Source organism: Streptomyces sp. NPDC002602, assembly GCF_042889445.1.
GTDB lineage: Bacteria > Actinomycetota > Actinomycetes > Streptomycetales > Streptomycetaceae > Streptomyces.
In genome coordinates, this window is sequence record NZ_JBIAQX010000004.1 from 168,911 (window position 1) to 224,444 (window position 55,534).

At 72.9% G+C, this 55,534-nt stretch carries 50 protein-coding genes and 1 pseudogene (2 of these 51 cut by a window edge); 28 read left to right on the top strand and 23 right to left on the bottom strand.

All coding sequences use genetic code 11. From position 1 onward, the window contains the following. On the bottom strand, positions 1-397 hold the 5' portion of the coding sequence (locus ACFYW3_RS13880; RefSeq protein WP_389386353.1) for an ABC transporter ATP-binding protein. Its footprint begins 335 nt before the window's first position; 397 of the gene's 732 nt are visible here — the first part of the coding sequence; its start codon is at positions 395-397; its stop codon lies beyond the left edge, outside the window. A gap of 224 nt (positions 398-621) precedes the next feature. Here ACFYW3_RS13880 and ACFYW3_RS13885 point away from each other — a divergent pair, with 224 nt between their 5' ends. The 4 genes from ACFYW3_RS13885 (at position 622) to ACFYW3_RS13900 (ending at position 9,135) form a co-directional block, all read left to right on the top strand. Then, positions 622-3,885 carry an FtsX-like permease family protein gene (locus tag ACFYW3_RS13885; protein ID WP_389386354.1) on the top strand — a complete coding sequence of 1,088 codons (3,264 nt, stop codon included), beginning with the start codon at positions 622-624 and terminating at the stop codon, positions 3,883-3,885. After that, complete coding sequence (locus tag ACFYW3_RS13890) at positions 3,882-6,599, top strand: hypothetical protein (protein WP_389386355.1); 2,718 nt, start codon at positions 3,882-3,884, stop codon at positions 6,597-6,599. The genes ACFYW3_RS13885 and ACFYW3_RS13890 overlap by 4 nt, the downstream gene beginning before the upstream one ends. Next, the gene (locus tag ACFYW3_RS13895; protein ID WP_351751037.1) at positions 6,596-7,570 is read left to right on the top strand and encodes an ABC transporter ATP-binding protein; all 975 of its coding nucleotides are present in this window, start codon (positions 6,596-6,598) and stop codon (positions 7,568-7,570) included. The genes ACFYW3_RS13890 and ACFYW3_RS13895 overlap by 4 nt, the downstream gene beginning before the upstream one ends. A gap of 101 nt (positions 7,571-7,671) precedes the next feature. Further along, positions 7,672-9,135, top strand: a complete 1,464-nt coding sequence (locus ACFYW3_RS13900) for a condensation domain-containing protein (protein ID WP_351751039.1) — start codon at positions 7,672-7,674, stop codon at positions 9,133-9,135. 95 nt (positions 9,136-9,230) lie between these two features. Here the strand turns inward: ACFYW3_RS13900 and ACFYW3_RS13905 are convergent, their stop codons facing one another. Then, a complete protein-coding gene (locus tag ACFYW3_RS13905; RefSeq protein WP_351751041.1) occupies positions 9,231-10,460 on the bottom strand; it encodes an RNA polymerase sigma factor in 1,230 nt (409 codons plus the stop codon). 71 nt (positions 10,461-10,531) lie between these two features. Further along, positions 10,532-10,888, bottom strand: a complete 357-nt coding sequence (locus ACFYW3_RS13910; protein WP_351751042.1) for a YciI family protein — start codon at positions 10,886-10,888, stop codon at positions 10,532-10,534. A 271-nt stretch (positions 10,889-11,159) separates the two neighbouring features. On the opposite strand from ACFYW3_RS13910, the gene ACFYW3_RS13915 reads away from it, so the two are divergent. Then, on the top strand, positions 11,160-11,537 hold the full coding sequence (locus ACFYW3_RS13915; protein WP_389386356.1) for a hypothetical protein: 378 nt from the start codon (positions 11,160-11,162) through the stop codon (positions 11,535-11,537). Positions 11,538-11,740: 203 nt separating this feature from the next. Here the strand turns inward: ACFYW3_RS13915 and ACFYW3_RS13920 are convergent, their stop codons facing one another. The 3 genes from ACFYW3_RS13920 to ACFYW3_RS13930 all read right to left on the bottom strand — a co-directional run bounded on the left by ACFYW3_RS13920 (position 11,741) and on the right by ACFYW3_RS13930 (position 13,910). Then, entirely contained in the window at positions 11,741-12,010 is a 270-nt protein-coding gene (locus ACFYW3_RS13920; protein WP_351379504.1) for a hypothetical protein, read from the bottom strand. Positions 12,011-12,204: 194 nt separating this feature from the next. Continuing rightward, positions 12,205-13,287: a Dyp-type peroxidase gene (locus ACFYW3_RS13925; RefSeq protein ID WP_389386357.1), complete on the bottom strand. Its 1,083-nt coding sequence runs from the start codon at positions 13,285-13,287 to the stop codon at positions 12,205-12,207. Further along, positions 13,284-13,910, bottom strand: coding sequence for a molybdopterin-dependent oxidoreductase (locus tag ACFYW3_RS13930; protein WP_389386358.1), 627 nt, complete (start codon positions 13,908-13,910; stop codon positions 13,284-13,286). Before ACFYW3_RS13930 ends, ACFYW3_RS13925 begins: the two co-directional genes overlap by 4 nt. 271 nt (positions 13,911-14,181) lie before the next feature. Here ACFYW3_RS13930 and ACFYW3_RS13935 point away from each other — a divergent pair, with 271 nt between their 5' ends. From ACFYW3_RS13935 to ACFYW3_RS13945, 3 genes are all read left to right on the top strand, one after another. After that, positions 14,182-14,520: a thioredoxin domain-containing protein gene (locus ACFYW3_RS13935; protein ID WP_351751048.1), complete on the top strand. Its 339-nt coding sequence runs from the start codon at positions 14,182-14,184 to the stop codon at positions 14,518-14,520. A gap of 131 nt (positions 14,521-14,651) precedes the next feature. Next, the gene (locus tag ACFYW3_RS13940) at positions 14,652-15,839 is read left to right on the top strand and encodes a cytochrome P450 (RefSeq protein WP_078999392.1); all 1,188 of its coding nucleotides are present in this window, start codon (positions 14,652-14,654) and stop codon (positions 15,837-15,839) included. A gap of 5 nt (positions 15,840-15,844) precedes the next feature. Further along, positions 15,845-16,039, top strand: a complete 195-nt coding sequence (locus ACFYW3_RS13945; RefSeq protein WP_351751052.1) for a ferredoxin — start codon at positions 15,845-15,847, stop codon at positions 16,037-16,039. Positions 16,040-16,076: 37 nt separating this feature from the next. On the opposite strand, the gene ACFYW3_RS13950 is transcribed toward ACFYW3_RS13945, so the two are convergent. After that, positions 16,077-17,081: a BtrH N-terminal domain-containing protein gene (locus tag ACFYW3_RS13950; RefSeq protein WP_389386359.1), complete on the bottom strand. Its 1,005-nt coding sequence runs from the start codon at positions 17,079-17,081 to the stop codon at positions 16,077-16,079. A gap of 83 nt (positions 17,082-17,164) precedes the next feature. On the opposite strand from ACFYW3_RS13950, the gene ACFYW3_RS13955 reads away from it, so the two are divergent. After that, positions 17,165-17,518 carry a DUF1304 domain-containing protein gene (locus tag ACFYW3_RS13955; protein ID WP_351751055.1) on the top strand — a complete coding sequence of 118 codons (354 nt, stop codon included), beginning with the start codon at positions 17,165-17,167 and terminating at the stop codon, positions 17,516-17,518. Between the two features lie 106 nt (positions 17,519-17,624). Next, positions 17,625-18,149: a TetR/AcrR family transcriptional regulator gene (locus tag ACFYW3_RS13960; RefSeq protein WP_351751164.1), complete on the top strand. Its 525-nt coding sequence runs from the start codon at positions 17,625-17,627 to the stop codon at positions 18,147-18,149. A gap of 88 nt (positions 18,150-18,237) precedes the next feature. Here ACFYW3_RS13960 and ACFYW3_RS13965 read toward each other — a convergent pair whose 3' ends face one another. Next, positions 18,238-18,444: a cold-shock protein gene (locus ACFYW3_RS13965; protein ID WP_351751056.1), complete on the bottom strand. Its 207-nt coding sequence runs from the start codon at positions 18,442-18,444 to the stop codon at positions 18,238-18,240. Positions 18,445-18,605: 161 nt separating this feature from the next. After that, positions 18,606-18,974 carry an HGxxPAAW family protein gene (locus ACFYW3_RS13970; protein WP_351751057.1) on the bottom strand — a complete coding sequence of 123 codons (369 nt, stop codon included), beginning with the start codon at positions 18,972-18,974 and terminating at the stop codon, positions 18,606-18,608. A 105-nt stretch (positions 18,975-19,079) separates the two neighbouring features. Here ACFYW3_RS13970 and ACFYW3_RS13975 point away from each other — a divergent pair, with 105 nt between their 5' ends. After that, positions 19,080-19,574: a MarR family transcriptional regulator gene (locus ACFYW3_RS13975; RefSeq protein ID WP_351751059.1), complete on the top strand. Its 495-nt coding sequence runs from the start codon at positions 19,080-19,082 to the stop codon at positions 19,572-19,574. A 164-nt stretch (positions 19,575-19,738) separates the two neighbouring features. Next, a complete protein-coding gene (locus ACFYW3_RS13980; RefSeq protein ID WP_389386360.1) occupies positions 19,739-21,238 on the top strand; it encodes a DEAD/DEAH box helicase in 1,500 nt (499 codons plus the stop codon). A 76-nt stretch (positions 21,239-21,314) separates the two neighbouring features. On the opposite strand, the gene ACFYW3_RS13985 is transcribed toward ACFYW3_RS13980, so the two are convergent. From ACFYW3_RS13985 to ACFYW3_RS14000, 4 genes are all read right to left on the bottom strand, one after another. Further along, positions 21,315-21,830, bottom strand: coding sequence for a hypothetical protein (locus ACFYW3_RS13985; RefSeq protein WP_389386361.1), 516 nt, complete (start codon positions 21,828-21,830; stop codon positions 21,315-21,317). A 76-nt stretch (positions 21,831-21,906) separates the two neighbouring features. Then, positions 21,907-22,569 carry a GNAT family N-acetyltransferase gene (locus ACFYW3_RS13990; RefSeq protein ID WP_389386362.1) on the bottom strand — a complete coding sequence of 221 codons (663 nt, stop codon included), beginning with the start codon at positions 22,567-22,569 and terminating at the stop codon, positions 21,907-21,909. Between the two features lie 144 nt (positions 22,570-22,713). Continuing rightward, positions 22,714-23,244 (bottom strand): SRPBCC family protein, encoded by a 531-nt coding sequence (locus tag ACFYW3_RS13995; RefSeq protein ID WP_351751064.1) that lies wholly within the window; start codon positions 23,242-23,244, stop codon positions 22,714-22,716. A gap of 61 nt (positions 23,245-23,305) precedes the next feature. Then, complete coding sequence (locus tag ACFYW3_RS14000) at positions 23,306-24,313, bottom strand: NUDIX domain-containing protein (RefSeq protein WP_389386363.1); 1,008 nt, start codon at positions 24,311-24,313, stop codon at positions 23,306-23,308. 229 nt (positions 24,314-24,542) lie between these two features. On the opposite strand from ACFYW3_RS14000, the gene ACFYW3_RS14005 reads away from it, so the two are divergent. The 4 genes from ACFYW3_RS14005 to ACFYW3_RS14020 all read left to right on the top strand — a co-directional run bounded on the left by ACFYW3_RS14005 (position 24,543) and on the right by ACFYW3_RS14020 (position 29,306). Further along, complete coding sequence (locus ACFYW3_RS14005) at positions 24,543-26,285, top strand: VanW family protein (protein ID WP_389386364.1); 1,743 nt, start codon at positions 24,543-24,545, stop codon at positions 26,283-26,285. Positions 26,286-26,371: 86 nt separating this feature from the next. After that, positions 26,372-26,878 (top strand): hypothetical protein, encoded by a 507-nt coding sequence (locus ACFYW3_RS14010; protein ID WP_389386365.1) that lies wholly within the window; start codon positions 26,372-26,374, stop codon positions 26,876-26,878. Positions 26,879-26,956: 78 nt separating this feature from the next. After that, on the top strand, positions 26,957-28,441 hold the full coding sequence (locus ACFYW3_RS14015; protein ID WP_389386366.1) for a hypothetical protein: 1,485 nt from the start codon (positions 26,957-26,959) through the stop codon (positions 28,439-28,441). A 208-nt stretch (positions 28,442-28,649) separates the two neighbouring features. Beyond that, a complete protein-coding gene (locus tag ACFYW3_RS14020; RefSeq protein ID WP_389386367.1) occupies positions 28,650-29,306 on the top strand; it encodes an NAD(P)-dependent oxidoreductase in 657 nt (218 codons plus the stop codon). Positions 29,307-29,438: 132 nt separating this feature from the next. On the opposite strand, the gene ACFYW3_RS14025 is transcribed toward ACFYW3_RS14020, so the two are convergent. Then, entirely contained in the window at positions 29,439-30,458 is a 1,020-nt protein-coding gene (locus ACFYW3_RS14025; protein WP_389386368.1) for a helix-turn-helix transcriptional regulator, read from the bottom strand. Positions 30,459-30,520: 62 nt separating this feature from the next. Between ACFYW3_RS14025 and ACFYW3_RS14030 the strand changes: the two genes are divergently transcribed. The 4 genes from ACFYW3_RS14030 to ACFYW3_RS14045 all read left to right on the top strand — a co-directional run bounded on the left by ACFYW3_RS14030 (position 30,521) and on the right by ACFYW3_RS14045 (position 38,567). Beyond that, complete coding sequence (locus tag ACFYW3_RS14030; protein ID WP_389386369.1) at positions 30,521-31,153, top strand: TIGR03086 family metal-binding protein; 633 nt, start codon at positions 30,521-30,523, stop codon at positions 31,151-31,153. Positions 31,154-31,313: 160 nt separating this feature from the next. Next, on the top strand, positions 31,314-33,101 hold the full coding sequence (locus tag ACFYW3_RS14035; protein ID WP_389386370.1) for an RNA ligase family protein: 1,788 nt from the start codon (positions 31,314-31,316) through the stop codon (positions 33,099-33,101). Beyond that, a complete protein-coding gene (locus tag ACFYW3_RS14040; RefSeq protein ID WP_389386371.1) occupies positions 33,101-36,013 on the top strand; it encodes a poly(A) polymerase in 2,913 nt (970 codons plus the stop codon). Before ACFYW3_RS14035 ends, ACFYW3_RS14040 begins: the two co-directional genes overlap by 1 nt. A 397-nt stretch (positions 36,014-36,410) precedes the next feature. Further along, positions 36,411-38,567 carry a discoidin domain-containing protein gene (locus tag ACFYW3_RS14045; RefSeq protein WP_389386372.1) on the top strand — a complete coding sequence of 719 codons (2,157 nt, stop codon included), beginning with the start codon at positions 36,411-36,413 and terminating at the stop codon, positions 38,565-38,567. A gap of 109 nt (positions 38,568-38,676) precedes the next feature. On the opposite strand, the gene ACFYW3_RS14050 is transcribed toward ACFYW3_RS14045, so the two are convergent. The 5 genes from ACFYW3_RS14050 to ACFYW3_RS14070 all read right to left on the bottom strand — a co-directional run bounded on the left by ACFYW3_RS14050 (position 38,677) and on the right by ACFYW3_RS14070 (position 44,304). Next, a complete protein-coding gene (locus tag ACFYW3_RS14050) occupies positions 38,677-39,594 on the bottom strand; it encodes an NADP-dependent oxidoreductase (RefSeq protein WP_351754737.1) in 918 nt (305 codons plus the stop codon). Positions 39,595-39,734: 140 nt separating this feature from the next. Beyond that, a complete protein-coding gene (locus tag ACFYW3_RS14055; protein ID WP_389386373.1) occupies positions 39,735-41,126 on the bottom strand; it encodes a GH1 family beta-glucosidase in 1,392 nt (463 codons plus the stop codon). After that, entirely contained in the window at positions 41,123-42,001 is an 879-nt protein-coding gene (locus ACFYW3_RS14060; RefSeq protein ID WP_389386374.1) for a carbohydrate ABC transporter permease, read from the bottom strand. Before ACFYW3_RS14060 ends, ACFYW3_RS14055 begins: the two co-directional genes overlap by 4 nt. After that, positions 41,994-42,974 (bottom strand): carbohydrate ABC transporter permease, encoded by a 981-nt coding sequence (locus ACFYW3_RS14065; RefSeq protein WP_389386375.1) that lies wholly within the window; start codon positions 42,972-42,974, stop codon positions 41,994-41,996. The genes ACFYW3_RS14060 and ACFYW3_RS14065 overlap by 8 nt, the downstream gene beginning before the upstream one ends. A gap of 10 nt (positions 42,975-42,984) precedes the next feature. Then, a complete protein-coding gene (locus ACFYW3_RS14070; protein ID WP_389386376.1) occupies positions 42,985-44,304 on the bottom strand; it encodes an ABC transporter substrate-binding protein in 1,320 nt (439 codons plus the stop codon). Between the two features lie 253 nt (positions 44,305-44,557). On the opposite strand from ACFYW3_RS14070, the gene ACFYW3_RS14075 reads away from it, so the two are divergent. Continuing rightward, entirely contained in the window at positions 44,558-45,856 is a 1,299-nt protein-coding gene (locus ACFYW3_RS14075) for an ROK family protein (protein ID WP_389386377.1), read from the top strand. A gap of 466 nt (positions 45,857-46,322) precedes the next feature. Here the strand turns inward: ACFYW3_RS14075 and ACFYW3_RS14080 are convergent, their stop codons facing one another. Then, positions 46,323-47,159 carry a peptidoglycan-binding protein gene (locus ACFYW3_RS14080; RefSeq protein ID WP_389386378.1) on the bottom strand — a complete coding sequence of 279 codons (837 nt, stop codon included), beginning with the start codon at positions 47,157-47,159 and terminating at the stop codon, positions 46,323-46,325. Positions 47,160-47,581: 422 nt separating this feature from the next. Between ACFYW3_RS14080 and ACFYW3_RS14085 the strand changes: the two genes are divergently transcribed. The 6 genes and pseudogenes from ACFYW3_RS14085 to ACFYW3_RS14110 form a co-directional block, all read left to right on the top strand. Next, positions 47,582-48,052, top strand: coding sequence for a hypothetical protein (locus ACFYW3_RS14085; RefSeq protein WP_389386379.1), 471 nt, complete (start codon positions 47,582-47,584; stop codon positions 48,050-48,052). Positions 48,053-48,147: 95 nt separating this feature from the next. Next, positions 48,148-48,981, top strand: a complete 834-nt coding sequence (locus ACFYW3_RS14090; RefSeq protein ID WP_351754603.1) for a MerR family transcriptional regulator — start codon at positions 48,148-48,150, stop codon at positions 48,979-48,981. A gap of 69 nt (positions 48,982-49,050) precedes the next feature. After that, positions 49,051-49,578, top strand: coding sequence for an AAA family ATPase (locus ACFYW3_RS14095; RefSeq protein ID WP_389386380.1), 528 nt, complete (start codon positions 49,051-49,053; stop codon positions 49,576-49,578). Positions 49,579-49,761: 183 nt separating this feature from the next. Further along, positions 49,762-50,877, top strand: a complete 1,116-nt coding sequence (locus ACFYW3_RS14100) for a tyrosine-type recombinase/integrase (RefSeq protein ID WP_389386381.1) — start codon at positions 49,762-49,764, stop codon at positions 50,875-50,877. Then, positions 50,874-51,413 (top strand): hypothetical protein, encoded by a 540-nt coding sequence (locus tag ACFYW3_RS14105; protein WP_389386382.1) that lies wholly within the window; start codon positions 50,874-50,876, stop codon positions 51,411-51,413. The genes ACFYW3_RS14100 and ACFYW3_RS14105 overlap by 4 nt, the downstream gene beginning before the upstream one ends. 34 nt (positions 51,414-51,447) lie before the next feature. Then, a pseudogene (locus ACFYW3_RS14110) lies at positions 51,448-51,704 on the top strand (IS21 family transposase); the annotation flags it as partial. Between the two features lie 270 nt (positions 51,705-51,974). On the opposite strand, the gene ACFYW3_RS14115 reads toward ACFYW3_RS14110, so the two are convergent. The 3 genes from ACFYW3_RS14115 to ACFYW3_RS14125 form a co-directional block, all read right to left on the bottom strand. After that, complete coding sequence (locus tag ACFYW3_RS14115; RefSeq protein WP_389386383.1) at positions 51,975-52,199, bottom strand: hypothetical protein; 225 nt, start codon at positions 52,197-52,199, stop codon at positions 51,975-51,977. A 1,088-nt stretch (positions 52,200-53,287) separates the two neighbouring features. Next, a complete protein-coding gene (locus ACFYW3_RS14120; RefSeq protein WP_389386384.1) occupies positions 53,288-54,472 on the bottom strand; it encodes a hypothetical protein in 1,185 nt (394 codons plus the stop codon). 561 nt (positions 54,473-55,033) lie between these two features. Next, entirely contained in the window at positions 55,034-55,348 is a 315-nt protein-coding gene (locus ACFYW3_RS14125; RefSeq protein WP_351754620.1) for a hypothetical protein, read from the bottom strand. Positions 55,349-55,437: 89 nt separating this feature from the next. Here ACFYW3_RS14125 and ACFYW3_RS14130 point away from each other — a divergent pair, with 89 nt between their 5' ends. After that, on the top strand, positions 55,438-55,534 hold the 5' end (the start) of the coding sequence (locus tag ACFYW3_RS14130) for a hypothetical protein (RefSeq protein ID WP_351754623.1). It continues 398 nt past the right edge of the window; only the first 97 of its 495 coding nucleotides appear in the window; the start codon lies at positions 55,438-55,440; its stop codon lies beyond the right edge, outside the window.

Consider the following 55,534-nt stretch of genomic DNA (forward strand, 5'->3'; position numbering starts at 1 on the left):
CGCGTTCCTCACGCTGCCTGGCCGGGACCCTTCGCATGCGCATCGGGATGCCGATGTTCTCCGCGGCGGTCAGGACCGGGATCAGCCCGAAGGACTGGAAGACGAAGCCGATCCGGTCACGGCGCAGTGCGAGTCGCCCGGATTCGCCCAGCGTGACCAGGTCGGTTCCGTCGAGGGCGACGCTGCCGCCGCTCGGGGCGTCCAGTCCGCCGACCAGGTTCAGCAGGGTCGTCTTGCCGGAGCCGGATCGGCCTTTGAGCGCGACCAGTTCGCCCCTGCGAATGTCGAACGAGACGCCGCGCAGGGCGTGTACGGCCTGTTGACCGGTTCCGAAGCTCCGCCGGAGGTCCCGCACCACCACCATGGGTGCCTCGGTGTCGACCTGGTGCTGCGTCATGGTGGGATCCCCCTCGGTTCGGCCGGTCCGGACTCGCCCGTGGGCACCGCCCGCCGCACGGCCGTTCAGCTACTCGCGGCTGCCTCCGGCGGCCGCGTTTCGACTACTTCCGAATTTGCTCATCCGTCACATCCCTCGCGCAAGTACCTTCCGATAAGGGATCGATTCTGACAAGATCGTCCGCTATCCGGGGCCAGAGGTCCGGACGGGGGAGGAACAGGCACATGATCGGCTTCGTCGTGCGCCGGCTGCGTGGGCGACTGCCGCTCGCCGCCGCCGTGCTGCTGACCGTACTCATCGCCACGACCGCGCTGAGCGCGCTGCTCGCCTTCTCCCGTGGGGTGGACGAGGCCGGGCTCCGACAGGCGATCCACGGTCCGGGGCACGCTCGCACCACGGTGACGGTCACCGGAGAGCATCCGACGAGCAGCCGCGCCAAGGACGACGAGGCCGTACGCGCCTTCGCCACCGGACTGTTCGGCGGGCTGCCGGTCGACGTCCGGAGCGTGGCGCGAAGCCGCGCGTACGGGCTTCCCGGCCCCCGGGCCCCCGGCAAGGAAGCGGACCTGACCCTGCTCGCGGCCCTCGACCGGGATCGGGTACGGCTCCTGTCCGGCACGTGGCCCCGGCCGCTCGCGCACACCTCCTCCCGCGTCGAGGTGGCCGTGCCCCAGGCGGCCCTGAAACGGCTCGGGTTGACCGCCGACGCACTGCCCGCCGAGGTCGGGCTCGACGACCGCTACGGCGGGCCCCCGCTCACCGTCCGCGTGACCGGCGTCTACCGGGCGGCCGAACCGGACGCCCCGTACTGGCGCCTCGACCCGCTCGGCGGCCGGGAGCTCCAGGTCGGCGCGTTCACCACGTACGGCCCCCTGGTCACCGACGATTCCGCCTTCACCGCCGGCGGGCTCCCGCAGGACAGCCGCGCCGCCCTGCTGACCGCGGACTTCACCGCCGCCGGACCCTCCGACATCGAGACGGTCCGAACCGCCGCGACCCGCATCGACCCACGATCTTCGATCGGCGCCCCCCTCGCCGCCGCCGGACTCAAGGCGAAGACCGAACTGCCCGATCTGCTCACCGAGTTGACCTCGGCGCAGCGGGTCGCCCGCTCCACCCTGCTGGTCGGCGCCCTTCAGCTCGCGGTGCTCGCCGGCGCGGCCCTGCTGCTGGTCGCCCATCTGATGACGGACCGCAAGGAGGCCGAGCGGATCCTGCTGACCGCCCGGGGCGCCTCCCGCCGCCGGCTCGGGCTGCTCACCGCCGCCGAGTCACTGCTGCTCGCCCTCCCCGCCGCCGTGCTCGCGCCGCTCGTCACCCCGCCGCTGCTGCGCCTGGCCGGCCGGTTCGGGCCGCTGTCCCGGTTGTCCCTCGACTCCGCCGGCACCTGGTCGCTGTGGCCGGTGGCGGTCGGCTGCGCGCTGTTCTGCGTACTGCTGACCACCCTGCCCGTCGTGTTGCGCGGGGCGGCCGCAGCCGTGCTGCGCCGCAGTGGTTCCCGCCAGGCCGTCGTGGCCGGCGCCGCCCGCGCCGGCGGTGACCTCGCGCTGGTGGTCCTCGCCGTCCTCGCCTACCTCCAACTCGCCCGGTACAGCGGCGACGAGGGCCCGGCGGCGCAAGGCGGGGGCCTGGGGGTGGACCCGGTGCTGGTCGCCGCGCCGACCCTCGCGCTGTGCGCGGGCACCGTGCTCGTCCTGCGGTTGCTGCCCTTCGCCGCACGGCTGGGCGGCCGGATCGCCGCGCGGGGCCGCGGTCTCGGCCCCGCGCTCGTCGGCTGGCAGTTGGCCCGCCGCCCCAAGCGGGCCACGGGGCCCGTGCTGCTGCTGGTCCTCGCCGTCTCCAGCGGGGTCCTCGCGCTGGGGCAGCACACCGCCTGGACCGAATCCCAGCACGACCAGGCCGACTTCGTCACCGCGGGAGGGCTGCGGATCTCCGGCAGCGACCTGTCCGCGATGGGGCGGGCCGGCCGATACGCCACCCTGCCCGGCGGCGACAGGATGATCCCGGTGATCCGCGGCGAGCACTCCCTGCCCGGCGGGCGGGCCGGCACCCTGGTCGCGCTGGACGCTCCCGCCGCCGCCGAGCGGGTCCCGCTCCGGGAGGACCTGCGGGACGGGCGCGGCATGAGCGAACTGTTCGGGGCGCTCTCGCCGGCCGCCCCGGGCGCGAAGGGGATCGCCCTGCCCGGTCAGCCGCGACGGATCGACATCGACGTGTCCCTGGACTCCGGGGACGAGCCCGGCGGTCCCGGGATCGGCGTGCTGCTGCGCGACCGGTTCGGGCTGACGTACCGGGCGCCGATGCGTCAACTCCCCTCGAACGGGCCCACCATCGTCTCGGTCGACGTCGACGCCCTGGCCGACGCCCCGATCGGATCCGCCGCCGGCCCGTTGAGCATCATCGGCTTCGTCGTCACGTTCTCCCCCGACGCCCGGCCGCACGGCTCGCCCAAGCAGGTCGGCGGTGAGGTGACGGTGCGCGGTGTCGCCGTCTCGGACACCCGGGACGGCCCGGCCGTGCGGGTGGAGGCGGTCGCGCCGGCCTGGCACCTGACGGCCCCGACCACGACGAACGGGGTTCGGCCCGGCGCGCTCCGGGAGGGCGGCGGGGCGTTGGTACGGATGCGCTACCAGGACCCGCGCGACACGATCGGCCCGGTGCAGATCTCCGCGACCGCGGGCGGCCCGGCCGCCGCCGAGGTCCCCGGCGTCGCCACGCACGCGTACCTCCGTGCCATCGGCGCCGACGTCGGCGACCTGGTGACCGTCCCCCTGGGCAGCGATTCGCTGCCGGTCCGGATCACCTCCGCGGCGGACACCCTGCCCGTGGTCGGCGACACGGCCGTGGCCGTGGACCTGGCCACGCTCGGCCGGCTGTTCGCCGCGCAGGGCGGCAGGCAGGTCCCCCCGACCGACGAGTGGTGGCTGCCGGCCGCCTCCGCCGACGACCCCGCCCCGGCCCGGGCCGCCGCGGCGCTGCGGGCGGGCGCGGGGGTCCAGGAGGTGCGGCTGCGCGAGGAGGTCGTCGCCGGACTGCTCGACGACCCGCTGAGCGCGGGACCACAGGCCGCCCTCGCCGCGCTCGCGCTGGCCTGCGCGGTCCTGGCGGCGATCGGCTTCGCGGCCGCCGCCGCGGCGAACGCGCAGGAACGGTCCGGGGAGTTCGCCGTGCTGCTGGCCCTGGGCGCGCCGCGTCGGGCGTTGGCCCGGACGGCCGCCGCCGAGAGCGGCGTCCTGGTCGGCCTCGGAGCGGGGGTCGGTCTCGCGCTGGGGGCCGCCATCGTGCACCTGACGGTGCCGTTGGTGGTGCTGACGCCGGGGGCGCGCCGGCCGGTCCCGGAGGTTCTGGTGGATCTGCCCGGCACCACGACCCTGCTGCTGGTCGCGGGCATCGCCGCCGTGCCGATGCTGTCGACCGCGCTCGGCGGCCGGCGCAACCGCAACGCCCAGAGCGCGGCCGCCCGGCTGCGGCACGTGGAGGACATGTGACCAGCCCGGCCCCCGCGCCGCCGCCCCCGCACACCCGCCCCGCGCCGTGGGTGCGGACCCGGTTGCGTGCCGCGCCGCTGACCGCCCTGCTGGGCGCCGTCCTGGCCTTCGTCGCGGTGCTGCTCGCCGCCGGTCTGCCGCGCGCCCTGGACCGAGGCTCCGACCAGGCCCTGCGGTCCTTCCTTCGGGACCAGGGGCCCGGCTTCACGAGCCTGCTCGCCACCGCCCAGGCCGAGCCCGGTGCCCGCACGCCCGAGGGGTCGGACTCCGTACGGTCCCTCCTGCTGTCCCGCACCGGGAAGGATTTCGCGGTGGCGCCCGACGGCCCCGTGTCGGGCACCCGCGCGGTCAAACCGCGGACCCTGACGAACCCGGGGCTGCCGAGCCCGTACGAGGTGGCGCCGCAGATGAGCCTGCTGTACCTGCGCGACCTCTCCGCCCACACCCGACTCGTCGACGGTCGCTGGCCCGACGGCGGCACGCCGGACGGGCCGATCCCGATCGCCCTGTCCCAGGGCGCCGCCGACACCCTCGGCGTCAAGGTCGGCACGGTCCTGGACCCCACTCCGAGCATCTCGGGGCCGCTCAGCGCCCGGATCGTCGGCGTGTACCGCGTCGACGACCCGGCCGACCCCTTCTGGACCGACCTGCTGTGCGCGACCCGCGCCTGCCTCAACGGCAGCCGCAAGCAGTACTGGCAGACCTCCGCCGTGGTCGGGCCCGACGGCGCCGACCGGCTGGCGTCCTGGGGCGAACGCGCCGAGTACTTCTGGCGGTTGCCGGTGGACACCGACATCCTGCGCGCCGACCGGCTGCCCGCGGTCAAGGAGGCCGTCGCCTCCTACGTGGCCGGTCCCACCGCCACCGACCTGACCGTCGAATCCCGCCGGCCCGACCTGCGGATCACCTCGCGACTGCCCGAGCTGCTCGCCCGGGCCGAGGCCCGCCGGCAGGCCGCCGCGCCGCTCGCCGCGATCGGGCCCGCCGGAGTCGTCGGCGTCGCCCTCGTCGTGTTCTTCCTCGCCGCCGGACTGAGCGGGGACCGGCGGCTCGCCGAATTGCGGTTGCTGCTCGCCCGGGGCGGCTCGCGGTCCTCGATCGTCCGCCGGGTGCTGGCGGAAGGAGCCGTCTCGGTGCTCCCCGCGGCGGCGCTCGCGACGGCCGCCGCCGTGCTGCTGCTGCCCACTCCCCGCCTGCTGCCCGCCCTCCTCGCCGCGGCGGCCGTCACCCTCGTGCTGCTGACCGCCTTTCCCGTACGGGTGTTCGTGCTGCTGTCGCCGCCGCGGCCGCCCGCCCCACGCCGCCGACTGGTCGCGGAGCTGCTGGTGCTCGCCGCGACCGGCGCGGCGGTGTTCGAGGTCCGCGAACGCGGCGTCGCCCCGGCGGGACAGGGAGTCGACCCGCTGCTCGTCGCCGCCCCGCTGCTGCTGGCGCTCGCGGGCGGGCTGCTCCTGGCCCGGATCCAGCCGCCGCTCGTCGGGGCGCTGGCGCGGGCGGTGGGTCGCCGTCGCGGTGTGGTGGGCTTCCTGGGGGCGACCCGCGCGGCCCGCGGTTCCGGGGACCGCGCACGCCCTCCGGTACTGCCGCTGATCGCGCTGCTGCTCGCCGTCACCACCGGCGGATTCGGGGCCACCGTGCTGGCGGGGGTGGAGTCCGCCCGGGAGCGGGTGGCCCGGCTCGACGTGGGCGGCGACGCCCAGGTCGCCTCACCCGCGGGGGTACCCGTCCCGAAGGCCCTCGCGAAGGCGGCCGGCGAACTGCCCGGCGTACGGGCCTCGCTCACCCTGTGGGCGGACGCCGACGCGTACGTCTTCGACACCGACCGGGGCTCCGTCAAGGTCACGGTGATCGTCGCCGACCCGGTGGCCTACGCGGAGATCTCGCGGACCGTCGGACGCGGACGGTTCGATCCCGCCCTGCTCGCCGGCGGATCCCCCGCCGCCGTCCCCGCGCTGTTCAGCGAGGACCTGGTGGGGAAGGTCACCGACGGAACGCACCGCGTGCGCTTCGCCAACGACGAGGAGCTGCTCGCGAAGCCCGTCGCCCGGATCGACGGCACGCCCCTCCTGCAGGGCTCCGGCAAGGGCGTCATCGTGCTGCCGGCGGGCACGGCCACCGCCAGGATCCCCAAGGGTGCCCCGCCCACCCACTGGCTCGCGGTGGGAAGCATCGACGACGGGGCCCTGCGCGAGGTGGTCCGCACCCACGCCGGCCCGGCGGCCGACCGCTACCTCGTCCGCACGAGCGCCGCCACCGTCGCGAAGCTCGCCGACGACCCCCTCCAGCGGTCCGCGAGCCGGTTGTTCTGGGCCTCCTTGGCCGGCGCGGCGGGCTTCGCGGCGCTGGCCGTCCTGCTCACCCTGGCCCGGGCCACGCCCGAACGCGCCGCGCTGCTGGCCCGACTGCGCACCATGGGCCTGCGGCCGCGGCAGGGCGTGGCGTTGATCCTCGTCGAATCGTTGCCGCAGGCGGTCACCGCCGCGCTCGGCGGAGGTCTGATCGCGGCCGCCGCGGTCGCCCTGCTGGGTCCCGCGGTGGACCTGACGACCCTGGTCGGCTCTGCGGTCCCGACCGGGCTGGGCGTGCTCGTCCGGCCCGTGCTGGCTCAGTCGCTGGGTCTGGCCGCGCTGGTGGCACTGACCGTGCTCGCCGAGGCGGCGGTGTCCGGCCGGCGCCAGATCACCACCGAGTTGAGAGCGGGAGACCGACGTTGAACACCGAAGCCCCCACCTTCGAGGAGCTGCGCCGCAAGGCGGTGGCCGCCGCCGAGCCCCGCGGTCACGATCCCGCCCACGCCATCGTCTGCGACCGACTGGTGCGCATCTTCAGCTCCGACGGGGTCGAGGTGCAGGCCCTGCAGGGGCTGGAGCTGACCGTGACCCGGGGGGACCTGATCGCGCTGGTCGGCGCGTCCGGCAGCGGGAAGTCGACACTGTTGAACATCCTGGCGGGCCTGGACGTGCCGACGGCGGGCAAGGCCACCGTGGGCGGCCACGACCTGCTGGAGATGTCGGCGCGGGAGCGGCTGCGCTACCGGCGCGAGGCCGTGGGGTTCGTCTGGCAGCAGACCGCCCGCAACCTGCTGCCGTTCCTCACGGCCGCCCAGAACGTGGCACTGCCGATGCAGCTGAAGGACGGGAACGGGCGCGCGGCCCGCAAGCGCCAGACCGCGCGCGTCGCCGAGCTGTTGGCGGCCCTGGAGATCGGCGACCTGGCCGGGCGGCGGCCGAACGCGCTGTCCGGCGGGCAGCAGCAGCGCGTGGCCATCGCCGTGGCCATGGCCAACGACCCGGCGGTCCTGTTGGCGGACGAACCGACCGGCGAGCTGGACTCCGAGACCGGCGCCGCGATCTTCGAGACCTTCCGTACCGTGAACCGGGAGCTCGGCGCGACCGTGGTGATCGTGACGCACGACCCGATGGTCGCGGGAGAGGTCCGTCGCACGGTGGCCATCCGCGACGGTCGCACCAGCAGCGAGGTCCTGCGCCGCACCGTCACCGACGAGCACGGCGCGGAGTCCGTGAGCGAACGCGAGTACGTGATGCTGGACCGCACCGGGCGGGTGCAACTCCCGTACAAGTTCCTGGAGGCGCTGGGCATGGAGCACCGGGTGGCGGTCGACCTCGCCGCCGACCGCATCGAGGTTCGCCGCGACGATGCGCAGGACACCCCGGACACGGACTGACGCGCCCGGCGCCGAACGCCGTCGCGGGTGCGTGCGTCACTTCCGTGGGCCGGGTGTCGTTAGGCGCACGGGGTTGACTCGGGGGGCGAAGGGATGACGGAATGCGGCAGTTTCCTCTGGAGATGCACACCTTGGCGCCCGGAAGGGTGGTCGAGTGGCGTTTGCGGTCCACGGCGGCGGCGCAGGACGCCGACCGGGGCGATCCGTCGGGCAGGAGGGCGTCCTTCAACCAGGACAAGCACTTCACCGTCGCCGAGGAGAGCCGCGCCGCCGACGATCCGGTCGCGTCCTGGATCGCGGTGACCTTCGAGGTCGAGGGACCGCTCGACGAAACGGCGCTCAGTCGGGCGCTGTTGGCGTTCGTGGGCCGTCACGAGGTACTGCGCTGCGAGTTCCGCCGGCTGGCCGGCGAGCTGGCCTGCGCCCCGCTGTCCGCCGATGAACTCGCCCTCGAAACAGCCCAGGTGGGCGTCTTCGAGACGTCCGAGCTGCTGCGCGGTTTCCTCGTCGAACGGTTCAAACGCAGCATCGACACCCTGTCCTGGCCGCTGTTCACCATGGGCGCCGTGCTGCGTGAGGATTCGGCCACGGTGTACCTCGCCTTCGACCACATCGTGTGCGACGGCATGTCGATGCCGATCGTGGTGCACGAGGTGGAGACGGAGTACGAGGCGCTGTGCCGGGGCGAGAGCTCCGGTCTGCCCGCCACCGCGCCCAGTTATCTGGACTTCGCCGAGGAACAGCGGCGCCGGTACCTCTCCATCGGCGCGGACGACGAACGCCTGGGCTACTGGAAGTCGTTCATCGAGCGCAACGGCGAGTTCTTCCCGCGGTTCCCGCTCGATCTCGGCGTGCGGCCGGACCGGATGTACCCGATCGTCAACGAGGCGTCGCCGCTCCTGGACGCCACCGAGGCGGAGGTGTTCGAGAAGTCCTGTCTGGCGGTGGGCGGCAAGCCGTTCATGGGGCTGCTCGCGTCGGTCGCCGTGTGCCTGCGGGAGGCCGGCGGGCCCGGCGTGTACCGCGGGTTCATGCCGGTCAGCGAGCGCGGTCGGGACGCCTGGACCAACTCGGTGGGCTGGTTCGTGAACACCATGCCCATCGAGTTCGACGCCTCTCCGGGGCGGGACTTCACCCAGGTCATGACGCAGGTACGGGCCGGTTTCGGGGAGATGATCCGCCACATCGACGTGCCGTTCGTCAGGGCCTGGGAGTTGTTGGCGCCCGAGGAGTTCGCGGCGCGTTCGTGGCCGTACCCGGTGAACTTCTTCTCGTACATCGACATGCGCAAGTGTCGGGGCTCCGAGCGGCACGACGAGTGGCGGCCCACCTCCCACGTGTGGTCGGCGCGGGCGAACGGCGCCTGCTCCTGGTTCCAACGGGACGCGGACGGACTGCACATGAACTCCATCTACGTGGACACGGCGGCCGCCCGTCGCACCATGGGCGACTTCCAGGAGGCCCTGCGCCAGATGGTGCGGGACATCGCCCTGACCGGCGGGTTCCGCCGCCCGATCGCGCTCACCCCGCCCCGTCTGCCGGTCCGGCCCCGCGTCCAGACCTGAGCTCCCCCGGCCCGGCGGACGTCAGTCCGGCCGGGGTGCGGCCCGCGGACCGCTCCGCGGCAGGGCGGCTCCGACCGCGCGTGCCCGATGCCGGCTCAGCGCCCGGTCGCGGCCCGTGCCCGACGCAGCAACAGGGAACGCTCTCGGGCGTTGCGCGTCAGGGAGGCGGCCCGCTCGAACTCGACCCGGGCCTCCTCCCCGCGACCGAGGCGTTCCAGCAGATCGCCCCGCACGCTCGGCAGCAAGTGGTAGGCGGCGAGGGCCGGTTCACCCGCGAGGGCGTCGACCAGCGGCAGGGCGGCCTCGGGGCCCTCGGCCATGGAGACGGCGACGGCCCGGTTCAGTTCCACCACGGGGGACGGGATCAGCACGAGGAGTCGTCCGTACAGTGCGACGATCGTCGCCCAGTCGGTGTCCTCGTACCGGACGGCCGCGGCGTGACACCCGGCGATCGCGGCCTGCACGGAGTACGGGCCGGTGCCCGCGCGGCGCAGTGCCGCGACACCGCGCCCGATGAGCATGCGGTTCCACCGGGTCCGGTTCTGGTCGGCGAGCAGCACCGGCTCGCCGTCGGGCCCGGTGCGGGTGGCGATCCGGGAGGCCTGGAACTCCAGGAGGGCCACCAGCCCGTGCGTCTCGCTCTCCTCGGGCATCAGGCCGGCCAGCAATCGGGCCAGCCGCAGCGCGTCCTCGCACAGTGCCGGGCGGACCAGGTCGTCCCCGGCGGTGGCCGAGTAGCCCTCGTTGAAGACGAGGTAGATCACCTCCAGGACGGAGGCGAGCCGCTGCTCGCGGTCGGCGCCGTACGGAACCTCGAACGGCACGCCGGCCGTGGCCAGGGACCGCTTCGCCCGGACGATGCGTTGGGCGACGGTCGACTCGGAGGTGAGGAAGGCGCGGGCGATCTCCTGCGTGGTCAGCCCGCCCATCAGACGGAGTGTGAGCGCGACCCGGCCCTCCGTCTTCAGCACCGGATGGCAGGCGGTGAAGATCAGGCGCAACAGGTCGTCGTCGATGTCCTCCGGTTCGGCCGGCTCGGCGGGCGGCGGTACGTCCTCCAGGGTCCGGCCCACCTCGGCGAGTTTGCGGGCGTAGGCCTCCTTGCGGCGGACGAGATCGATCGCGCGGTGCCTGGCGGTGGTCGTCAACCAGGCGCCCGGCCGCTCCGGGACACCCTCCACGGGCCACTGCTCCAGCGCGGCGACCAGGGCGTCCTGGGCGATCTCCTCCGCGATGCCGACGTCGCGCACGATGCGCGTCACGCCGGCGATGATCCGCGCGGACTCGATCCTGAACACCGTTTCGACCGCTCGGGTCGTACTCACTGCCGTCACGGCCACCCATCAGAGCAGCCGTGACGAGGCAGGGCAAACAGGACGCCGCGAACGCGGCCGGATCAGCCTTCGACGATCTCGCGGAGCTCGGAGCCGACCGTCCAGGTGGTGGGGTGGAGCTCCAGGAACCGCTTGGTCCACTCCAGGGCCTCGGCCTTGTCCTTGCACTGCATGAGGGCGTAGCCGCCGATGACCTCCTTGGTCTCGGTGAAGGGGCCGTCGGTGTATCGGATCTTGCCGCCGGACCAGGTGACCCGGGTGCCCTCGGCGGTGGGGAGCAGGCCCGCGGTGTCGAGCATGACTCCGGCCTTGGTGATCTCCTCCAGGAGGGCGCCCATCCGCTGCTCGAACTCGGGGGTGAAGCCGTCGGTGGGCAGGTTCTGCTCGTCGATGCGGATCAGCGAAAGGAAGCGCGGCATGGTGACTCCTCGGTCGGGAGGGCGGGGGCTTTCCCCGCCTCTCACCCCTGCGTCGAACGGGAGACACCCGAATCGACAGTTCCGGGAAACTTTCTCCAGGGAGTTTCGGGACCGGCCCCGATCCGCCCCGATCCGCATTCTCACCACCGCGGCGGGTCGGGGCCGGCAGGCGGGGCCGCTCCCGTCCGAGTCGAGCCGGCCGCGGGCCTGGACGCACGGCGGCTACCCACGAGTAGGATCGCGGGCCCGGCCCCCTCACAAAGGATCCCCGATGTCGCGCACCCCCTCCTCGCCCCTGCTGCTCGCCGGTCTGCTGGCGGGCGCGGCGGTGGCGCACACGGTCGCGCCGAAGCGGTTCGACGCGACGGTCCCGCGCTCCCTGCCCGGCAGCCCCCGCCAGTGGACGTACGCGTCCGGCGTCGTCGAGCTGGCACTGGCCGCCGGCGTCGCACACCCGCGCACCCGGCGCGTGGCGGCGATGGCCACGGCGGCGTTCTTCGTCGGCGTCTTCCCCGCGAACGTCAAGATGGCCGCCGACGCCCGGAGCCAGTCCCCCGCCATCCGGGCCGTCGCCCTGGCACGACTGCCGCTCCAGGTGCCGTTGGTGCTGTGGGCCCGCAAGGTGGGTCGCGGAGCCACGACCCGCTGACACCCGGAACACCCCGACGCCCCCGACAACCGGAGCACCCCGACAACCGGCACACCCCGACGCCCCCGACAACCGGCACGCCCTGACAGCCCGACACCCCGAGGCGGCCGGCACCTGGAACCCACCGCATCCGAACGGGGCCCGGCGCCGGAAGTGCTCCACAGAGCCCCCGGTCGACGTCGGCGGATCGGGGGCTCGCCCTGTCAGGGGCTGTCGCCCGACCAGTCCCAGTGGTCCGGGTCGGCCGGCCGGCGACGGTAATGGGCGCGCCCGCCGGCCCCGTAGCGGCCTATCTCGGTGGGGAGGCGGGCCTCTTCGGCCAGTCTGGGGCCGCTCCAGCCGGTGATGTCGAGCAGCAGCCCGTCGAGGGGGCCGCCCACGAGCTCGCCGTAGACGTGCCCCGGGCGCGGGCCCGGGTCGGGGTCTTCGTGGTCGGCGCCGTAGACCCGGCGCCGCAGCATCCTGTCGTCCATCCGCCCAGGTTGACAGGGACCACTGACAACGGGCCCGGTCAGCCTTCCAGGAGGGCCTGCCCCACGTACTCCCCCGGCGCCGCGCCGGCGGGCACCACGAACAGCGCCGATGCCTCGTGGACGAGGTACCGGGAGAGGGCGTCCCCCCGGGCGAGCCGGTGCTGGACGGGGACGAAGCCCGTGCGCGGATCGGTCTACCAGGCCACGAACAGCATTCCGGCGTCCACCGTGCGGTCGGCGCGCATCCCGTCGTGATACGACCAGCCGCGCCGCAGCATCGTCGCGCCGGCGTTGCCGCGCGGCGCGGCCAGCCGAATGTGCGCGTTGGCCGCGATGACGGGAACGCCGTCGGGGCGCGCGGCGTCGAGGTCGACGGGGGTGTGTTCGGTGCCCCCGGTCAGGGGCGCCCCGTCCGACACGCGCCGTCCGACGGCCTGTTCGCGGTGGGCCTCGGGCAGGCCCTCCCAGTGGTCGAGGAGCATCCGGATCCGACGCAGGACCACGTACGACCCGCCCCGCAACCAGCCGGGCGCGCCCGGGGCGGTGACCAGGATCCGTGCGCGGTGCGCCGGGTCGCCGGCCGGTGTCGGGTTGGCGGTGCCGTCGAGCTGTCCCATGAGGTTGCGGTGCGTCCCGTCGGACGTCCCGGCTCCGGGTGGACGGGTGAACCCGGACATCACCCAGCGGATGAGGGCCGTCCCCCGGGTCAGTCGCTGGAGGGCGCGCAGCGCGTGGACCGCGACGAGGGGGTCGTCGGCGGCCACCTGGACGAAGAGGTCTCCGCCACCGCGGGCGGGGTCGAGGCGGTCGTCCGGGAAGGCGGGCAGCGGGGCCAGTGCCTCCGGTCGGGCCGCGGTCAACCCGAGGCGGTCGAAGAACTCCGGCCCGAACCCGAAGGTGACCGTGAGCGCGGCCGGACCGGCGCCGAGGGCGACCCCGGTGTCGGCTTCCCCCTCGACCGGCGGTTCTCCGCGGCTCATCCGCTCGGCGGCGCCGCTCCAGGCACGCAACAGACCGGCGGTGAGCGGGCGGTCGACACCGGGCAGCAGGTCGAGCGCGGCGAGGTGGGCGTACGGCTGGCGCCTGGTCAGGATGCCTGCCTGGGTGGGGCCGTGGAAGGGTATCCGCGCCTCGGGCTCACGCCGCCCGGCGTCCTTCGCGCTCTGCCCGGGGGCGGCCGTGGTGAGCACGGCGCCTCCCGCGGCGAGCGCGGCCAGCCCCCCGGCGCCGAGCAGGACCCGCCGTCGCGGCGGGGTCGCGGCGGGCCGGTCCGTCACTTCTCACCGTCGACCACCGGGTCGACGACACCGACCCACAGCTGGTTCAGCTCGGACACGTACCGACCGCCCTTTGTGTCCTGCGAGGCGACGAGCCGGGGTCCCGCGGCGTCGTCGAAGGGGACTCCGTCCTCCGAGACCGCGAGCAGCACCTGGCTCTTGGCGAAGGCGGGATCGATTTCGGCCCAGGCGAAGACGGCACGGTAGTCGCCGCCACCGGTCGCGGCGACGAAGCCGCGCAACTGGCCGTTCTTCTTTCCCTGGTCGAATCGGGGTTCCGCGGTCTTCAGGACGTCGTTCAGCAACACGCCTTGATAGGTGTGTTCCTGTTCCCCCTTGGCGCTGGTGAATTTCACGGCGGCCGAGGTCTGCGGCAGTTTGCGCAGCTCGGCGAGGGTGACGGTGTAGGGCTTGCCGACCTCGCCGGCCACCCGCACCTCACCGGGCTTCAGAGGGGCCTCGGATGTGGCCGGGGCGGAGGTCGAGGGCGCGGTGGAGGCCGGCGACGCGGCGCCCTCCTGGTACCCCTTGCCGTCGTCCGACTGTCCGCAGCCGGCGAGCAGCAGGCCGCCCGCCGCGAACACGGCTACCGCTCCGCCGCGATTCACGCTTCTGCGATTCATGCGAATTCCCATGGACGAACCCCTCCCGACGCGCCGACCAGCAGACTCGCAAATGCGAGGTGATCGGCCCTCCCACGGCTGAAATGCCGTGCGCAACATACATGAGGAGTCGCAGTTGCCACAGCGTCGCTTTTCCCCTCTGGAGCATTCACCGGAAATGCCGTCCGGACCTCCGTGAACAGGGCCCGGACCTTGGCGGAACCACCGAGTCCCGTAGGGTTTCCGCCGGCCCGTCGGGTCGCCCACCCATCGCGACGCAGGAGCGCAGCACATGGCACGTCTGGTACATCAGCCACGCGAGGACCAGGAGTTCGACTTCATCCTGGGCATGGCCCCCGGGGCGGTCCTCGGCTACTTCGTCGGTACCTGGCCCAAGGCCGTCGAGGCCTGCCGGGCCATGGACGTGCTGGTCGGCGAGGTGGCGCAGGAGTACGGGGCGCGGCTGACCGTCGTACGGACCGACATGACCCGCTGCCCCGAGGCCACGAGGCGCCACGAGGTGACCGGGGCCCCCACCGTCGTCATCGTCCGGGAGGGCCTGGCGGTGGCGAGCCACTCCGGGCCGATGGCGCGCGAGGAGCTCAGGGCCTTCCTGGACGCCCACGTCTGAGGGGCGACGGGTGCCCGTGGGGCCGTTCGGGTGACCTGGGGCGGTCTGGCCGAAAGTGGTATGGGTGAGATAGGTGCCTCAGGCATGTAATGGAGTCCGGCAAGACGGAACCATCGCTCGCGAGGTGCTGCATGTCAGAGACCGTTGCCTTTCCCCAGGACCGAACCTGTCCCTACCACCCGCCGACCGCCTACGAGCCACTGCGGGCGGGCCGGCCGCTCTCCCGGGTCACCCTCTTCGACGGCCGCTCCGTGTGGGTGGTCACCGGCCACGCCGAGGCGCGCGCCCTGCTCTCCGATCCCCGACTCTCCTCCGACCGGCTGAACTCGGACTTTCCCGCCCCGACCGAGCGGTTCAAGGGCCTGACGGGACGCCGGACCGCCCTGCTCGGGGTCGACGATCCGGAGCACAACACCCAGCGCCGGATGCTGATCCCCAGCTTCACCCTGAAGCGGACCGCCGCCCTTCGGCCGGCGATCCAGCAGACCGTGGACCGGCTGATCGACGAGATGACGGCGGCCGGCTCGCAGGCGGAGCTGGTCGGCGCCTTCGCCCTCCCGGTGCCGTCCATGGTGATCTGCGCCCTGCTCGGAGTCCCCTACGAGGACCACGAGTTCTTCGAGGGGCAGTCCCGGCGGCTGCTGCGGGGCCCCGACGTCGCCGACGTCGAGGAGGCACGCCGACAACTCGACGGCTATCTCACGGACCTGATCGCCCGCAAGCGCGCCGCCCCGGGCGACGGTTTGTTGGACGAGCTCATCGCCCGGCGGCTGGAGACCGGCGAGACGGACGTCGAGGAGCTGGTGGCGCTGGCCGTGATCCTGCTCGTCGCGGGTCACGAGACCACCGCGAACATGATCTCCCTCGGCACGTTCACCCTGCTGCGGCACCCCGGGCAACTGGCGGAGCTGCGCGCGGATCCGTCGCTGATCTCGGAGGCCGTGGAGGAGCTGATGCGGTTCCTGTCGATCGCCGACGGCATGCTGCGGGTGGCGACCGAGGACATCGAGGTCGGCGGGGTCACGATCGGCCCCGGCGACGGGGTGATCTTCTCCACCTCGGTCATCAACCGCGACGAGTCGGTGTTCGATCAGCCGGACGACCTGGACTGGCATCGGCCGGCCCGCCACCACCTGGCGTTCGGTTTCGGCATCCACCAGTGCCTCGGACAGAACCTGGCCCGCGCCGAGATGGAGATCGCCCTGGGCACGCTCTTCCGGCGGCTGCCCGGACTACGGCTGGCGGCCGATCCCGATCGGATCCCCTTCAAGCCCGGGGACACCATCCAGGGCATGATCGAACTGCCCGTGGCCTGGTGAGCGGCGTGCGGATCTCGATCGATCACGATGTCTGCATCGGGGCGGGCCAGTGCGCGCTGACCGCGCCGACGGTGTTCACGCAGGACGACGACGGATTGAGCGAGCTGCTGGCCGGACGGGAGGACGGCGCCGGCAGCCCCCTCGTCCGGGAGGCCGCGCGGGCCTGCCCGGTGGCGGCCATCTCCCTGGAGGACGTCTGAGGGTCCCGAACGGCCCGGGGGGCGGCGCGGCCGGTCGCTACGCGCGGAGCGCCTCGACCGCCCGTCCCTCCAGTTCCAGGCAGGCGTCCACGTGCTCCGCGCAGGCCTCGAACAGGGCCCGTCGCCCGTCGGCGTCGGAGTGCGGATCGCAGGTCCGCGCGAGGGCGGCGAGGGCGGACCAGTGCCCGGCGGACTCCCGGAAGAGTTCCGCCGCCTCCGGCCGCCCGACGAGGTCGAGGAAGTCCGCGTAGAGCGGCCGGGTGGCGCCCGGCGCGGTCCACTCCTCCTCCAGGCAGGCGTGGAGCCGGCCGGTGCCCGCCGCGAGGGCCTCGGGGGAAGCGCCGAAACGACGCTCCCAGCCCGTCTTCGTGGTCGTGTCGCGCAACTGCGCGGCGAACTTCTCCATGCCGGTGAAGCCGAAGTTGACGTCGAACTGGTTCCCCAGCACCGGGCCCGTGAGGTGGGTGACGGTGGCGGCGATGGCCCCGTCGACGTCCGGTTCCCCCTCCGGCGGGCCGGTGGGCACGATCAGCTGGTGGCGGCCCTTGCGATGGGCGGTCCAGGCCGCCCCGAACTCCTCGCGGTCGATCCGGTGCGGGGTCTCGGCCCCGTCCTCGATCAGCAGGTCGTCGCCGTCGTACCCGGCGATGACGACGGTGTACGGGTCGGCGCCGGTCATCTCGGCCTCGGGGTCGGGCTCGTGCCAGGGCAGCGAGGAGCGGTCGACGACGCAGAAGGCGGGCTGCCCCTCGTCGAGCGCGGCGCGGACGCGGCCCCAACGGGGCTTCATCGCCCGGGTGGCGTCGTACGGGACGCCCAGGCGGCCGAGGGCGACCTGCACCCAGGGCTCGGGGTGGGACTGGGCGACGATCGTCGCGATCGGCGTCCGTCCGGCGTACTCGAAGACGAAGTACATGAAGCCGATCCCGCCGGCCAGGCCCGCGACCAGTTCCTCGTCGTGGGCGCTGCCCAGGGCGTGGCGGATCAGGGAGGCCTCACGGTGGCGTCCGGTGCCGAAGTCTTCGTACACGAGCACAGTCATGCGGCCAGCCTAGCCGCGCGATCACCGGCTCCCGACCCGACTTCCTGTACAGTTGTCCAGGAAATCAACCAAGGGAGACAGCCGTGCACACGGTCGCTCAGGTCCTCATCGGCGCGGTCGCCGCACTGCACGTGTATTTCCTGGTCCTGGAGATGTTCCTGTGGCAGCGACCGCCCGGCCGGGCCCTGTCGGGGTTCGACGCGGACACCGCCCGTCTCACCGCCCCGCTCGCCGCCAACCAGGGGCTCTACAACGGTTTTCTGGCCGCAGGGCTGGTCTGGTCGCTGGTCATCGACTCGCTCGCCACGCAGGTCTTCTTCCTCGTCTGCGTGATCGTCGCGGGCGTCTACGGGGCCGCGACCGCCAACCGCCGGATCCTGATCGCCCAGGCCCTGCCCGGCGCCCTCGCCCTCGGCGCGGCGCTGTCGGCCGGGTGAACGCCCCGTGAGCACACCGGACTCCGCGCCGGAAACCGGCTCCGACCGGCCGGGCGGCAGGGAAGCGCGCGCACAGGACCCGCGGACCGCGCGCACCAAGGCCCGGCTGCGCGAGAGCCTGTTCGCGGCGTGCGCGGACCGCCCGTTGGCAGAGGTCGGCGTCTCGATGGTGGTCCGTCGGGCGGGTGTCGGGCGCGCGACGTTCTACCTGCACTACGAGGACCTCACCGCGCTGGCGGTGGACGCGTGCGCCGACGTGGTGCACGCGGCGGTCGACGCACTCCACGCCTGGCAGGGCACCCCGGGGGCGCTCCCCCCGACCAGACCCCCGGCGGCCCTGGCCGAGTTCCTCGCGGACGCGGCGGCCCGCGGCCCGCTCCACCGGGCACTGCTCCTCCCGGGAGGCGGCGGCCCGCTGGGCGACCGTCTGTACCGGGAGCTGCGCGCCCGGGCCCGGGCCGAGCGCGAGGCCGTGGGCGCCCCGCGCCCCGACCTCGTCGCCTCCGCGGTGGCCGCCACCTTCACCGGCGTCCTCGCGGACTGGCTGCACGAGCGCATCCCGGACTCCGACCCGGTGGAACTCGCGGACCGGCTCTGGCCGCTCCTCATGGCCCTGCACCGGGCGGGGTAGGCGGACCGGACCCGCGTCCGGGTACGCGTGAGCCCCGCCGGAGGAACCGGCGGGGCTCAGGTCACGGGCGGTCGGCCGCGTGAAGCGGTTACTGGAGGGTGGTCACCTGCTCCGCCTGCGGACCCTTGGGGCCCTGGGTGACGTCGTACTCGACCTTCGCGCCCTCGGCCAGCTCCTTGAAGCCGGTCGTCTGGATGGCGGAGAAGTGCACGAACACGTCGGGACCGCCGTCGTCCTGCTGGATGAACCCGAACCCCTTCTCCGAGTTGAACCACTTCACGATGCCAGTTGCCATCAGTACTGATCCTTCACAACGTTCCACTCGGGCCGCACGTGCGGCCGTCTCGATAGTGCCCACCCGTCGCCGTCGACACACCCCAGGCGCGGCCAACCGGGTCGGCTCGAACTTCTGGCCGAGTTGTCCGTGGCGGGAGTGAGCGGCGCCGGACCGTGCGGTCAGGAGCCGCCGTCGCCGGCGGACAACGACACGACCGGTCGGGCGGCGAGGGCGCCCGCGGCGGCCCGCCGGGGTCCCGCGGCCCGGCAGCCCAGGCAGTTCGCGTGTCCGGTGCGCGCGGTGGTGTCGCGGACGCGCCAGTCCCACTCGGACTCGGGGCGCGGTCCGCTCGGCTTGCCCCAGCCCGCGAGGTGCAGCAGCCAGGTGACGAGCCCCGCCACCGCGACCAGGGCGAGACCCAGCCAGATGCCCGGGGTCCAGGCGGCGCAGAGGGCGGCGCCCGCTCCGGTGGTGCCCAGCAGGGCGAGGGTCGTGCCGGTCCAGCCGGCCACGGTGTGGCCCATGTCTACGTGGCCGTGGGCGCTCATGATTCTCCCGGTGGAAGGGGCGGCAGTAGGCTCGGAACAGGATGGCTTACCTCACAAAGTAAGCATCTCACGAGCTAAGTTACTTAGATGCTAAGGAGAAATTGCGTGCAGGGCAAGCCCCGCCCCGCGGCCACGGCCGGGGAGGCGATCTCGCGCATGGACCAGTACGTCGCCCTCGGTGTGATCGGTCAGCAGGAGGTGGCGCAGCTCCTCGGGATCAACGTGACCGACCTGACCTGCCTGGGCCACGTCCTGGGCGCCGGGGAGACCCCCCTGTCCGCCGGCGAACTGGCCGAGCTGACCAACCTCACCACCGGCGCCGTCACCGGGGTGCTCAACCGCCTGGAACGGGCCGGCTATGCGCACCGGCGACCCGACCCGCGCGACCGGCGCCGCGTCCGGGTGGTGCCCGATCCGTCGGCTGCCGCCCGGATCTTCGCCGTGTACCAGCCCTTCTACGACCGCCTCGGCGCGGTGTTCGCCGAGTACACCCACGACGAGGTCGCGGTGATCGCGGACTGGTTCGGACGGGCGGCGGTGGAGGCCCGCGCCCATCTGGCCCAGGTCCGGGCCGGGGAGCTGGGGCTGCTCACCCCGTAGGACCGACTGGTAAAATGGGCGGGAAACGTGAAGCGCGGGCCCTTCGCCCGGTGCGGACGTGCACGACGAGCCGGGGCCCGTACCGAGGGGTACGGGCCCCGGCTCGTTGTCGTCCGCCCTCACGTTCCCCGCTCGCGTTGTGTTCTCTTCACGGAAGGTTCTGCATGAAGAACCCGTCGGCTCATGGGCGTTTCGGCATCAAGCCCGGCGCCAGGACAGGCAGCAAGTCCGGGGCCAAGGGCTCCGGCAAGACTCCCCGGACCCTCGGTCCGCAGGGTGAGTTCTCGATGCCCAGGACCGTCAGCCCGGCCCTCCCGCCGGTGACGTCGTTCGCGGAGCTCGACCTGCCTGCCGAGCTGGTGAAGACGATGGCCGACCTGGACGTGCGCGAGCCGTTCCCGATCCAGGCCGCCACCCTCCCCAACTCCCTCGCCGGACGGGACATCCTCGGGCGCGGTCGGACCGGGTCCGGCAAGACCCTGGCCTTCGGCCTGGCGCTGCTGGCACGCACGGCCGGACAGCGGGCCGACCCGAAGCGGCCGCTCGCGCTGATCCTCGTGCCGACGCGCGAGCTGGCCCAGCAGGTGACCGAGGCCCTCGCCCCGTACGCCGAAGCCCTGTCGCTGCGGATGGCCACCGTCGTGGGCGGCCTGTCCATCGGCCGACAGACGGGCACCCTGCGCACCGGCGCGGAGGTGGTCGTGGCGACCCCCGGACGCCTGAGCGACCTGATCGGCCGCAAGGACGTGCACCTGGAGCGGGTGCGGATCACCGTCCTCGACGAGGCCGACCAGATGTGTGACCTGGGCTTCATGCCGCAGGTCACCGAACTGCTCGACCAGGTGCACCACGCCGGCCAGCGGATGCTGTTCTCGGCCACCCTGGACCGCAACGTGGACCAACTGGTGCGCCGCTACCTGAAGGACCCGGTCTCGCACTCGGTGGACCCGCAGTCGGCCTCGGTCGGCACGATGGACCACCACGTGCTGCACATCCACGCGGCCGACAAGGTCTCGGCCGCGACCGAGATCGCCGCGCGGGACGGCCGGGTGCTGATGTTCCTCGACACCAAGCACGGCGTCGACCAGTTCGTGAAGCACCTGCGCGCCATGGGCGTACGGGCCGAGGGGCTGCACAGCGGGAAGTCCCAACCGCAGCGCACCCGCACGCTCGGGCAGTTCAAGGACGGGCTGATCGGGGTGCTGGTCGCCACCAACGTCGCGGCCCGCGGCATCCACATCGACGACCTCGACCTGGTGGTCAACGTGGACCCGCCGGCCGACAGCAAGGACTACCTGCACCGGGGCGGCCGGACGGCCCGCGCGGGCGAGTCCGGCAAGGTCGTCACCCTGGTCACGCCGAACCAGCGGCGGGACATCGTGCGTCTGATGGCCGACGCAAAGATCCGCCCGACCATCACCCAGGTCCGCTCCGGCGAGGCGGCGCTCAGCCGGATCACCGGCGCGAAGGCGCCGTCCGGGGTGCCGCTCGCCGGCGCGGCGGCGACCGACGCGAAGGGCCGACCCAGTGGGACGGACCTCGGTTTCCGGGGCATCGGCACCCGCCCCGGGCGCCCCGGGAAGGGCAAGGAGTCCCGCAAGACCATCGAGGCCAGGCAGCAGGCCGAGGCTCGGCGCGCGGCCCGGGTCCGCAAGGGTCTGTGACCCGACGGCATCGGATCGCGACAACGACACCGACCTGTCACCCCGGCGCCCGAGCCGTCGGCCGGGGTGACGCGGGTCAGGCCTCCGGCAGCTTGCGCAGGCGCTGAACGGCGGCGTTGCGCACCCGACGGGTACGGGCGGCGGAGGCGAGCAGGCCGAGGGCCGCGCGTGAGGTGAGCACTGCGACGGCGGTCCGCTGGCACCAGTCGGAGGCACCGGTGAGTTCCTGCGCCGACCAGAACTCGTCGACCGTGATCGACCTCAGCAGGCTCCACTCGTGGAGCCTGCGCGCCGGGAAGTCCAGGCCGCTCAGCACGTCCTCCATGGCCCGCGCCCAGGCGGGGAAGCCGTCGTCGTCCAGCAGGTGCGCGGCCCTGCGGTCGAGGTGGGTGACCACCGCGCTCTCCGCCATGACGCGGTCCGCGTCGCGCAGTACGGCGGCCACCGCCCCGGCCTCCGAGTGCCCGGCCGCGGCGGCCAGGGAGACCAGATGCCGGGTGTACGACCAGTACTCGGGCGCGGTCGACTCCTCGGCCCGAGGTTGCGAGGCGGCTCCCGGCGCCCCGTGCGGCTGGTTCTCGGCTCTCCCCATGACGTCCATTCCACACGACACCCGCGGACTTCCGGTTCCCGGGGTGGCGCCGGCGGCCTGGAGCGGGGGTGGGGTGTCAGCGGGCCGCACGGGCGGCTTCAGGGGCCAGGAGCAGCGCCTCCGCGCCGATCGGGCGGTATCCGGCGGCCTGGAAGGCGCGGATGCTGCGGGCGTTCCCGGCGGCCTGTTGGGCCCAGACGGGCGCCCCGTCCGGGACCAGGTGGCGGGCGGCCAGTGCCAGGGACCGGCCGAGGCCCTGGTGGCGCACGTCCTCGTCCACCTCGATCGCCGCCTCCCAGCGGTCGGCGATCCCGCGGCCGAGGACGAGTACGCCGCCGTCGGCGGACCAGACCCGTATGTCGTGCCGTCGTCGCAGGGCCCGACGGACCCGGGGGTGTTCCGGGTCGGCGATCTCGGACAGTTCCAGTGGCGGCGGGCCGGCGAGCGGAGCGGCGACGGTGAGCAGGTCGATGGTGTCGTGGCCGCGGCCGGTGCGGTCCAGGAACGCGGCGAGGAAGCGCGGGTTCATGGTGGCGGCGAGGCCGTCGCAGGTGAGGGCGGCGAGGGTGGAACGGACCCAGTCCGGGTCCTCGTCGGTGAACACCACGGAGTGGGCGGTGAAGGCGATGACGCCCGCGTCGCGTCCGCTCTCCTGGGGGACGACGGTCGTGCCGCCGTCGGGCGGTGGGAAGTGCCCGACGGCCGCCGCGTCGAGTATCTCCGTCAGGTTCGGACCCATGGTCGTGCTCGCTCTCCGGCCCGTCAGACCTGTTGTCGGTGGAACGACTTGACGGAGATCATGTCAGGGGCACTACAAGCGGGTCGGATCGGGGCGCCCCGCGTCGACCCGACCGCGTTTCCGGTCCCGGCGCCCGGCGCCCGGTCAGCGTTCGTGGGCCTCGTGTCCCCCGGTTCCCTGCCCGCCCTCGTGTCCCGGCTCGGGCAGCGGCGCTCCCGTCTCCAGCAGGGTCTTGAGGCTGGAGGCGAGCATCGGCCAGGCACGGCCGCACATGCCGATGAGGGTGCCTCCCGGCCTGAAGCCCTCGTGGCGGACGGTCAGTCGCGCGAGGGTGTCCCCGACCGGCTCGATCTCGTACGTGACCTCCGTGCGCGGCTCGCCGGCCAACTCGGCCCGCAGCTCCTCCCCGACGCCCACCGAGGCGGCCCACTGCGGGGTGAAGGTGTGCCAGGTGTAGGAGAGCCGACGGTTCGGCACGCAGTCGAGGACGACCTGGGCCGGATCACTGGTGCGGGCACCTCGCTCGATCCAGTCCATCGTCGAGCCCACCGCCCAGTCGGTCTCGAAACTGAGCCCCCAGTAGCGGCGGGTCAGGGCCGGCTCGGTGAGGGCCTGCCAGACCCGGTCGGGGTCGGCCTGGATGTAGAGGGTGTAGGTGATCGCGCTGTCGCTCATGTCCCCATGCTGGGGGACCGCGCACCGTTGGGGGCGGATTTCCCGGGCCGTGGTCGGGCGGTCACCAACGGGCGCCCTCCGGGGAGAGTTCCGTGGGCGGGGTGCGCGGCGGGACGGGGAGGCAGAGGTGGGTGCGGGCGGCGTGCACGGCGGCGAGTTCCTCGTGACCGGCGGGCCCCCAGTCGCTGAGCTCGCGGACCTGTTCGGGCGTGGCCAGGAGCCGGGCGTACGCCGGGTCACGGCTCGGGAGCACGACCGTGAGGCGGGCCGCGAAGCGGGCGTGGGCGCCCTGGTCGTCGTACCGGTACCCGATCGGGAAGGACCCGTTGGTGGATTCGGCCTCCGGGGCCGGCAGGTGGGCGGCGCCGGTGGCCCGGGCGATCAGCAGCACGACCCGGCCGTCGGGTGCGAACAGCCAACCGGCCCGCTCGCGCACCGGCAGGCCGGCGGGGACCGGGCCGCGGTGCCAGGTTCCGTGCCGCCGGATCCGGCGGGTGCGCAGTACGCCGAGCCGGTCCAGCGCGGTGGGGTTGGTGGGGCGGCCCGCCTCCAACAGCGCGGGGCCGCCGCCGTTGACGCGGGCCCGCAGGGCCGACAGTGCGCGGCGGGCGTCGCCCGCGTCCATCAGCGCGGGCAGGTCGGCCGGTTCGGCGAACTCGATGCCGGTGATCTCCTGGGCCGGGAGGCGGACGGCCCCGATGCGGTCGTTGCTCCAGGTCCCGCCGTCGTACACGTGGAGGATCTCGCCGGGGAAGCACATCTCGGCGGGGAAGCCGGGGGTGTCGGCGGGGATCCAGTCCACGGCGAGCCCCTGCGGATAGCGGCCCTCGACCCCGAGTTCCTCGCGCATCTCGCGGGCGGCCGCGGCGGCCGGCGATTCCCCGGCGTCGACCGCGCCGCCGGGCAGCAGCCGGTCGGGACGGTAGTCGACGGTCTGGAGGAGGATCCGGCCGTCCGGGTCGGTGACGAGCACGACGGCCGCGGTCCAGAGCGTGGCGCGCGAGGCCCCGTACTCCGCGGGTGTCATCCAGGTACCCGCGCGCTCGGCGTCATCGGTCAGCTGCGGCATTGGAACTCCGTTCACCGTGGGTGGACCCGCCGGCTGTGCAACAGCGGGCGTGGCCCCCGGGTTACGACGCCCCCACACCCCGGCCTGCCGGATGACTCGATTCCGCTTTACCTGATCCATACCTGCTTATTACCTGATTATGTCGATCTTGATAGCTTCCATCGTGCGGACCGGCCGTGTGAAAGCCGCCGGTCCGACCACTTCACCGGATCGAGGAGAACCAGCCGACATGCGACGCGCTTCCCGTACCGACACCGGAACGGCCGACGGGAAGCGGTGGACCGCACCGGTCGTCGCGGGTGTCGCGGGCGGCGTCGCGGTGCTCGGCTTCGGCGGCCTGTACGTCGCCGGACTCCTCCTGAGCGCGGGCGACATCGCCGCGGGCACGAAGGTGCGCGGCGTCGACCTGGGCGGGATGAGCCGGGCCGAGGCTCGGCAGGCCCTGGATCGCGAACTCGGCACGGACGCCGCGGCCCCGGTCGTCCTGCGCGTCGGGGAGCGCTCCGAGCGCCTGCCCCCGGGGGCGCTCGGTCTGTCCCTGGACACCGCCGCGACCGTCGAGCGCGCCGCGCGTTCCGGCTCGGACCCGCTGACCGCGATCGGACGCCTCTTCGCCGCCGGCGACCCGGACGTGCGGCCGGTGGTCGGCCTCGACGAGAAGACGGCCCGCGCCGCCCTCGACCGGGTGGGCGAGAAGAGCGGGCGCGCGGCCCGCGAGGGCTCCGTCACCTTCGACAAGGGCCGGGCCGAGGCGGTCGACCCGGTCACGGGCATCGCCGTGGACACCGACCGGTCCCTGGACGCGCTGCGCGCCGCGTACCCCACGGCCGCCGGCAAGCCCGTGGAACTGCCCGTCCGCACGACCGAACCGCGCGTCGGCCGACAGGAAACGGACCGCGCGCTGAAGGAGTTCGCGCGACCGGCCGTGTCGGCGCCGGTCACCCTCACCGTCGAGGGCAGGCGCATACCGGTGTCCCCCACCCTGCTCGGCAGGCACCTGACGCTGAAGGACGACGGCCGGGGCCGGCTGACCCCCAGCCTGGACACGAAGGCACTGCTCGCCGCTCCCGCCCTCGGCGGACCCCTGCGGCAGGCCACCCGGGGGCCCGTGGAGGCGAAGCTCCGGGTGGACGGCGGTCGGGTCACGGTCGTCGAGGACGGGAAACCGGGCCGCCAGGTCACCGAGGCCACGCTGGGCAAGGCCGTGTTGCCGCTGCTGACCGGAGCCGGAACCGCCGCCCGCACCGGCGAGGTCGCCACCGAGTCGGTCCGGCCGCGCCTCACGCGGGAGTCGGTGCGCGAACTCGGCATCACGGAGCAGGTGTCCACCTTCACCGTGCCGTTCGAGCGGGCCCCGTACCGGACCACGAACATAGGCCGGGCCGCCGAGCTGATCAACGGTTCGGTGGTGCTGCCCGACGAGACGTGGAGCTTCAACCGGCGGGTCGGCGAGCGGACGAAGGAGAACGGCTTCGTCGACGGCCTCATGATCAACAACGGTGTGTACGAGAAGGCCGCGGGCGGCGGGGTCTCGGCCGTGGCCACCACCGTCTTCAACGCGATGTTCTTCGCGGGCGTCAAACCCCTCGAACACGGGGCGCACTCCTTCTACATCGAGCGCTACCCCGAGGGCCGCGAGGCCACGGTTGCCTGGGGCAGCCTGGACCTGCGCTTCGCCAACGACACGGGCCGTGCCCTGTACATCCAGGCGACGGCCACCGACACCTCGGTCACCGTCACCTTCCTCGGCACCGGGAAGTACGACGAGGTCAAGGCGGTCAAGGGCCCGCGCACCAACGTCAAGGCGCCGGCCTCCCGCACCGGCAGCGGCCCCAAGTGCGAGACCCAGACCCCGCTGGAGGGCTTCGACGTGGCCGTCGACCGGATCTTCGTGAAGGGCGGCCGGGAGGTCGGGCGCGAGACGATCAAGACCCGCTACACGCCGCGCGACGCCGTCACCTGCGGGACCTGAGCGGCCTCCGCCGGTCCGCGCGGCACGCTCACCCGTCCGTGTGAGGACGGGCGCGGGACGGGGCACCGGTACGGCAGGGTGGGCGGATGCAGCCGTGCCGGATTCCGCGCCCGCCCCTGGCCCTCGTCGTGCTCGCGCTCGCGCTGACCGCCGGGTGCGTGACGGTGCGGCCGGCGGGAACCACCGGGGCGGCGCCCCCGTCGGCGTCCGCGGCCGCCCCCGCTCCCCCACAACGGGCCGCGGAGGCATGGCCGTTGCGGATCATCCCCGCTCCCTCCGAGCCGGCCGCGCCCGCCGGCCCGGCACCGGACGCCGCCCCCGCGCCGCGACCGGTCGGACCCGGACGGGCCGCGCCCCCGCGCACGGTCCCCGGGCCGGCCGCCCCGGCGCGACGCGCGGGACGGGTACCGCGGCGCGCCACGCCCGTCGCACCGGCACGCCCGGCCCACCGCGCCCCCGCCGCCAAGCCCCGCGGGCGGGAGTCCGTACGGCCCGGGGCCCGGCCGGCGCCGGGGCGCTCGTACGACATGGCGCCGCTGTGCGCGGCGGCCAAGGGGACCGTGTCGCCGTCCATCGTGGCCCTGTGCCGCTGATGACAGTGCGGGCGCATAGCCTCGGACGACCACGTCGGGCACCGGGCCGGCGGGTGGACGACACGGGGAGTGTGGGGCATGACCGACTCGGCAGCGGTGGTCGGCGCGTTGCGGGAACTGGCGCGGGAGCGGTCGGGCGAGGTGGAACTCCTCGACGGTTTCACCGACTCCGAACTGGACGCCTGGCCGGTCGAGGTGCCCGAGGCGCTGCGGGCCGTGCTGCGGGAGATCGGCGGGGTGCGGACCGAGGAGAGCGAGTTCGACTTCGGGCCGCGCGGCCGGCAGGTGTTCGCCGACGGCCACTGGACCCTGGGAGACCTCGACCACGGCGAGGGCTCGCTGATCGTGGGGGCCGGGAGCGGCGACTGGGGTCCGGTGCTGGCCGTGTTCCCCTACCGGACCGACGACCCCGAGGTCACCGTCGAGGCACCGGAGTTCGTGCGGTGGCTGGCAGGCTTCGCCGAGCGGCTCGCGGAGCACGGTGAACGGCCGGCTCCCGAGACGTTCGTGAAGGCCGTGCCCAGCGTCGCGGTGGCGGAGGGCCCGGACACCGAACTCGCCGCCCTGGTCGGTCGCGGGGACCCGTTGACCGACCTCGTCGACCTGCGGACCCTGCCCGAGTACCCCTGCGGGGTGGGCTGGGAACCGTACTTCTCCACCCTCCACGGCACCGCCGACACCAGTGGCAGCGAGGTGCGGTTCCGGCTGGTGGGCGACGGCAGGGCGCTGCTCCTGCGCAGTGTGGTGAGCGGGGACTTCCTGCGCCGTCCGGTGCGCCGGCACGCGTCGCCCGAGGACGCGCCGCACCGCGCGGTCGCGGAACTGCGCGCCCTGGCGGCGGAGTTCCCCTCGTACGTGGCGCTCGAAGCGGGCAGCGCGGACTCCGACATGGACGGCTGGTCCGCGCCCGTCCCCGAGGACGTCCGGGTCGTGCTCCGCGAGATCGGCTCGGTGGCCGTCACCGGCCTGCCCACGCTGTGGCTGCGGCCGGCCGGCGACGACCTCGGCGTGGATCCCGAACTGCACCGGATGCTGGGCGGCGACGGGACGTACTGGCCGCTGGCCGGGGTGCGGTACGGGCGGGGCGGCGCCCTCGTCCAGATCCGGATCGACCCCGGGGCCGGGCAGTGGGGGTACGCGGTCTCCGTGCCCGCCGATCCGGCCGGGCTGCGGCGGTACCCCGAGGTGAAACTGCTCGCGGAGTCTCCCGCCGACCTGCTGCTGGACCTCGTCCGACGGGTGCGTCGGGCCGCCGCCGGGCCGGATTTCGCGGCGCGGACCGCCGGTGTGACGCAGTGGCTGTTCCCCAACACCGGCGAACCGTGGCCGCGTCCGACCCCGGTCTCCGCGTGGGCGGGCTCGGCGGATCCGCTGCTCGCGGCGGCCGTGGCGGAACTGCCGGAGGGGGCGTACGCCGCCGACCTGCGGGAGGTTCCGCTGCCGAGCGACCTGTGCTTCCACCGGATTCGCGAGTGGCCGTACTCGGCGAGGCTGGACCGGCTGCACTTCCCGGCGGGCGGACGGCTGGCCGCGGCGGTACCGGTCCGGGCGGTCTCGGGCTGACCGGGCGCGGTTCGGGCGGACGCGGCTCGACCGGACGCGGCTCGGGCGGACGCGGTTCGGGCGGGGCCCGGGTTCGCCGGGCGTCGCGTCGCCCCGCCGGCGGCGCGTCATCCGACTGGCTCCGGCCCGGCTTCCGGGCCCGGCCGGACGGGTTCGGTTTCATGGGCGGGGCGGGCCCGTACGGGGCCCCTGAACCCAGGGAGCGGGCATGGCCAGGATCGCCCTGTTCGGCGCGACCGGCACCATCGGCGGCCGGGTGCTGCACGAGGCACTCGGGCGCGGTCACCAGGTCACCGCGGTCGTACGGGACCCGGAGCGGCTCCCCGACCCGGACGGCGCGGCGGTGACGCGCGGCGACGTCCTCGACCCGTCGTCGGTGGCCGAGGCCGCCGAGGGGCACGACGTGGTGGTGAGTGCCGTCGGACCGGGTTCGGGGGACGCGGGCGCCATCGTGGCCGCCGCGAAGTCGCTGATCGGCGGCGTGCAGACGCTGGGCACCGACGAGACGTCCAGGCCCCGGCTGGTCACGGTCGGCGGGGCGGGCTCGCTGCGCACCGCCGGCGGCGGGCAGGTCTGGGACCAGGAGGGCGTCCCGGAGCCGGTCCTGGCCGTCATGCGGGCCCACGGTGAAGCCCTCGACTTCCTGCTCACCGTGCCGGTGGAGGAGGTCCGCTGGACCAGCCTCAGTCCGGCCGCGCTCATCGCGCCGGGCGAGCGCACGGGGACGTACCGGTTGGGGCTCGACGACCTGATCGTGGACGCCGAGGGTCTGAGCCGGATCTCCACGGAGGACTACGCCGTCGCCCTCGTGGACGAGGTCGAACGGGACGCGCACGCGGGGCGCCGGTTCACGGTCGGGTACTGAGGGCCCGGGCCCGGGCCCGGGTTCCGCTGTAGGGCGCCGGCGAGGACGTTCGGCTGCCGGCGCGGCACCGGGCCGCGGTCGGCCGCCGGGCCACGTTCGGCGCCCGGGCCGCGTTCGGCGCCCGGGGCCCGGTCAGTCGACGCGGCGCCCGGGGGGCCTGTCGTCCTCGGCGTCGGCCTCGTCGCCGTCGGCTCCCGGGGGCCGGGCGTCGTCGGCGTAGAGCGCGGTGAGTTCGGCGCCGGTTCGGGCGAGCGTCCGCCGCACCTCGGGCGGTTCCAGTACCTCCACGCGCCCGCCGAGCCCGGCGAGGCTCGCGGCGATGGCCCGGTGTGCCGGGCCGTCGACCCACACCTCGGTCCAGCCGTCGGGCAGTGGCCCGCCGACCCGCAGTCGGCCGCCGAGCAGTCGGCCGAGGAGCGGCAGGACGGACGGGTCGACGCGGGCCCGGGCCGTGGCCGCGTACATCCCGCCCTCGATCGTCTCGGCGAGCGCGCGCCACGCCGTGGCCAGGTCGAAGTCGGGCGGCCGGACGACCGGCTCGCCCGTCGGCTCGACGGAGACGACCCGGCTCAGCCGGAAGGTGCGCAGGCCCCGTTCCGTGCCGGCCACCAGGTACTCGGCTCCGGCCTTGGAGACGAGCCCGAGCGGCTCGACCTCGCGCACCCCCGCCGGTTTGCCGACTCCCTCGTATCCGAGGCGGACCCGGATCCCGTCCACGACGGCGGCCTGGAGCGCGGCGCGGTGCGCGGTGTCCGTCGTGGCGGGGTTGCGGGACCAGTCGGTGGTGTCCGTGACACCGGCACGCGAGGCGGCCTCGGCGTCCGCGCGCAGCGTGGCGGGCAGAGCCCGGACCAACTTGCGCAGCATGGTGCGGAGTTCGGGGGTGACGGCGAGGGGGCCGGTGGCGAGGAAGAGCGCCCGGGTCTCGTCGGCGGTGAGTCCGGTGAGGTTGGTGCGGGCCCCTCCCACCAGTGACCAGCCGCCGCCTCGACCGCGCTGGGAGTAGACGGGCACACCGGACGCGGCCAGCGCCTCCAGGTCACGACGGGCGGTGCGCTCGGAGGTCTCCAGCTCCGCGGCCACTTCGGAGACGGTGACGCGGCCGCGTTCTTGGAGGAACAGCAGGATCGCCACCAGACGGTCAGCCTTCATGAATCCATTGTGCTCGCAGAACAGGCCACAGGATGGCCACTTTGGCGCCCAGGATGGCGTGCATGACCTCACACACCACGTCGTTCGAGCAGACCCCTTCCACCGAGGCCGCCCCGGCCGCCGACGCCTTCGACCCGCGCGACGACCTCGCGACGGCCATGGCTCTCGCCGGCCGCACCCTCGCCGCCGTGCGGCCCGACCAGTACGACGCCCCGACCCCCTGCGAGGACTTCGACGTCCGGCGGCTGTCGAGCCACCTCGTCGCCGTCGTGCGCCGGATCGCGGTGATCGGACGCGGCGAGGATCCCTTCAGCGTGCCGTCCTTCGCCGACGAACTGACCGACGGGGCGTGGGCGGGCGCCTGGGAGTCCGCCGCTTGCGAGGCCGCCGACGTCTGGGCCGACCCGGGGATCCTGGGACGCGAACTCCGGCTTCCCGTGGGCCGGTTGCCGGGGGCGGCCGGTGCGCTCATGTACAGCCACGAGCTGACCGTGCACACCTGGGACCTGGCGCGCGCGACCGGGCAGCGGCCGGTGTGGGACGAGTCCCTGGTGGAACGCGCGCTCGCGCTCGTGCGGCGGGTCCTGCCGGCCGAGGCGCGCGGCGGACCGATCCCCTTCGGTCCGGTCACGGACGTGGACGCCGACGCTCCCGCCATCGACCGGCTCGTGGCGTGGGCGGGCCGCCGCCCCTGAGCGGGCGGCTCCGGGGCACCGGATACGGGTCCGCGGTGTGGGGCGTCCAGCGCCCCGCCTGTGCGGGTGGGGCCGCGTTCACCTGGGGAAATCGGGTGGATCCGGCCGTGTCCGGCTCTCTAGAGTGACGGGGCACCACGTCGTCGAGCAGGAGCGGATCATGCGCACGCACTACCCCCGTACGGCGCATCTTCCCTGGTCCCCCGGGGCGAGCGCGGACGATGTCCGCACCTCCGGGCTCTCGGCTCTGGCCGGACGCGAGGTGGTGGTCACCGAGAAGCTCGACGGGGAGAACACCACCCTGTACGCCGACGGGTCGCACGCGCGCTCGCTCGACTCGGGGCACCATCCGTCGCGGGCGTGGGTGAAGGCGCTGCAAGGCCGGATCGGGGCCGGGATCCCGGCGGGGTGGCGGGTGTGCGGCGAGAACCTGTACGCCCGTCACTCCCTCGCCTACGAGGACCTGGACAGTTGGTTCTACGGGTTCTCCGTGTGGGACGGCGATTCCTGCCTGGACTGGGACCGCACCGTGCGCTTCCTGCACGGGATCGGCGTACCGAGCCCGAGGGTCCTGTGGCGCGGGGTCTTCGACGAGCGGGCGTTGCGCCGGCTGCGGCTCGACACGAACCGCCAGGAGGGCTACGTCGTCCGCACGGTGGACGGGTTCACACGCGCCGACTTCGGGCGGTACGTCGCGAAGTGGGTCCGCGTGGGGCACGTGCGGACCGACACGCACTGGATGTACGAGCGAGTCGTACCGAACGGGCTCGGGCCGCGGGCCCCGTTGTGGGCGGTCCGGTCCGGCTCAGAACCGGACGTCGCGGCGCTGCTGGACGCGGTCGGGGCGGAGCCGACGGCGCGCGCCGAACCCTCCCTGGCGCCCGCCGAGCCCTCGGAAACGTCCGCCGCGTCGACGCAGGACGTCGTCGCGGAGGTCACCGCCCGCTTGGACGGGGCCGGGCGCACCGGCGAGGCGCGGCTGGCCGGGGTACTGGCCGCCGCGCTGCACGGTGAGCGACGGGCGGCCCTCGGGGCGCGGCTCGCGGCCGGGCCGCTCGGGATGGCGACGGCCCGGCGGGTCGCGGACCTGGTCGGGCTGCGCCCGGCGCTACAACTGCCGTTCCCGGACGAGGAAAGGCGGGCCGGGCTGGTCCGACTGGCCGCCGCGGCCGACCTGGGGGTGCTGCACGCACTGGCCGGGGCCACGGCGGGCGAGGCCGCCCGGGAGTGCGTCGAGTGGTCCGCGCTGTGCGCCGAGGAGGCGGGGCTGCTCGGGCCGGATCCCCTGGGGTTGTTGCGTTCGGGGCTGCGGGACGGCGTGGCCGGCCTGGAACCGGACGCGGCGGACCGCTGCTGGGCCGAGGCACGGGAGGCGTTCGCGCTGGGCAAGGCGCACACCGCCGATGAGGCGGTGGCGGCGACCTGGCGGTGGCGCGAGGGGGCGTTCCCCCGGTTGGTCCAACTGTGCGGGCCCTCGGGCAGCGGCAAGAGCACCTTCGCCGAATCGATGCCGGGCGTGAGCGCGTACGTGAGCCTCGACGATCTGCGGGCCGCCCGGGGTGCGCGCGGCGACCAGAGGGACAACGCGGACGTGCTCCGCGAGGGTCTCGACCGGTTGGGCCTGGCCCTGGCCGCCGCCGCACGCACCGGTGGCACGGTGGTGTGGGACGCGACTTCCCTGGGCGACCAACAGCGCGGTCTGGCGGGCGCCGTCGCGCGCCGCCGGAACGCACTGGTCACCCACGCCGTGGTGTGGGTCGAAGAGGCAGAGCTGGTGCGGCGCAACGCGGTCCGCCCGCATCCCGTGCCGGCGCCGGTGCTGGAGTCACAGGTGCGGCGGTTCGCTCCGCCGTATCCGGGCCGGGCGCACCGGACCTGGTACATCGGCGCGGGCGGCACGGTCGAGGACACGGCCGGTACCGTCGGGGAACGGAACGGGGACGTCTGATGCGTACCAGCGAGGAGCTCTACCACCAGGTCCGCTGGGACCCGCGGTTCGATCCGGCGCGGTTCACGCTCGGGCTGCTCCAACGCGGGGCCGCCCCGAAGCGGGTGCCCCTGCCGTCGTTCGTGCCGGGCGGCGACATCCCCTGGCACCGGGTGCTGTTCGTCGAGGCGGACGGCGAGTTGGTGTGGGACCGGGCCACGGGCCTGGACGCGATCGACGGCACGCGGGCGGGTCGGATAGAGGAACCGCGGCTGCTGGACGCGCCGTTCTTCACCGTGCGGATCCCGCACGCGTGGGACCCGGCGGGCGGGGGCGCCTGGCGGCCGGCCTCACCGGATCCCGACGCCCCGCCCGTGGACAGCGTCCGGCTGGTCACGTGGAACACGTTGTGGGACCGGTACGACGCGCCCCGCATCTCCACCGCGCTGCGCAGGCCGATGCTCCTGGCCGACCTGGCCCGGGCCGACGCCGACGTGATCGCGCTCCAGGAGGTCGAGCCGGCGCTGCTGACGATGCTGCTCGCGCAGCCGTGGGTGCGGGAGCGGTACACGGTGGGCGCCGACCCGCTCGGCCGGGACGTCGCCGAGTGCGGGCTGTTGCTCCTGAGCCGGTTGCCGGTGCGGGAGGCGGGCCTGCACGAGCTGCGCCCGCACAAGGCGGTGATCGCCGTGACGGTGGACACCGCGGCCGGACCCCTGGTGGTGGCCAACACCCATCTGACGAGCGACCACAGCGAACACGGCGCGGACCGGCGGACGGGAGAACTGGCCTCCCTGGCACATGGCCTGGGCTCCGTCGACGCCGCGATCGCCCTGGTCGGCGACTTCAACGACGGCCGGACCGGGGCCGAGGGCCCGGCGGCCGCCCTGGGACTTCGGGACGCCTGGACCGAGGTGCACGGGGCGGCGGACGACACTCCGACCTTCGATCCGGCGGTGAACCCGCTGGCGGCGGTGGGCTCGCTCTCGGGGCGGTCCGCGCGACTGGACCGGATCCTGCTGCGGTCGCCCGGCGTGGTGCGCTCGGCGGCGCTGCGGGGCGATGTCCCCGGCCCGGACGGGCTGTTCGTCTCGGACCACTTCGGGGTGGAGGCGACGCTGGGGTTCGGGGCGCCGAACGAGGGCCCGGCGCGTCTCGACGTGGCGGCGACGGCACGCACGGCGGTGGCATGGCTCCCGCCGGCCGACCCGGCCGTGGACGCCCTTCGGCGTGCCCACGATCCCCGGGTCGACCGGTGGCCGGCGCACGTGAACCTGCTCTTCGGCTTCGTTCCGGAGTCGGCGTTCGAGGCGGCGCTGCCGCTGTTGGCGCACGTGGCGGCGGAGACGGCCCCGTTCACGGCCCGCCTGGAGGGAGTACACGACTTCGGGCACCGGGAGGACGCCACGCTGTGGCTGGACCCGGCCGCCGACGGCGCCGCGCCCTGGCAGGAACTGCGGCGGGCACTGGCCGCACGGTTCCCGGGCTGCCGGGGCCGCGCCGAGGGCTACACCCCGCACCTGACGCTGGGGCGCAGCGACGATCCGCGGCGGGCGGTGGCCGAGTTCGGCGCCCGGCTCGGCGGCGGGACGCGCCGGGCACGGGTCGGCTCGCTCGCCGTGCTGTCGCGGCGCGGGGACGGACCGATGGAGGTCCGGGCGACGGTGGAGCTGGGCACGGGCGAGGTCGGGTGGGTGCCCGACACCGAGCCGTCGGTCGAGCTGTCGATCCCCCCGTCGGCGGATGCGTCGGCCGACCGGGGCCGTCCTGACCCCGGGGCGGTCCTCGCCCGGATCGCGGAGGCGTTGGGCGAGGGCGTGGTGCACGTGGCGGGGTCCCGGCGGATGGGCTGCGCGCTGCCGGACGCGGATCTGGACCTGGTGGCGGCGCTGCCGGGCGAGGTCCCCATCGAGGAGGTGCGGGACCGGGTGGCGGCGGCGCTGCCCGAGGCCGAGCGGCTGCGGTCGGTATCGGGGGCGCGGGTTCCGGGACTGCGGTTCCGGGTGGCCGGGCTGGACGTGGACCTGGTGGTGGTCCCCACCGGCGCCATGGATCCGGCGGGGGCCGTGGCCGGACGGGCGGAGCTGGGCGAGGCGGCGCGGATCGCGCTGAGCGCGGTCTGCGACGCCGACGCCGTACGGGACTTCGTGGGCCCTCGGCAGGCGGCCTTCGCGGGGCTGGCCCGCGAGGTGAAGGCCTGGGCGCGGGCGCGGGGCCTGGATTCGGCGCCCTTCGGCGGACTCCCCGGCCTGGCCTGGTCCGTGCTGGCCGCGCGGACGGTGCGCGAGGCCTCCGATCTGACTCCCGCCGGGCTGTCGCGTGAGTTCTTCGGGACCTGGGCGGCCTGGGACTGGCGCGAGCCGGTGTCCCTGGGGGCGACGGGATGCACGGTGGTGCGGTGGGCGGGGCAGGAGCCCGGGGCGGGGCTCCCGTCCGCGCACGGCCCGGGCGGGAGCGACCGTGACCCCGTCACGGTGCTCACCCCGTCCGATCCGGTCCGCAGTTGCACGACGCAGGTGGGGCCGGGTACGCGCGACCTGCTGGTCCGGGAGCTGTACGCGGCCTGGGAGGCGTTGGAGGCCGGTGCGGACGGCCCGCTCGCCGCGGCCGGACCGCCTGCGCACCGACGGCACGCCGCCTGGGCGGTGGTCACCGTACGGGGCGGTTCCGGGGAGTTCGAGGATCGGCTGGGGCGCGTGCGCGGCCGGTTGCGCGCGCTGCTCGGCGCGCTGGAGGAGGGCGGTGTCGGGGACGCTCACGCCTGGCCCCGTCCGTTCGTGTCGCGGGGCACGCTCGCCCGCTACGCGATCGGGCTCGGGGCGAACCCGCCGGCCGCGGCCGACCTGTCCCCGCTCGTCGCCCGCTGGACGGCGGGCCTGCCGGGAGTCACGGTCGAGCGGGTGGAGGGCGGAGCGGTTCCGACCCTGCCCTGAGCCCCGACGCCCCCGGCGGTGCCCGGGCCGCCGGTCGCGGCGACTCCCGGAGCCGCTGCCGGCGACGACAAGTAACGAACGCACGGACACGAACACCCTCCTGCCGGCCCCACTGTCCGAAGGTGGTCGGTCGACCGCCCCGTCCCGCCCTCCCGTGCGGCGGGCTCGGCGGGCAGTGCGGAACGGAGCGGTCAGGAGCCTCAGTAGAGTGCGACCGGCTTTTTTCGTCAACACTTTTCACAAGGATTGAAGAAACCCCAAGTTCACAGGCCTGAAGCCCAACTGACACTCCGTCTGATCTTCAGTTCATGAACGCTCAACCCCTTGACGCCCCCCGCGCCGGGCAGTTCACTCACGCTTCGATCCCCCCGGATCCTCGACGTCAGGAGTGCCCCGCATGCCCCTGCTCCTCGATCGCCCGCCGAGACTCACCGTCGCGGCCCTCGTCGCGGCCCTGGTCGCGTCCCTCCTCGTGCTGCTTCCCGGCGCCGCCGCGAGCGCCGCGCCCGCGCTGCTCTCCCAGGGCAGGCCCGCCACCGCCTCCACCGTCGAGAACGGCGGCACCCCGGCCTCCGCGGCCGTGGACGGCGACACCAACACCCGCTGGTCCAGCCGGTTCGCCGACCCGCAGTGGATACAGGTCGACCTCGGCGCCCCGGCGCAGATCAGCCAGGTCGTGCTGCGCTGGGAGGCCGCGTACGCCAAGGCGTACCGGGTCGAGCTGTCCACCGACGGGACCAACTGGTCCACCGTCCACTCCACCGCCACCTCCGCCGGCGGGGTCCAGACCCACGACGTCACCGGCACCGCCCGCTACGTCCGGGTGTACGGCACCCAGCGCGCCACCGGATACGGCTACTCGCTCTGGGAGTTCCAGGTGTACGGCACGGGCGGTACCGGTCCGACGCTCCCCGGCGGGGGCGACCTCGGCCCCAACGTGATCGTCTTCGATCCGTCCACGCCGAACATCCAGGCCCGGCTGGACCAGGTCTTCGCTCAGCAGGAGTCGGCCCAGTTCGGCTCCGGCCGCTACCAGTTCCTGTTCAAGCCGGGCACGTACAACGGCCTCAACGCCCAGATCGGCTTCTACACCTCGATCTCGGGTCTCGGCCTCAGCCCCGACGACACCACCATCAACGGGGACGTGACCGTCGACGCCGGCTGGTTCGGCGGCAACGCGACGCAGAACTTCTGGCGTTCGGCGGAGAACCTGGCGCTGAACCCGGTCAACGGCACCGACCGCTGGGCCGTGTCCCAGGCCGCGCCGTTCCGCCGGATGCACGTCAAGGGCGGACTCAACCTGGCCCCCAACGGCTACGGCTGGGCCTCCGGCGGGTACATCGCCGACTCGAGGATCGACGGCCAGGTCGGCAACTACTCGCAGCAGCAGTGGTACACCCGCGACAGCTCCATCGGCGGCTGGTCCAACTCCGTCTGGAACCAGGTGTTCTCCGGCACCCAGGGCGCGCCCGCGCAGAGCTTTCCCGAGCCGCGCTACACCACGCTGGACACCACCCCCGTCTCGCGGGAGAAGCCCTTCCTGTACCTCGACGGGAACGAGTACAAGGTGTTCGCCCCGGCGAAGCGGGTCAACGCCCGCGGCACCTCTTGGGGCAACGGCACCCCGCAGGGCACCTCGATCCCGCTGAGCCGGTTCTACGTGGTGAAGCCGGGCGCGAGCGCCGCCACGATCAACCAGGCGCTGGCCCAGGGCCTGCACCTGCTCTTCACCCCGGGCGTCTACCACGTGAACCAGACCATCCAGGTGAACCGCCCCGACACGGTCGTCCTGGGCCTGGGCCTGGCCACGATCATCCCGGACAACGGGGTGACCGCCATGAAGGTCGCCGACGTGGACGGGGTCAGGCTCGCGGGCTTCCTGATCGACGCGGGTCAGGTCAACTCCCCCACCCTGCTGGAGGTCGGTCCGACCGGCGCGAGCACGGACCACGCGGCGAACCCGACGACCGTGCAGGACGTGTTCATCCGCGTCGGCGGCGCCGGGGCGGGCAAGGCCACCGCCGGCATGGTGATCAACAACCACGACACCGTCGTCGACCACACGTGGATCTGGCGGGCCGACCACGGCGACGGGGTGGGCTGGGAGACCAACCGCTCCGACCACGGCTTCCGCGTGAACGGTGACGACGTGTTGGCCACCGGGCTGTTCGTCGAGCACTTCAACAAGTACGACGTCGAGTGGAACGGCGAGCGCGGCCGGACGATCTTCTTCCAGAACGAGAAGGCGTACGACGCCCCGAACCAGGCCTCGATCCAGAACGGTTCGATCAAGGGCTACGCCGCCTACAAGGTGGCCGACTCTGTCAACACCCACGAGGGCTGGGGCCTGGGCAGCTACTGCTACTACAACGTGGATCCGACGATCCGTCAGGACCATGGCTTCCAGGCACCGGTGAAGCCCGGTGTCCGCTTCCACGACCTGCTCGTCGTCTCGCTGGGCGGCAACGGCCAGTACGAGCACGTCATCAACAACACCGGCGCCCCCACCTCGGGGACGTCGACCACCCCCTCCACCGTGGTCTCGTTCCCCTGATCCACCCCTGACCCCCGCGGGACACGGGGCGGCCCGGCGGCGCCGCGCGCCGTCCGGTCGACCACCGGGCGGCGCGCGGTCATGTCCGCGACGGGCGGATCGGCGGCCGTCAGACCTCCAGGATGATCTTCCCGGCGGTGTGTCCGTCCTGACTGAGCTCGAAGGCGGCGGCCAGTTCGGAGAGCGGGAACGTCTTGGCGACGGTGACGCCGAGCCGTCCGGTGTCGGCGAGCCCGCCCAGGGCGGCGAGGTCCTCGCCGACGGGGCGGACCCACATCCACTGGCCGTCCGCGCCGAGCACGTCGGGGTCGGCGATGGAGGCGTGCCGGCCCCCGGGGGCGAGGACGGCCTTGGTGACGTCGAGGACACCGCCCACGAAGTCGGCTACGACGCTCACCCCGTCGGGGGCCAGTTCGCGGACCCGTTCGGTGAGGCCGTCCCCGTAGGCGACGGGTTCGCAGCCCAGCTCGCGGAGCCGGTCGTGGTTGCGCGGGGAGGCCGTTCCGATGACGCGGGCGCCGAGGGCGTGGGCGATCTGGACGCCGAGGGAGCCGACGCCGCCGGCCGCGCCGTGGATGAGGACGGTGTCGTCCTGACCGGTGTCGAGGCGGGTGAGGAGTTGGTAGGCGGTGAGGCCGGCCAGCGGCAGTCCGGCCGCCTCCTGCCAGCTGAGCGAGACGGGCTTCGGCGCGAGGGCCCGTACCGGCACGGTGACGAACTCGGCGAAGGTGCCGCCGTGCACGTAGTCCTTGCGGGCGTAGGCGATGACCTCGTCGCCCGCGGTGAACTCGGGGGTGTCGATGCCGACGTACTCGACCGTCCCGGCCACGTCCCAGCCGGGGATCACGGGGTACACCACGTCCATGAGCGCGTCGAGGCCACCCGCCATGATCTTCCAGTCGACCGGGTTGACCGAGGCGCACCTGACCCGGACGAGGACCTCGCCGGGGCCGACCTTGGGGACCGGGAGCCGGGTCTCGGCGAGCACCTCCGTCCCGCCGTACGTCTCGTACACCATCGCCCGCATGGTGCCCTCGTCCTCGACGTTCAACGACATGCGTCTCACCTTTCCGCGAGCGGCTGGAATCATCTGTTCCGCATCCCATCACGAAAAGCCGTGCCCGCCCCGGGAAGCGGGGCGGGCACGGCGCGGGAAACCGCCGGGGCTCACAGGGCCCGGTGGGCGGCGATCAGGTCGGCGTAGTGGGCTCCGCTGGTCTTGACGGTGCGTTCCTGGGTGTCGTAGTCCACGCGGACCAGACCGAACCGCTTGTCGTAGCCGTACGCCCATTCGAAGTTGTCGAGCAGGGACCAGGCGTAGTAGCCGGCCAGGGGCGCGCCTCGGCGGGCGGCGCGGGCGCAGGCGGCGAGGTGGGCGGTCAGGTACGCGGCACGTTCGGGGTCGTGGACACCGCCGTCCGGGGCGACGGTGTCCGCGTAGGAGGAGCCGTTCTCGGTGACGTGGATGCGTCGGGCGCCGTACTCCTCGGTGAGCCGCATGAGCAGCGTCTCGATGCCGCTCGCATCGACCTCCCAGTCCATGCCGGTGCGCGGGACGCCGGGCAGGTCGATCTGGCGGGCGTGGGGGGCGGGTCCGGTCGGGTCGGCGACGACGGTCTGCGGGAAGTAGTAGTTCAGGCCGATCCAGTCGAGGGGGGCCGCGATGGCGTCGAGGTCGCCGGGGCGTTCGGGGAGGTCCACGCCGTAGACCTCGCGCATGTCGGCGGGGAAGCCGCGGCCGTGGACGGGGTCGAGCCACCAGCGGTTGACGTGTCCGTCCATCCGTACGGCGGCCGCCCGGTCGGCGTCACTGTCGGTGGCCGCCTCGACGGTGGAGAGGTTGTTGACGATGCCGATCCGCGCGCCGGGGGCGGCGGCGCGGATGGCCCGGGTGGCGAGGCCGTGGCCCAGGAGAAGGTGGTAGGAGGCGCGGACGGCGGCGGTGAGGTCGGTGAGACCGGGGGCCATCCTGCCCTCCAGGTGGCCGATCCACGCCGAGCACAGGGGCTCGTTGAGGGTGGTCCACTGGGTGACCCGATCGCCGAGGCGCTCCGCGACGACGTGCGCGTACGAGGCGAAGGCCTCGGCGGTGGCCCGCTCGGGCCAGCCGCCGCGGTCCTGGAGGGCCTGGGGCAGGTCCCAGTGGTAGAGGGTGACGGACGGGGTGATGCCGGCGGCGAGCAGGCCGTCGACCAGTTGGTCGTAGAAGCCCAGCCCCCTGGGGTTGACCGGCCCGTCGCCGCCGGGGACGACGCGGGGCCAGGCCACCGAGAAGCGGTAGGCGTTGGTGCCGAGTGCCTTCATCAGGGCGATGTCGTCGCGCCAGCGGTGGTAGTGGTCGCAGGCGGTGTCGCCGTGGTGGCCGCCGTCGATGGTCCCGGGGGTGTGGGAGAACGTGTCCCAGATGGACGGGGAGCGGCCGTCCTCGGCCACCGCGCCCTCGATCTGGTAGGCGGAGGTGGCGGTGCCCCAGGCGAAGTCGCGGGGCAGCGCGCCGAGGTCGACGGCGCCGTGGACGGTGGCGTGCACGGTGTCGAGGCGGGTTTCGGAAAGGGTCATTTGACGGCTCCTGCCGTGAGTCCGGCCACCAAGTACCGCTGGAGCAGCAGGAATCCGGCGACGACGGGGATGCTGACGACGAGCGAGGCGGCCATGATCTGGTTCCAGTACACGTCGTTCTGCGTGGAGTAGCCCTGCAGTCCGACGGCCAGGGTGCGGGTGCTGTCGTTCGTCATGACCGAGGCGAAGAGGACCTCTCCCCAGGCGGTCATGAAGGCGTACACGGCGACGGCGACGATGCCGGGGACGGCCGCGGGGACCACGACCCGCAAGAGCGCCCCGAGGGGGCCGCAGCCGTCCACGGTGGCGGCCTCGTCGAGGTCGCGGGGCACCGAGTCGAAGTACCCGATGAGCATCCAGATGGAGAAGGGGAGGGAGAAGGTCAGGTAGGCGAGGATCAGGCCGCCGCGGGAGCCGTAGAGGGCGACCCCGGTGGCGTTGCCGATGTTCACGAAGATCAGGAACAGCGGGAGCAGGAAGAGGATGCCGGGGAACATCTGGGTCGACAGCACGGTGACGGTGAACAGGCGCTTCCCGCGGAAGCGGTGGCGGCTGACGGCGTACGCGGCGAAGACGGCGATGACCACGGAGCAGACGGTGGCGGCGCCGGCCACGATCAGCGAGTTCAGGAAGTACGTGGCGAGCGGGACGGTGTGCCAGATGTCGATGTACGGGCGGACGGTGAGCCCGCTGGGGATCCACCGGAAGGCGCCCGCGACGTCGGCCGGCGGCTTGAGGGAGCTGGTGACCATCACGTGGACGGGCAGCGCCACGAAGCCGGTGAGCAGGGTGAGGAAGACGGCCCGGATCACCTTGTAGGACAGGGGCGGGTCGAGCGCGGAGCGGGTGCGCGCGCGGGGGCGGTGGTCAGGCATCGGCGTCCCTCCGGCCTCGGGTGGTCAGGAACAGGTACCCGGCGGTGACCAGCAGCAGGAAGAGCAGCAGCAGGACGGACATGGCGGAGCCGGTGCCGAAGTTCCAGGTGACGAAACTGGACTGGTAGATGTGGATGGAGATCAGGTCGGCGGCTTCGGGGGCGGATTTCCCGAACAGCACGAACGGCGTGTTGAAGTCGTTGAAGGTCCACAGGAACAGCACGAGGATCAGCACCTGGTTGACCGCGCCGACCGAGGGCAGCGTGATCCGGCGGATCTGCTGCCAGATGCCGGCGCCGTCGAGGGCGGCGGCCTCGTAGAGCTCCTTCGGGACGTTCTGGAGGGCCGCCATGACGATCAGGAAGGCGAACGGCCAGCCCTTCCACACGGAGACGATCAGCAGCGCCCAGAAGCTGTTGTCGCCGAGCAGCCAGAAGGTGTGCTCGGCGCCGCCGAGGCCGAGTTGGTCGTGGATGACGTGGTTCACCAGGCCGTTGTCCCGTTGGAACATGAACGCCCAGGTGATGACGGCCGCGTAGACGGGCAGGGCGTACGGGACCAGGAACAGGGCGCGCAGGAATCCGCGGCCGCGGAAGTTCTCCTGCATGAAGACGGCGGTGGCGGTGCCGAGGAACCAGCACAGGGCCACGGAGAGCAGGGTGAACAGGCAGGTGGTGAGGAAGGAGCCCAACAGGGCTTCACCGACGGGCCGGTTGACGTCCACGGCGAGGTCGTAGTTGTCGAAGCCGGTCCAGGGGGCGCGGGACCAGTCCCGGATGTGGAACTGGGTCAGTTCGCGGAAGCTCATCAGGATGCCCATCACCATCGGGACGAGGTGGACGAGCAGTTCGAGGAGAAGGGCGGGCAGGAGCAGGAGGTAGGGCAGGGCGGCGCGGCGCACGCGACCGGTGACGCGCACCCGGGTCGCGGCGCGCCGCAGTCGACCGGCGCCTTCCGTGGTCACGGAGGTCATCGGACGGTGCTCACTTCGCCATCTGCTGTTGGGCCTTGGTGAGCTTCGCCTTGACCGACTCGGTGGTCACCGGGTTGCCCGCGGCGGCCTCGGCGAACAGCTCCTTCACGGCGGTGCCGACGGCCGTCTCGAACTGTGACTCCTCCGGGACCTGGGGCAGCGGGGCGGCGCTCGTGCCGAGGGTGTCGCGCAGCACGGTCAGGTCGTCGGTGGCGAACGCGCCGTCGGTCTGGGCGGCCTTGACCGGCGGGATGGACCCGTAGGTCTTGTTGAGGACCTTCTGTTCCTCGTCGCCGGTCATGAACTTCACGAACTTCAGGGCCCCGTCGATGTTGTCGGTGTTCTTGAAGACGGCCATGTTGATGCCGGCGACCATGGAGTTGGTGTTCTTCCCGGTGCCGGGCGTGCCGCCCGCCGGGACGGGGACGGGGGCCACGCCCCAGTCGCCCTCCTTCATCCCGTTGGCCTTGAAGCTGGTGGCGGCGCTCTGCCACAGGACCATCGCCGTCTTGCCGTTGGCGAAGTCCTGGAGGGACTGGTTCTTGTCGTACTCGGCGTTGCCGGGCGCGATGATCTTGTCCTTGGCCATCAGGTCGACGTACTGCTTGACGGCGTCGACGTTGCCGGGGCTGTCGAAGGTGGGCTTGCCGGCGGTGTCGAAGAACTCCGCGCCGTGCTGCTTGGAGAACACGAAGGCCTGGTGGATGTTGTTCGACAGGTTCGAACCCTCGGCGCCCAGCGCCCACTTGCCGTCCTTGGACAGCCTCTGGCCGATGGTGACCATCTCGTCCCAGGTGGCCGGGGGCTTCTCGACGCCGGCGTCCCGGAACATCTTCTTGTTGTAGTAGAGCGCGTACGACATCGAGTACAGGGGGACCGCGGCCGGGTCCTTGCCGGTCGCGCCGGCCGAGCCGATGGCCGAGGCGACGAAGCGGTCCTTGCCACCGATGGCGTCGAAGTTCTCGGCGTCCCAGGGCAGCAGGGCGCCGGTGGCCTGGAGGGAGGAGGACCACGTGTTGCCCAGGTTGAGCACGTCCGGGCCCTGGCCGGAGGCGGTGGCCGCGAGGATCCGGTTGAGGAGGTCGGACCAGGGGACCACTTCCAACTTGACCTTGATGCCGGTCTGCTGCTCGAACTTCTTCAGCTCCGGGCCGAGGATCGCCTGGTCCGCCGCGATGTCGGGGCCCTGGTTGGAGGCCCAGTAGGTGAGCTCCCTGGGGTTGGTGTTGCTGCCGCCCCCGCTGTCCGCGGAGCCGCCGCCGCAGGCGGTGGCGGCGGCGAGGAGGGAGGCGGTGACGACGACGGCAGCGGCGGCTCTGGTTCTGCGCATGGCGGATCTGGCCCTTTCGGGAGGGTCGGGGGAGGCCTGCGAGTGGCGAACGGCGCATGACACGTGGGGCGGGGCGGGGTGCCGCACGGCTCGTCCGTGCTGTGCGGCGCTCCGTGGTGGTGCGTTCGGCGCCTTGTGGGCACCCATCCCGTCCAGGCCTTAATTTAGGACGTGAGTTAAGCCCTGTGAAAGGGTCGCGTCAAGGGGTCGCGCAGGGGTATGTTGCGCTGGATGTCACTGCGGAAGGGGCCGGATGACCACAGGGCGTAGCGGACGAACAGTGCGGGACCTGCGGCGCGGCAACCGCAGCGTGGTCCTCCGGCAGCTGTACTTCGGCGGCCCGATGAGCCGTCAGGAACTGGGCCCGGCCACGGGACTGAGTTCCGGATCCGTCAGCAACGTGGTCGGCGAGCTGGTGGCCGACGGCCTGCTGGAGGAGGCCGGGATCGTCGACTCGGACGGCGGCCGCCCCCGCACCCTCCTCAGGGTCGCGCCGGGCAGCGCCCACATGATCGGCGTCGACGTCGGCGAAACCCGCGTCCGCGTCGAGCTGTTCGACCTCGCGCTCACGGAACTCGCCCGCACGGAACTCCCGTTGCAACCGCGCGGCTGCTACGACGTCGGCCCGATCGTGGACCACGTCCGCACCGGGATCGCCACGGTGCTCGCCGAGGCGGGCATCGGCACGGACCGGCTGCTGGGCGTCGGGGTGGGCGTGCCCGGGATAGTGGACCGGGATGCCCCGGGCGGGACGGTGGTGCACGGTCAGACCATCGGTTGGGACGCCGTGCCGCTGGAGGCGCTGCTGCGCGCGACCAAGGCCCTGCCCGAGGAGGTTCCGTACCTCATCGACAACGGCGCCCGGACCCTCGGGCAGGCGGAGATGTGGTTCGGGGCGGGACGGGGCGCGCGCGAGGCCGTGGTCGTCCTCTTCGGCTCCGGCGTCGGCGCGAGCCTGATCACCGACGGCGCGGGCACCGCGCTGGAGTGGGGACACCTGACGGTCTCGGTGCGCGGGCGGCGCTGCCGGTGCGGGGCCCGGGGCTGCCTGGAGGCCTACACGGGCGCCGAGTCGGTGCTGGCCAGGTGGGCGGAGCGGGACCGCGGCGCCGGGGAGGCGATGGACGCGGTGGACGAGGAGGAGGCCCTGTCCGCCCTGCTGGCGGCGGCCCTCGCCGGGGACGCGGTGGCCGTGGACGTCCTGGAGGAGACGGCCGAGTACCTGGGCGCGGGCCTCTCGGACCTCGTCAACCTCTTCCGCCCCGAACGCATCCTGATCGGCGGCTGGGCGGGCCTGCTGCTGGGCCCGCACATCCTGCCGTCGGTACGGGAGCACGCGACGCGGCACTCCCTGCGGCACCCCGCCGACCGCGTCACCATCGACCTGGGGGCCCTCGGCCCGGACGCGGTGACGGTGGGCGCGGCGACGCTGCCGCTGTCCGCGTTCTTCACGGCGGGCGGCCGGCGCAGGCTCCCGGAACCGCCGGCCGAACAGCCGGGCTGGCAGACGGCCCTGGAGGTACGGGGCGGACCGGCGGGCCGCCCGGGGTGAGCGGTGCCCGGTGGCGGGGCCGGCCGGGGTGAGCGGCCGGTGAAAGGGTGACCCGCGATCGGCAACGACGGGCGTGGCGGCTCGACTGGGCGGGACGGCGGGGTGCGGCCGGGGCGGACGCCGGGGTGCGGCCGGGGCGGACGCCGGGGTGCGGCCGGGGCGGACGCCGGGGTGCGGCCGGGGCGGACGCCGGGGTGCGGCCGCGTGGCCGGGCGGGCGCGGACGGGGCGAACGGCGGGGGTGCGGCCGCATAGTCGGGCGGGCGCGGCCGGGGCGGACGGTACCGAGGGGATTCGGCGGCGCGGCCCCCGAGGCCTCGTACACGACGGGGGCCGTCCTGCGGGTGTCCGGCGGGCGCTGACCCGTACCGGGCGCGCCCGTCGGTTCGTCCGGCCGTCGGGCCCTCGGGGTCGTCGGTGCCTCGGGGTCGTCGAGCCCTCGGGGTCGTCGGGCCCGCCCGGATCGCTCAGTCGAAGGCCGCCCGGGTCGCGGGGCCGTAGACGCCCCGGGGGTCGCCCGTGATGCTCCGGTCGCTCTGGAGTTGGACGACACCGCGCCGGGTCTGTTCGTCGTACACCCCGGTCGTGGACACGTACGTGAACCCCTGGCCGTGGAGCCGCTCCTGCAGGGCGCGGACCTCGGGCCCGCGATCTCCGGGCCGCAGGGTCGCGGAGGCGCCGTCTCCGGGTGCCGTGGCCGGCGGCCGGCTCGGCGACGGGGCGGTGGTGGGCGTCGACCCCCGGCCGGGCGAGGTGGAGGGCCCCTCGGCTCCCCGCCCGGCCGCACTCGACGCCGAGGCGGAGGACGGCGGCACGGCGGGGCTCGCGGACGACTCGGCCCCGCCCGCGTCGAGCCCGGCGTCCGGGCTGCGGGCCGGGAGCACCGGTACGGACAGCCCGGAGGGCGGTGCGACCCGCGGGGACTCGGGCTCGGGCCCGGCCGTCAGGTACACCAGGCCTCCGGCCACGGCGAGCCCGAGCAGGGCCAGAGCCGCCGCCGGCAACCAGCCAGTCCTCTCCCGCGCGACGGGTACGGGCGCGGGCGCGACGACGGGCGCCGGCCCCGGCCCCGGGGCCGGGGCCGGGGCGTACGGAACGCCCGGAGCGGGGTCCTGTCCGTACCACGCGGGTGTGTGGCCCGAAGCCGACTCGTCGCCGGAGTGGGCGCGGGGGTCGGCGGCGGGTTCCGTGCGCGGTCGGGCGGGACCCGCCGCACGGGACGGGCGCCCCGACGGAGCGACGTACGGGCGTACGAGCAGGTGGTCGTCGGGCACGGTCGCGCTCTCATCGGTGTCGTGGGACACGGCTGTCTCCCGGCAGGTGCGGAGGTCGCCACGGTGGTGCGTCGCCGGCCCGCTCCCGGCCGGTCGGGCTCGGCGTCGCCGCGGCCCAGACCGTGGATCTTGATCGGGCGCACTCTTCCCCCCGGGATTCCCCCGGTCAAGCCTGATGTCCGACCCGCCCCGATCTGTCCGCTGAGGAGGGGCCGTTGGTCCCGGCCCGGGGTCTCGGGACGCGGGCCGGGCCGTGGGCGTCTCGTCTCTCCGTCGTCCGTACCGCGGACCCCTCCGCGACCGGATCGGGCGTTCCGGGTCGCTTCCCCATGACGAACCGATTCGGCAATGGGAAGGTCCGCCCGGCGGAGCGGTTCGGCCACCGCCACCCCGTCACCCGGACGTGTGAGCTGCTGGAACCCGGCCCTCCCCGGGTACGGCATGGTGGACGCATGCAGTTACGCCGGGCCGCCCTGCCCCTCTCCGTTCTCGCGCTCCTCGCGACCGCCGGCTGTGTCTCCGTCGGCCCGGAGTCCCCTCCCACGGGCCCGGGGCGGGGCTCCGTACCGCCCGCCGACGCCCCGGACGCCACGGCCGACCGGGACGCGTCCGACACCCCTGCGGCTCCGCCGCTCTCCCCCGCCCTGCCCCTGGGTCCGCTGCCGGGCCGTACCGACGAACCCGCCCGGGATGCGGACACCGCCCCGGACGCGAACCCGGGCCATGGGCCGGCCCGCGAGGCCCGCCCAACCGCGGCGCCGCCCGCCACGCCCCGGCACGCGGGGCCGCCCAAGGCCGCCTCCCCGCACGTCCCGCGCCGGTCCGCGCCCCGGGCTCCGCGCGGCGACGAACTGTGCGCGGCCGCGGAGGGCACCGTACCGCCGTCCATCGTGGACCTCTGCGTACGCCAGTACGGCGGCTGACCGGCCCGTTTCCCCCTTTCCGCGCCCGACCGCGGCGGCCCCACCCGGCCGTGCTTGACTCTCCCCCCGTGTCAGGGCCTGCACTGGGAGACATCATGTTCACCATCGGAGACTTCGCCAAACACGGCCGGGTGTCGGTCCGCATGTTGCGTCACTACGACGCGCTCGGACTGTTGCGCCCCGCCCGTGTCGACCCCACGACCGGCTACCGCTTCTACGAGGCAGAGCAACTCGCCCGCCTCAACCGTGTCATCGCGCTCAAGGATCTCGGCTTCAGCCTGGAACAGGTCGGGGCGATCCTGAACAAGCGGTTGGGCGCGGACGAGCTGCGCGGCATGCTGCGGTTGCGGCAGGCCGAACTGGAGAGCGCCATGGCCGCCGCGGCGGCCCGGCTGCACCAGGTCGAGACGAGGCTCCGGACCATCGAGAGCGAGGGAACCATGCCCACCGACGAGATCGTCGTGAAGAGTCTTCCGCCCGTCCGGCTCGCCGAACTGACCGGCGTCGCGGCGAGCTACGCCCCGCAGGACATCGGTCCGGTCATCGGTCCCTTGTACGACGACCTGTGCCACCGGATCGGGACGGCCGGGGTGGTCCCGACGGGCCCCGGTCTCGCCTACTACGAGGCCGCTCCGGGCGGCGAGCCCGGATCGGTCCTGGTGCACGCGGGGCTCCCCGTCTCGGCCGCCGTGCGCGCCGAGGATCTCGGGGGCGCCGTACGGATCGTCGAACTGCCCGGTGTGGAACGCGCGGCGACCGTCGTGCACCGGGGCGCCATGGACGACGTGTTGCCGGCCGCCCAGGCGTTGGCGCGCTGGATCGACGCGCACGGCCACCGCTCGGCCGGGTACGCGCGCGAGTTGAACCTGGACTGCCCCGAGGACCGCGAGCAGTGGGTCACGGAACTCCAGGAGCCACTGACCGACTGACCTCTGATCGGCCGATCCCTGGCCGGCCGATCCCTGGCCGACCGGCCTCCGGCGGCATACGCTCCGCTGGTGCAGCGCGTACTCGTCGTCGGCATCAGCGGAGCCGGCAAGTCCACCCTGGCCAGGGCATTGGGCCGGCGCCTCGGGCTGCCCTACCACGAGGTGGACGCGCTCCATTTCGGCGGACCGGGGTGGGCGGTCAGCGAGACGTACGCGGCCGACATCGAGCGGATCGCCGCGACCGGGCTGTGGGTGCTCGACTCCTCCGGTCCGGCGGCGGTCCGGGACCTGCTCTGGGCGCGCGCCGACACGGTGGTCTGGCTCGACCACCGGCGGTCCGTGGTCATGCGGAGGGTGCTGACCCGGTCGCTGCGCCGAAGCCTGACGCGGGAGCGGCTGTTCAACGGCAACCGGGAGGCCTGGCGGGAATGGTTGCGGTCCGACCATCCCGTGTGGTGGGCCTGGTCCCGGTACGCCGACCGGCGGGCCGAGATCGGCGGCCGGGCCGCCGACCCCCGCTTCGCCCCGCTGCGCGTGGTCCGACTGCGCACGCCCGCGGACGCCGACGCGTGGCTCCGGACGCGACGGGCCGGCTAGTGCTGTGACCGGAAAGGTTCACCGTGTCACGGCGCCCGGCACGGCACCTCGCCGCGTTGTCGGACCGCTCAGGTACGTCCAGTACACGAGGCGGTCCTCCGCCTTGCGATGCACCGCACCGGACACCGCGACCCGGCAAACCCTCCCGGCCACAGCACTAGGCAGTGTCTTCAAAGGGTTCTGATGGGGGGTCATGGAGGCAACTACCGCGAGTGCCTCACCCCGGTGCGGGCCTTCTGCCTTGACCTGGCCCATTGGGCCGTCGAGGAGCCCTCTCGCTGGGCCCGGTGGGCCACGCCACGCCCGGTGGGCAGCGAGGAGATCAACCGGAAGAACGACAAGCGTGAGGTACTCACCGAACTCTCCCACCACAGTCTGATCCAATACCGGCTGCCGACCACCGGCGAGCTCATCCCGCTGCTGCAGATCATCCCGTCGAAGACGGACATTGAGAGGCTGTTGGTCGTCAGTCCCGAGCTCGCCGACGTGCTCTCCACGGTGATCTGCCGCATCCGTGACTCGAACGGGAAAGTCCCTCGGGTTCCCGCCTACGACCACTACGAACGCACCTGGCTGCCGCCCTCGCCCTTGCTGTTCCAGCGGCACCGAGGCGGGGAGAACCGAGCGATCAGCTCCGGCGCCATCCGGAAGTTGCTGACAACCGCGCTCGCGCACACCGGTTTGACCGACTCGGTCACCGGCGGCCCTCTGCACTTCACTCCGCACGATTTCCGCAGGCTGTTCATCACCGACGCCGTCCTGAGCGGCTTGCCTCCGCACATTGCCCAGGTCGTCGCCGGGCACCAGGACATCAATGTCGCTCTCGGCTACAAGGCGGTCTATCCGGACGAAGCCGTCCAGGCCCACCCGGCCTTCCTCGCCCGGGTCGGGAGGCCCGGGCGGCCCGGCGCCCGCAGACGAGCCATGCGACCCAGCGACGAGTACCACCACCCCACCGACGAGGAGTGGACCGAGTCCCTCGGCCACTTCGAACGCCGCAAGGTCTCCACCGGAACCTGCGGACGCTCGTTCGGCACTCCGTGCATCCACGAACACGCCTGCGTGCGCTGCCCGATGCTCTGGCCCGACCCTGCCCAGCGCGACCGGCTGGTCGAGATCCGCGACAATCTCATCGCCCGAATCGCCGAGGCTGAGCGCGAGGGGTGGCTCGGCGAGGTCGAAGGCCTGCGTGTCAGCCTTGCGGGAGCCGAGGACAAGCTCGCCCAGGTCGACCGACGTCCCCACCAGGGAGCCGACGTCGACCTCGGCATACCCACCATCAGGAACGAGGACTTTTGAACGCCGACGCCGATCACGAAATCCCAAGCCGGGACCTCAGCACCTGGACGATCGAACGTCTTCAGATGTTCGCCGAGGATGCCCAAGGCCAGGAGCTGGAGGCGGTACGTGTCGTCGCGCAGAGCCATGCCTATCGCGCCGATGAACCCCACGAAGCCCGCAAGCAGTGGGCCAAGCTGTCGCTGCATGCCAACCAGCGTTTGCACGGCGATGGTCTGTGGGATCGAGCACGAGGGGCTCAACGGAACTTCATGCTACGGATGTGGATGATCGACCAGCTCGGCCCTGACGGCGAGGATCATGACTGGAGCCCCGCGACGCTGGCGGCCGACACCGTTGCCGCACTTGCCCTCACACCTGCTGAGGCCCGTGCTCTCGCCGATCACTGGCGCAACCTCGCGGTCGAGCAGATCGGCGAACTGCGACGGCACAAGAACCTCACGGCCCACCTGGACAGGCTCGTCATCCACCTGCAACCCAGCCCAGTACGGGATCAGCTCCTCGCCTGGACAGAGACTCGCCCACACCTGCCCTGACAGAAACCGCGAATTCACACCGCCCTCGAAGCCGATCTCAAAGTCCAGAGAATACGGCACGACCATTCGTACATGCCTGCAGGCGGACCCCGAAACCACGGTGAAGATCGCCAAAGCCGATCTGATGGCTACGGGCCAAACCTGCGAGAGCAATACAAAAAATTCTGAGAGCTCGAGGCGGCCTGCCGGATATTCTGCGACGAGGTCAATTCCCGAACGCACAAGGCGACGTGGCGCAAGCCCGTCGAGCGGCTCGCGGAGGAACGCCAAGACCCTGTTCCAGCAGGGCCTCACCACCGACGCGATCAACGCCCGGCTCCGGCTCGACCGCCAAACCGTACGGCGCAACGCTTGGAAACGCAGGGGTGACGATGCGATAATTGATCATCGATGCCCCTCCCCCCGCAGGCCCTATGCGTTGCCTATGCTTGGTTCATCACTCGTGAGTTCAGAACTCTAGATGTAGCTATGCATCTAGTTTGTCTAGCTCGATGGTGGAATCCGGTACCATCTCCCCCTCCGCAAATGCGAAGGGGGAGAAGGAAGCCTAGAAGGTAGCGTTCAGGATTTCCCGTTACGCTGAGGCTGAGGCTGGGACGGACCGTCAATGTAGCGGCCGACTCCCAGGTTAGTGGCCAGCCCAAGCGCAGCAGGGGCAAGTTCCTCCAGCCACTCGGGCACCTGATACCCCTCATCTTTAAGCGAGGCGATGATCTTCTTGCTCCCCCAGTTGACAGCCAAGGCGCTGACGCCCGTGACAATCTTAGCCGCAACTTCGATGTTCATGCCGCATCCCCCTGGAATTGAGAGCTCAATGCGAGCAGTACTTGCCAAAGGATGCACTCACATGTCGCCCGCTGTAAAGATTCCTGCGCGAAGAAACGATAAGGCAAATTCTTGGTCCCGGCCCGTGCCGTGCGGGCCACGGTAAGAGAATGACTGGAGTGGTCTGTGGAGGATGATGCAATGCTTGAGGTCAAGAGCGGTTCAGGGGCATTGCGTAGTCGAGGTTGGTCCGGTTGGCCGGGTTCATGCGTGACGTGACGTCATGCCCGTTGTGCGGTCGGGGAACCCGGACAGCAGAGCAGGCACGATGCTGATGATCATGTGGTTGTCGAGACCGATGAGAACCGAGCGAGACCGGGCCCGCCGGATACAGGATGAGGTCGGACCGACCTGCCTCGTAGGCGTGAGGAGGCGACGGGGAGCGCCAGTTCCCTACAAAGCCACCGGGAGACGCTACGCAAGTGCTCGCCTTTCTCTCGACGACCGGGAGCCGGCTTTGTACGCGTCGAAGAGCAGCGTTTTGACAGCAGTTCGGGCGTCACCCTGACCGTCGGGCGCCGATCCGTCGTTCATGACGTCCGACGGCACCGCCCGGCGCCGGGACGTAGCGCCGACGGTCAGGGCATCCTCGGGAACCGGGTCGCTGGGGACCAAAGCGCCGGCTACGGAGCCCGGTGGCCGGTGGCGCGGCTCCGACGCCGTCTCGCGGCCCACAGCGGTGTACTGCCTCCGGATCTCGCGAACATCCACCTCCGGCCTCGGCGGGTGCCTCGCGAGGCCATGACGAACGGGCCCAGGCGCTCCAGTTCACCGGCACCGGCCGGGACCAGGGCGGCATCGGGTCAGTCCGCGCCGGTCGACTACTGGCCGACCTCCGCGCCTTTGACGCCCGCCGCGTCCAGGGCCTTGGCGCCGACCAGCGCCTGCGACTCCTCGCGCTCCTCTCTCGCCAGAGCTGATCAGAAGGATCAGGAGGCGGCCCACTGCCAGTACCCGTGATCGCCTCGACCCGGCTCTTCAGGGGGCTATGGGTACGGGTACGTACCCGTACCCATGGCGGAGGGTAGGTGGGGGGGGATCACGGCAAGTCAGTGCCGAAGTACGCGAAACGCCTCTTGATAGAAGACCGCGAGGGGGCCGGCATTGGGGGCCATCCGCCTTTCGCCGATCTTGTCGATCACTACCGCCGTTGCCCCTCCGGCGGAGACATAGGCTGCCACGTCCTGGAGCTCGGGATCGTAAGTGGCCGCTGCTCCGATTGCGGCGGAAGCCAGTCCGATCACTTGCGTGGTGGTGAGGTTGAGGAGCTCGCCGATGGGGCTGTAGCGCAGTGCGTCCTTGACGTAATGCGGAAACTTCTTGAAGGTTTTCGGATCGTTCTCGAGGAGCGCCGGAAGCCACTCACCGTGAAGGTTTGGCCAGAGATGCTTTTCTGCTGCGTCGCGAAGCTTCAGCAGGCGATCGAGGTTGTTCTTCCAATCGGAGAAGAGTGGGGCGTCGACGCCCTGGTAGACAGCTTTCTCGGTAGCGACGTTGCGAAGGTAGGGCTGGAATCCGTTTGCCCCTTCGAAGTCGCCTTCCCCGGCCTGCAGGTCTCGGATGAAGGGCGTCTCCACCCTTTCCTTGGCCTGTTCCTGCCTGGCAAGCGCTCCAGGATCCCAGTCTCGTGGATGCCGCAGCAGCCGAAGCCCGTTGGGCTGTGCGTTGTCGATCGGGGCGCTGATCAGGGAGAGAAGCCTTTGGATTTGCTCGTGGCGCCCTTCGGGGGTCGGGTGCTGCGGGGCTCCCTGTGGTGCCAGCCAGTGGCGTAGTCCGCCCATGGATCCGGCGACGATGCTGTGATGTGCGGCTGCCACTGGCTGCAGCAAGGTGTGGTTGACTTGCTCGAGCGCCGGGTCGTTCCCTTCGTCGATCCAACGCCGTACCTGACAGGAATCGTCCGCCTTAAGGGATGCGTGGATCCTACCCAGGCAATCTCTGGGGTCGTCATTCAGGGTTTGCCAGTCCACGGTCTCCAGGATCCCGCCGCAGCGGCCACGACCGTCAGCGAGTTGCTGAAAGATCCTGCTGGTCGCCCAGCCGACCTCCTCTGCGGCGAACTTCTCGCTCTCCAGGGACTCTTTGGTGCAGTAGACCTTCTCGAACATCCACAGAGGAGCGGCACCATTCCAGAGGAGAGCACCAGGTAAGGCACTGTTTCGTGGCTTGTACGGATCATCTGCGAGCAGGCGGTTGTACTCCCAGCCGGGGATGTAGATTCCGTTGACTGCCATGTGACCCTCCCGGTTGCCCACACCTGCGGTCGCTGATGGGAGCGTACTGGCAGACATACGAGCGCGTCCTGGAAAATACAGACGCGGAATCAGTGCAGCAAGGAGGCGGGAGCAAGATCAGCATGAATGCGGCGAGTCAGTCGGTGGTCGGCTTTGCCCGGCTGGGCTGGGTGAAAGGAGTGCTCGAGGCCTCAACTCCCAGCTCTGTTCACGGCTCTGATTACCGATGAGGCGGGAACGTACGCACCCGTTCCACAGCCGGCCGGCCGACCACGCCGGCCAGTACCTGCCCGATCCGGCCGACAGCGTGTGGACCGACACGAACACGATCCTCCACGATCGCCATCGCACCCCGTAGCGGGACCGGCATCGTCGCCGGCAGTGACCTGAACAGGTCGGTGGTGGCACGGGGCCACGTCACCCGCCCTTCAGGTGGGTGACGCGGCCCGGCGACAATGGTCCTGGTCTTCCTGATCCGAGGCGCATCCGCCAGTGCTGTGACCGGAAAGGTTTGCCGGGTCACAGCACCAGCGCGTCTCGGTGGCGGCCGGTCAGGCCCGGTCAGCTTCGGTCGGGCAGCCGTCGCCCGCAGGCCTGCGCGCAGCGCCGGGCCGTGTGGGCCGTGTCGTGGCGGGCGGACCGCAGTCGGGTCATCGCGTCGTGCCGGCGGCGGCTCCACTCGGCGCGGGGCAGACCCGCGCGCCGGCCGCCGCCCGCGATCAGGGCGTTGACCGGGGTGTAGGGGTCTGCTGCCATCGCCTTGGCGAGCAGTACGCCGACCACGAGCGGTACGAGCGCCACGGCCAGCGCCGAACCGGCGGTGGTCACGTGCCGCATGCGCGGGTGGTGCGCGCTCTGCGCGGCCTCTGAAGTCATGTCGCCATTCGACCAGCGGGAGCGCGCCGGGGAATCGGGGCGGATACTCAGGCCGTTGGGCGCGAGGTACTCAGACGGGATGGTGTGCGGTGACGGAAGGACCGGGCGGGCTGGGCTTCGAGCCCGCGACCGGCGACGAGACCCGGGCGGAGTCGGCGGCCGGCGAGCTCGGGGAGTCGCCCCGCG

Excerpts from the sequence above, each read along its gene's own strand:
- ACFYW3_RS14045 (WP_389386372.1), top strand. The coding sequence starts at position 36,411 with ATGCCCCTGCTCCTCGATCGCCCGCCGAGACTCACCGTCGCGGCCCTC.
- ACFYW3_RS14085 (WP_389386379.1), top strand. The coding sequence starts at position 47,582 with ATGCAGTTACGCCGGGCCGCCCTGCCCCTCTCCGTTCTCGCGCTCCTC.
- ACFYW3_RS14055 (WP_389386373.1), bottom strand. The coding sequence starts at position 41,126 with ATGACCCTTTCCGAAACCCGCCTCGACACCGTGCACGCCACCGTCCAC.
- ACFYW3_RS14015 (WP_389386366.1), top strand. The coding sequence starts at position 26,957 with ATGACCGACTCGGCAGCGGTGGTCGGCGCGTTGCGGGAACTGGCGCGG.
- ACFYW3_RS13995 (WP_351751064.1), bottom strand. The coding sequence starts at position 23,244 with ATGAGCGACAGCGCGATCACCTACACCCTCTACATCCAGGCCGACCCC.
- ACFYW3_RS13980 (WP_389386360.1), top strand. The coding sequence starts at position 19,739 with ATGAAGAACCCGTCGGCTCATGGGCGTTTCGGCATCAAGCCCGGCGCC.
- ACFYW3_RS13935 (WP_351751048.1), top strand. The coding sequence starts at position 14,182 with ATGGCACGTCTGGTACATCAGCCACGCGAGGACCAGGAGTTCGACTTC.
- ACFYW3_RS14120 (WP_389386384.1), bottom strand. The coding sequence starts at position 54,472 with ATGGCAGTCAACGGAATCTACATCCCCGGCTGGGAGTACAACCGCCTG.
- ACFYW3_RS14090 (WP_351754603.1), top strand. The coding sequence starts at position 48,148 with ATGTTCACCATCGGAGACTTCGCCAAACACGGCCGGGTGTCGGTCCGC.
- ACFYW3_RS14075 (WP_389386377.1), top strand. The coding sequence starts at position 44,558 with ATGACCACAGGGCGTAGCGGACGAACAGTGCGGGACCTGCGGCGCGGC.
- ACFYW3_RS14005 (WP_389386364.1), top strand. The coding sequence starts at position 24,543 with ATGCGACGCGCTTCCCGTACCGACACCGGAACGGCCGACGGGAAGCGG.
- ACFYW3_RS13950 (WP_389386359.1), bottom strand. The coding sequence starts at position 17,081 with ATGACTGTGCTCGTGTACGAAGACTTCGGCACCGGACGCCACCGTGAG.
- ACFYW3_RS14060 (WP_389386374.1), bottom strand. The coding sequence starts at position 42,001 with ATGCCTGACCACCGCCCCCGCGCGCGCACCCGCTCCGCGCTCGACCCG.
- ACFYW3_RS13930 (WP_389386358.1), bottom strand. The coding sequence starts at position 13,910 with ATGAATCGCAGAAGCGTGAATCGCGGCGGAGCGGTAGCCGTGTTCGCG.
- ACFYW3_RS14100 (WP_389386381.1), top strand. The coding sequence starts at position 49,762 with ATGGGGGGTCATGGAGGCAACTACCGCGAGTGCCTCACCCCGGTGCGG.
- ACFYW3_RS13940 (WP_078999392.1), top strand. The coding sequence starts at position 14,652 with ATGTCAGAGACCGTTGCCTTTCCCCAGGACCGAACCTGTCCCTACCAC.
- ACFYW3_RS14020 (WP_389386367.1), top strand. The coding sequence starts at position 28,650 with ATGGCCAGGATCGCCCTGTTCGGCGCGACCGGCACCATCGGCGGCCGG.
- ACFYW3_RS13885 (WP_389386354.1), top strand. The coding sequence starts at position 622 with ATGATCGGCTTCGTCGTGCGCCGGCTGCGTGGGCGACTGCCGCTCGCC.
- ACFYW3_RS14035 (WP_389386370.1), top strand. The coding sequence starts at position 31,314 with ATGCGCACGCACTACCCCCGTACGGCGCATCTTCCCTGGTCCCCCGGG.
- ACFYW3_RS14025 (WP_389386368.1), bottom strand. The coding sequence starts at position 30,458 with ATGAAGGCTGACCGTCTGGTGGCGATCCTGCTGTTCCTCCAAGAACGC.
- ACFYW3_RS13985 (WP_389386361.1), bottom strand. The coding sequence starts at position 21,830 with ATGGGGAGAGCCGAGAACCAGCCGCACGGGGCGCCGGGAGCCGCCTCG.
- ACFYW3_RS14030 (WP_389386369.1), top strand. The coding sequence starts at position 30,521 with ATGACCTCACACACCACGTCGTTCGAGCAGACCCCTTCCACCGAGGCC.
- ACFYW3_RS14070 (WP_389386376.1), bottom strand. The coding sequence starts at position 44,304 with ATGCGCAGAACCAGAGCCGCCGCTGCCGTCGTCGTCACCGCCTCCCTC.
- ACFYW3_RS13920 (WP_351379504.1), bottom strand. The coding sequence starts at position 12,010 with ATGGACGACAGGATGCTGCGGCGCCGGGTCTACGGCGCCGACCACGAA.
- ACFYW3_RS14065 (WP_389386375.1), bottom strand. The coding sequence starts at position 42,974 with ATGACCTCCGTGACCACGGAAGGCGCCGGTCGACTGCGGCGCGCCGCG.
- ACFYW3_RS13900 (WP_351751039.1), top strand. The coding sequence starts at position 7,672 with ATGCGGCAGTTTCCTCTGGAGATGCACACCTTGGCGCCCGGAAGGGTG.
- ACFYW3_RS14000 (WP_389386363.1), bottom strand. The coding sequence starts at position 24,313 with ATGCCGCAGCTGACCGATGACGCCGAGCGCGCGGGTACCTGGATGACA.
- ACFYW3_RS14010 (WP_389386365.1), top strand. The coding sequence starts at position 26,372 with ATGCAGCCGTGCCGGATTCCGCGCCCGCCCCTGGCCCTCGTCGTGCTC.
- ACFYW3_RS14125 (WP_351754620.1), bottom strand. The coding sequence starts at position 55,348 with ATGACTTCAGAGGCCGCGCAGAGCGCGCACCACCCGCGCATGCGGCAC.
- ACFYW3_RS14040 (WP_389386371.1), top strand. The coding sequence starts at position 33,101 with ATGCGTACCAGCGAGGAGCTCTACCACCAGGTCCGCTGGGACCCGCGG.
- ACFYW3_RS13965 (WP_351751056.1), bottom strand. The coding sequence starts at position 18,444 with ATGGCAACTGGCATCGTGAAGTGGTTCAACTCGGAGAAGGGGTTCGGG.
- ACFYW3_RS14050 (WP_351754737.1), bottom strand. The coding sequence starts at position 39,594 with ATGCGGGCGATGGTGTACGAGACGTACGGCGGGACGGAGGTGCTCGCC.
- ACFYW3_RS14115 (WP_389386383.1), bottom strand. The coding sequence starts at position 52,199 with ATGAACATCGAAGTTGCGGCTAAGATTGTCACGGGCGTCAGCGCCTTG.
- ACFYW3_RS13915 (WP_389386356.1), top strand. The coding sequence starts at position 11,160 with ATGTCGCGCACCCCCTCCTCGCCCCTGCTGCTCGCCGGTCTGCTGGCG.
- ACFYW3_RS13970 (WP_351751057.1), bottom strand. The coding sequence starts at position 18,974 with ATGAGCGCCCACGGCCACGTAGACATGGGCCACACCGTGGCCGGCTGG.
- ACFYW3_RS13910 (WP_351751042.1), bottom strand. The coding sequence starts at position 10,888 with ATGCCGCGCTTCCTTTCGCTGATCCGCATCGACGAGCAGAACCTGCCC.
- ACFYW3_RS13990 (WP_389386362.1), bottom strand. The coding sequence starts at position 22,569 with ATGGGTCCGAACCTGACGGAGATACTCGACGCGGCGGCCGTCGGGCAC.